The sequence below is a fragment of the Nocardioides sp. Root1257 genome (assembly GCF_001425175.1).
GTDB lineage: Bacteria > Actinomycetota > Actinomycetes > Propionibacteriales > Nocardioidaceae > Nocardioides.
Map to the genome: position 1 here is coordinate 557,786 of NZ_LMDV01000008.1, position 57,671 is coordinate 615,456.

The 57,671-nt window shown below is 72.7% G+C and carries 49 protein-coding genes and 1 tRNA gene (2 of these 50 running past the window's edge); 35 read left to right on the top strand and 15 right to left on the bottom strand.

The window, feature by feature from the left end:
- From ASC77_RS10850 to tsaE, 5 genes are all read left to right on the top strand, one after another.
- Positions 1–562, top strand: the 3' portion of a protein-coding gene (locus tag ASC77_RS10850; protein ID WP_162249816.1) for a cohesin domain-containing protein. 545 nt of this gene lie to the left of the window's left edge; the window shows 562 of its 1,107 coding nt (coding positions 546–1,107); its start codon lies beyond the left edge, outside the window; it ends in the stop codon at positions 560–562.
- A 48-nt stretch (positions 563–610) separates the two neighbouring features.
- Complete coding sequence (locus ASC77_RS10855; protein WP_056152103.1) at positions 611–1,981, top strand: NAD(P)H-hydrate dehydratase; 1,371 nt, start codon at positions 611–613, stop codon at positions 1,979–1,981.
- 16 nt (positions 1,982–1,997) lie between these two features.
- The gene (gene alr / locus ASC77_RS10860) at positions 1,998–3,128 is read left to right on the top strand and encodes an alanine racemase (RefSeq protein ID WP_056152106.1); all 1,131 of its coding nucleotides are present in this window, start codon (positions 1,998–2,000) and stop codon (positions 3,126–3,128) included.
- Between the two features lie 76 nt (positions 3,129–3,204).
- Positions 3,205–4,296 (top strand): alpha/beta fold hydrolase, encoded by a 1,092-nt coding sequence (locus ASC77_RS10865; RefSeq protein ID WP_056152108.1) that lies wholly within the window; start codon positions 3,205–3,207, stop codon positions 4,294–4,296.
- Positions 4,293–5,207, top strand: coding sequence for a tRNA (adenosine(37)-N6)-threonylcarbamoyltransferase complex ATPase subunit type 1 TsaE (gene tsaE / locus ASC77_RS10870; RefSeq protein WP_056152111.1), 915 nt, complete (start codon positions 4,293–4,295; stop codon positions 5,205–5,207). The genes ASC77_RS10865 and tsaE overlap by 4 nt, the downstream gene beginning before the upstream one ends.
- A 78-nt stretch (positions 5,208–5,285) precedes the next feature.
- Here tsaE and ASC77_RS10875 read toward each other — a convergent pair whose 3' ends face one another.
- Together ASC77_RS10875 and ASC77_RS10880 are read right to left on the bottom strand one after the other, a co-directional pair.
- Entirely contained in the window at positions 5,286–5,858 is a 573-nt protein-coding gene (locus ASC77_RS10875; protein ID WP_056152114.1) for a hypothetical protein, read from the bottom strand.
- 10 nt (positions 5,859–5,868) lie between these two features.
- Positions 5,869–6,957 carry an ATP-dependent DNA ligase gene (locus tag ASC77_RS10880; RefSeq protein WP_200944951.1) on the bottom strand — a complete coding sequence of 363 codons (1,089 nt, stop codon included), beginning with the start codon at positions 6,955–6,957 and terminating at the stop codon, positions 5,869–5,871.
- A gap of 65 nt (positions 6,958–7,022) precedes the next feature.
- Between ASC77_RS10880 and ASC77_RS10885 the strand changes: the two genes are divergently transcribed.
- From ASC77_RS10885 to ASC77_RS10910, 6 genes are all read left to right on the top strand, one after another.
- Positions 7,023–7,439 (top strand): adenylyltransferase/cytidyltransferase family protein, encoded by a 417-nt coding sequence (locus ASC77_RS10885; protein ID WP_056152121.1) that lies wholly within the window; start codon positions 7,023–7,025, stop codon positions 7,437–7,439.
- Positions 7,436–9,037 carry a class I SAM-dependent methyltransferase gene (locus ASC77_RS10890; protein ID WP_056152123.1) on the top strand — a complete coding sequence of 534 codons (1,602 nt, stop codon included), beginning with the start codon at positions 7,436–7,438 and terminating at the stop codon, positions 9,035–9,037. The genes ASC77_RS10885 and ASC77_RS10890 overlap by 4 nt, the downstream gene beginning before the upstream one ends.
- Entirely contained in the window at positions 9,034–9,282 is a 249-nt protein-coding gene (locus ASC77_RS26585) for a DUF6752 domain-containing protein (protein ID WP_056152127.1), read from the top strand. The genes ASC77_RS10890 and ASC77_RS26585 overlap by 4 nt, the downstream gene beginning before the upstream one ends.
- A gap of 50 nt (positions 9,283–9,332) precedes the next feature.
- Positions 9,333–9,411, top strand: a tRNA-Gln gene (locus ASC77_RS10900).
- A gap of 1 nt (position 9,412) precedes the next feature.
- Positions 9,413–10,894: a bifunctional UDP-N-acetylglucosamine diphosphorylase/glucosamine-1-phosphate N-acetyltransferase GlmU gene (gene glmU, locus ASC77_RS10905; RefSeq protein ID WP_056152130.1), complete on the top strand. Its 1,482-nt coding sequence runs from the start codon at positions 9,413–9,415 to the stop codon at positions 10,892–10,894.
- A 44-nt stretch (positions 10,895–10,938) separates the two neighbouring features.
- Positions 10,939–11,910 (top strand): ribose-phosphate diphosphokinase, encoded by a 972-nt coding sequence (locus ASC77_RS10910; RefSeq protein ID WP_056152133.1) that lies wholly within the window; start codon positions 10,939–10,941, stop codon positions 11,908–11,910.
- A gap of 34 nt (positions 11,911–11,944) precedes the next feature.
- Here the strand turns inward: ASC77_RS10910 and ASC77_RS10915 are convergent, their stop codons facing one another.
- The 4 genes from ASC77_RS10915 to ASC77_RS10930 form a co-directional block, all read right to left on the bottom strand.
- Positions 11,945–12,661 (bottom strand): helix-turn-helix transcriptional regulator, encoded by a 717-nt coding sequence (locus ASC77_RS10915; protein WP_056152136.1) that lies wholly within the window; start codon positions 12,659–12,661, stop codon positions 11,945–11,947.
- Positions 12,662–12,835: 174 nt separating this feature from the next.
- Complete coding sequence (locus ASC77_RS10920; protein ID WP_156391028.1) at positions 12,836–14,278, bottom strand: sugar transferase; 1,443 nt, start codon at positions 14,276–14,278, stop codon at positions 12,836–12,838.
- 160 nt (positions 14,279–14,438) lie between these two features.
- Positions 14,439–15,125, bottom strand: coding sequence for a response regulator (locus ASC77_RS10925; RefSeq protein ID WP_235547583.1), 687 nt, complete (start codon positions 15,123–15,125; stop codon positions 14,439–14,441).
- On the bottom strand, positions 15,122–16,528 hold the full coding sequence (locus ASC77_RS10930) for a sensor histidine kinase (RefSeq protein WP_056152142.1): 1,407 nt from the start codon (positions 16,526–16,528) through the stop codon (positions 15,122–15,124). The genes ASC77_RS10925 and ASC77_RS10930 overlap by 4 nt, the downstream gene beginning before the upstream one ends.
- 339 nt (positions 16,529–16,867) lie before the next feature.
- Between ASC77_RS10930 and ASC77_RS10935 the strand changes: the two genes are divergently transcribed.
- Positions 16,868–17,587 (top strand): helix-turn-helix transcriptional regulator, encoded by a 720-nt coding sequence (locus ASC77_RS10935; RefSeq protein ID WP_162249817.1) that lies wholly within the window; start codon positions 16,868–16,870, stop codon positions 17,585–17,587.
- Positions 17,588–17,595: 8 nt separating this feature from the next.
- Here ASC77_RS10935 and ASC77_RS10940 read toward each other — a convergent pair whose 3' ends face one another.
- The 3 genes from ASC77_RS10940 to ASC77_RS10950 form a co-directional block, all read right to left on the bottom strand.
- Positions 17,596–18,333 carry a response regulator transcription factor gene (locus ASC77_RS10940; protein WP_235547585.1) on the bottom strand — a complete coding sequence of 246 codons (738 nt, stop codon included), beginning with the start codon at positions 18,331–18,333 and terminating at the stop codon, positions 17,596–17,598.
- A 262-nt stretch (positions 18,334–18,595) separates the two neighbouring features.
- Positions 18,596–19,258 carry an acyltransferase gene (locus ASC77_RS10945; RefSeq protein WP_056152148.1) on the bottom strand — a complete coding sequence of 221 codons (663 nt, stop codon included), beginning with the start codon at positions 19,256–19,258 and terminating at the stop codon, positions 18,596–18,598.
- 71 nt (positions 19,259–19,329) lie between these two features.
- Entirely contained in the window at positions 19,330–20,412 is a 1,083-nt protein-coding gene (locus ASC77_RS10950; protein ID WP_082574720.1) for an LCP family protein, read from the bottom strand.
- A 570-nt stretch (positions 20,413–20,982) separates the two neighbouring features.
- Here ASC77_RS10950 and ASC77_RS10955 point away from each other — a divergent pair.
- The 13 genes from ASC77_RS10955 to ASC77_RS11015 all read left to right on the top strand — a co-directional run bounded on the left by ASC77_RS10955 (position 20,983) and on the right by ASC77_RS11015 (position 38,865).
- Positions 20,983–21,858 carry a glycosyltransferase family 2 protein gene (locus ASC77_RS10955; RefSeq protein ID WP_056152153.1) on the top strand — a complete coding sequence of 292 codons (876 nt, stop codon included), beginning with the start codon at positions 20,983–20,985 and terminating at the stop codon, positions 21,856–21,858.
- 112 nt (positions 21,859–21,970) lie between these two features.
- The gene (locus ASC77_RS10960) at positions 21,971–26,707 is read left to right on the top strand and encodes a DUF4082 domain-containing protein (RefSeq protein ID WP_235547587.1); all 4,737 of its coding nucleotides are present in this window, start codon (positions 21,971–21,973) and stop codon (positions 26,705–26,707) included.
- Between the two features lie 210 nt (positions 26,708–26,917).
- On the top strand, positions 26,918–27,988 hold the full coding sequence (locus ASC77_RS10965) for a Gfo/Idh/MocA family protein (RefSeq protein ID WP_056152156.1): 1,071 nt from the start codon (positions 26,918–26,920) through the stop codon (positions 27,986–27,988).
- Positions 27,985–28,983 (top strand): NAD-dependent epimerase/dehydratase family protein, encoded by a 999-nt coding sequence (locus ASC77_RS10970; protein WP_056152159.1) that lies wholly within the window; start codon positions 27,985–27,987, stop codon positions 28,981–28,983. Before ASC77_RS10965 ends, ASC77_RS10970 begins: the two co-directional genes overlap by 4 nt.
- Positions 28,980–30,122, top strand: coding sequence for a DegT/DnrJ/EryC1/StrS family aminotransferase (locus ASC77_RS10975; RefSeq protein ID WP_200944953.1), 1,143 nt, complete (start codon positions 28,980–28,982; stop codon positions 30,120–30,122). The genes ASC77_RS10970 and ASC77_RS10975 overlap by 4 nt, the downstream gene beginning before the upstream one ends.
- Positions 30,119–30,769 (top strand): NeuD/PglB/VioB family sugar acetyltransferase, encoded by a 651-nt coding sequence (locus ASC77_RS10980; RefSeq protein WP_056152162.1) that lies wholly within the window; start codon positions 30,119–30,121, stop codon positions 30,767–30,769. Before ASC77_RS10975 ends, ASC77_RS10980 begins: the two co-directional genes overlap by 4 nt.
- Before the next feature lie 2 nt (positions 30,770–30,771).
- The gene (locus tag ASC77_RS10985; RefSeq protein ID WP_056152165.1) at positions 30,772–31,818 is read left to right on the top strand and encodes a glycosyltransferase family 2 protein; all 1,047 of its coding nucleotides are present in this window, start codon (positions 30,772–30,774) and stop codon (positions 31,816–31,818) included.
- Positions 31,815–33,284 (top strand): oligosaccharide flippase family protein, encoded by a 1,470-nt coding sequence (locus ASC77_RS10990; protein WP_056152168.1) that lies wholly within the window; start codon positions 31,815–31,817, stop codon positions 33,282–33,284. Before ASC77_RS10985 ends, ASC77_RS10990 begins: the two co-directional genes overlap by 4 nt.
- Positions 33,281–34,414: a DegT/DnrJ/EryC1/StrS family aminotransferase gene (locus ASC77_RS10995; RefSeq protein WP_056152171.1), complete on the top strand. Its 1,134-nt coding sequence runs from the start codon at positions 33,281–33,283 to the stop codon at positions 34,412–34,414. The genes ASC77_RS10990 and ASC77_RS10995 overlap by 4 nt, the downstream gene beginning before the upstream one ends.
- The gene (locus tag ASC77_RS11000) at positions 34,411–35,691 is read left to right on the top strand and encodes a hypothetical protein (protein WP_056152174.1); all 1,281 of its coding nucleotides are present in this window, start codon (positions 34,411–34,413) and stop codon (positions 35,689–35,691) included. The genes ASC77_RS10995 and ASC77_RS11000 overlap by 4 nt, the downstream gene beginning before the upstream one ends.
- Positions 35,692–35,697: 6 nt before the next feature.
- A complete protein-coding gene (locus ASC77_RS11005) occupies positions 35,698–36,483 on the top strand; it encodes a hypothetical protein (RefSeq protein ID WP_056152177.1) in 786 nt (261 codons plus the stop codon).
- The gene (locus ASC77_RS11010) at positions 36,476–37,912 is read left to right on the top strand and encodes an O-antigen ligase family protein (RefSeq protein WP_156391029.1); all 1,437 of its coding nucleotides are present in this window, start codon (positions 36,476–36,478) and stop codon (positions 37,910–37,912) included. The genes ASC77_RS11005 and ASC77_RS11010 overlap by 8 nt, the downstream gene beginning before the upstream one ends.
- Positions 37,909–38,865 (top strand): glycosyltransferase, encoded by a 957-nt coding sequence (locus tag ASC77_RS11015; RefSeq protein ID WP_056152183.1) that lies wholly within the window; start codon positions 37,909–37,911, stop codon positions 38,863–38,865. The genes ASC77_RS11010 and ASC77_RS11015 overlap by 4 nt, the downstream gene beginning before the upstream one ends.
- Here the strand turns inward: ASC77_RS11015 and ASC77_RS11020 are convergent.
- Positions 38,849–39,511: a polysaccharide deacetylase family protein gene (locus ASC77_RS11020; RefSeq protein ID WP_082574633.1), complete on the bottom strand. Its 663-nt coding sequence runs from the start codon at positions 39,509–39,511 to the stop codon at positions 38,849–38,851. The genes ASC77_RS11015 and ASC77_RS11020 overlap by 17 nt on opposite strands.
- 120 nt (positions 39,512–39,631) lie before the next feature.
- On the opposite strand from ASC77_RS11020, the gene ASC77_RS11025 reads away from it, so the two are divergent.
- The 8 genes from ASC77_RS11025 to ASC77_RS11060 all read left to right on the top strand — a co-directional run bounded on the left by ASC77_RS11025 (position 39,632) and on the right by ASC77_RS11060 (position 49,936).
- The gene (locus ASC77_RS11025) at positions 39,632–40,489 is read left to right on the top strand and encodes a hypothetical protein (RefSeq protein WP_200944954.1); all 858 of its coding nucleotides are present in this window, start codon (positions 39,632–39,634) and stop codon (positions 40,487–40,489) included.
- A gap of 22 nt (positions 40,490–40,511) precedes the next feature.
- Positions 40,512–42,071, top strand: a complete 1,560-nt coding sequence (locus ASC77_RS11030) for an acyl-CoA ligase (AMP-forming), exosortase A system-associated (RefSeq protein WP_056152189.1) — start codon at positions 40,512–40,514, stop codon at positions 42,069–42,071.
- On the top strand, positions 42,068–43,294 hold the full coding sequence (locus ASC77_RS11035; protein WP_056152192.1) for a pyridoxal-dependent decarboxylase, exosortase A system-associated: 1,227 nt from the start codon (positions 42,068–42,070) through the stop codon (positions 43,292–43,294). The genes ASC77_RS11030 and ASC77_RS11035 overlap by 4 nt, the downstream gene beginning before the upstream one ends.
- Before the next feature lie 37 nt (positions 43,295–43,331).
- Positions 43,332–43,592, top strand: a complete 261-nt coding sequence (locus ASC77_RS11040; protein WP_056152195.1) for an acyl carrier protein — start codon at positions 43,332–43,334, stop codon at positions 43,590–43,592.
- A gap of 2 nt (positions 43,593–43,594) precedes the next feature.
- Entirely contained in the window at positions 43,595–45,403 is a 1,809-nt protein-coding gene (locus tag ASC77_RS11045; protein ID WP_056152198.1) for a hypothetical protein, read from the top strand.
- Between the two features lie 169 nt (positions 45,404–45,572).
- Positions 45,573–46,844 carry a DUF4082 domain-containing protein gene (locus ASC77_RS11050; protein ID WP_156391030.1) on the top strand — a complete coding sequence of 424 codons (1,272 nt, stop codon included), beginning with the start codon at positions 45,573–45,575 and terminating at the stop codon, positions 46,842–46,844.
- 76 nt (positions 46,845–46,920) lie between these two features.
- A complete protein-coding gene (locus ASC77_RS11055) occupies positions 46,921–48,522 on the top strand; it encodes a DUF4082 domain-containing protein (RefSeq protein ID WP_056152203.1) in 1,602 nt (533 codons plus the stop codon).
- Positions 48,523–48,613: 91 nt separating this feature from the next.
- Positions 48,614–49,936 (top strand): glycosyltransferase family 4 protein, encoded by a 1,323-nt coding sequence (locus ASC77_RS11060; protein ID WP_056152206.1) that lies wholly within the window; start codon positions 48,614–48,616, stop codon positions 49,934–49,936.
- Between the two features lie 359 nt (positions 49,937–50,295).
- On the opposite strand, the gene ASC77_RS11065 is transcribed toward ASC77_RS11060, so the two are convergent.
- From ASC77_RS11065 to pepN, 4 genes are all read right to left on the bottom strand, one after another.
- A complete protein-coding gene (locus ASC77_RS11065) occupies positions 50,296–51,312 on the bottom strand; it encodes a hypothetical protein (protein WP_056152209.1) in 1,017 nt (338 codons plus the stop codon).
- Positions 51,309–52,559 carry an MFS transporter gene (locus tag ASC77_RS11070; RefSeq protein ID WP_082574634.1) on the bottom strand — a complete coding sequence of 417 codons (1,251 nt, stop codon included), beginning with the start codon at positions 52,557–52,559 and terminating at the stop codon, positions 51,309–51,311. The genes ASC77_RS11065 and ASC77_RS11070 overlap by 4 nt, the downstream gene beginning before the upstream one ends.
- A gap of 5 nt (positions 52,560–52,564) precedes the next feature.
- The gene (locus tag ASC77_RS11075) at positions 52,565–53,260 is read right to left on the bottom strand and encodes a hypothetical protein (RefSeq protein WP_056152212.1); all 696 of its coding nucleotides are present in this window, start codon (positions 53,258–53,260) and stop codon (positions 52,565–52,567) included.
- 128 nt (positions 53,261–53,388) lie between these two features.
- Positions 53,389–55,800, bottom strand: a complete 2,412-nt coding sequence (pepN, locus tag ASC77_RS11080; protein ID WP_056152215.1) for an aminopeptidase N — start codon at positions 55,798–55,800, stop codon at positions 53,389–53,391.
- A 186-nt stretch (positions 55,801–55,986) separates the two neighbouring features.
- Here pepN and ASC77_RS11085 point away from each other — a divergent pair, with 186 nt between their 5' ends.
- Positions 55,987–56,664: a 50S ribosomal protein L25/general stress protein Ctc gene (locus ASC77_RS11085; RefSeq protein WP_056152219.1), complete on the top strand. Its 678-nt coding sequence runs from the start codon at positions 55,987–55,989 to the stop codon at positions 56,662–56,664.
- A gap of 32 nt (positions 56,665–56,696) precedes the next feature.
- On the top strand, positions 56,697–57,296 hold the full coding sequence (gene pth / locus ASC77_RS11090) for an aminoacyl-tRNA hydrolase (protein ID WP_056152221.1): 600 nt from the start codon (positions 56,697–56,699) through the stop codon (positions 57,294–57,296).
- Between the two features lie 13 nt (positions 57,297–57,309).
- Here pth and ASC77_RS11095 read toward each other — a convergent pair whose 3' ends face one another.
- Positions 57,310–57,671, bottom strand: the 3' portion of a protein-coding gene (locus ASC77_RS11095; protein ID WP_056152225.1) for a quinone oxidoreductase family protein. Its footprint extends 604 nt past the window's final position; only the last 362 of its 966 coding nucleotides appear in the window; its start codon lies beyond the right edge, outside the window; its stop codon occupies positions 57,310–57,312.

The window sequence follows — 57,671 nt, forward strand, 5'->3', positions numbered from 1 at the left end:
CAAGCTCCCGGCTCCGGTTGCGACCTCCCCGGCGAGGATCGCCGCGACGGCCCGCGTGGGCAGCGTGCTGACCGCGAAGGTCCCGACCTGGGACCAGGACGGCGTCGCCACCGAGTACCAGTGGCTGGTGGGCGGGAGCGCCGTCGCGCGCGCGACCTCGGCGAGCTACCGACCGACCGTCGCCGACTACGGCAAGGCCGTGTCGGTGGTCGTCAGCGGCACCAAGAGCGACCACGTCACCGGGCAGAGCACGTCCGCGTCGGTCAAGGTCGGCAAGGCGGTCACCAGCACCTCGCTCGTGGCCGGCAAGAAGGTCGTCAAGGCCGGCAAGCAGGTCCGGGTCCGGGTGAAGGTCTCTGCCACCGGGGCGGTGCCGACCGGCAAGGTCGTCGTCACCCTCGCCGGCAAGCGGCTCCACCCGGCGGTCACCCTCAAGGGCGGTACCGCGACCTTCACCGTCACGGTGAAGGGCAAGAAGGGGGCACGTCACCTCGTGGTGGCGTACTCGCCGAGCAGTGCCTTCACCGCCAGCACGGACAGCGTGAAGATCCGCCTGAAGTAGCACCCGTCTCGTGCCCCCGGCCTCGGACTCAGGTCCTAGGTTGGGGGCATGAGGCGTGCACACACGGTGGAGCAGGTGCGGGCGGCCGAGGCCGAGCTGATGCGCAGCCTGCCGGAGGGTGCGCTGATGCAGCGGGCGGCGGCCGGCCTGGCGTACGCCGTGCTCGACCTGCTCGGCTCGGCGTACGGCCGGCGGGTGCTGCTGCTCGTGGGGTCGGGCGACAACGGCGGGGACGCGTTGTACGCCGGCGCGCTGCTGGCGCGGCGCGGGGTGCAGGTCGAGGCGTGGCTGCTCTCGGACCACGCCCACGAGCGCGGGATCGCGGCGCTGCGGGCCGCGGGGGGACGACTCACGACCCGACCGGACCGACCCGAGGTGGTGGTCGACGGGATCGTCGGGATCGGCGGCCGTCCGGGGCTGCGGGCCGAGGCGCACGAGGCGCTCGCGGCGGTCGAGGGGGTCCCGGTGGTCGCGGTGGACGTCCCCAGCGGCGTCGACGTCGACACCGGCGAGCTCGACGGACCGCACGTGACCGCGGCCGTCACGGTCACCTTCGGCACCCACAAGGTCGCGCACCTGGTCGACCCCGCAGCCGCAGCCGCCGGCGTCGTCCACCTCGTCGACATCGGGCTCGACCTGCCCGAAGCGGCGGTCGAGGCCCTTCAGCCCGAGGACGTCGCGGCACTGCTGCCGCGGCCGGCACCGGACGCCCAGAAGTACGTGCGCGGCGTCGTCGGCGTGCGCGCGGGGTCCGCCGAGTACCCCGGCGCCGCGCTGCTCAGCGTCGCGGGCGCCAACAGCGGCCTGTGCGGGATGGTCCGCTACGTCGGCGCCGCGTCCGACACGGTCCGCGAGGTCCACCCGGAGGTGGTCGGCGCCGGCCGGGTGCAGGCGTGGGTCGTCGGCTCCGGCGGTGGCGAGCACGCGGGCGACGAGCTCGCGACCGCCCGTGAGGACCGGGTCCCGCTCGTGATCGACGCCGATGCGCTCGCCCACGTCACCGGCCCGCAGCCGAGCGACACGATCCTCACGCCACACGCCGGCGAGCTGGCCGCCCTGCTCGGCATCGACCGTGACGACGTCGAGGCCCGGCCGCTCCACCACGCGCGACAGGCGGCCACGACGTACGGCTGCGTGGTGCTGCTCAAGGGGCGCCACACCCTGGTCGCCACCCCGGACGGCCGGGTGCGAGCCACGACCACCGGCACGCCATGGCTGGCCACGGCCGGTGCGGGGGACGTGCTGGGGGGACTGGTCGGTGCGCTGCTGGCGGCCGGCCTGGCGCCGTACGACGCGGCCTCGGTCGGATCCTGGCTGCACGGGGCCGCGGCGACCCTCGCGGGTCGGGGTGGGCCCCTGGTCGCGAGCGAGGTCGCGGCGTCCATCTCGGCGGCCGTCCGGAGCCTCCCGACCCCCTGATGGGACAATTGACGGCATGAGCCCCCTGCCGGTCGCGCGCGCCGAGATCGTCGTCGATCTCGCGGCGATCCGGCACAACGTCCGCACGCTGCGCGAGTTGACCGGCGTGCAGATGATGACGGTGGTCAAGGCGGACGGCTACGGGCACGGCATGGTCGAGGTGGCGCGCGCGGCCCGGGGGGCCGGCTCCGAGTGGATCGGGGTCGCCACGATCGACGAGGCGCTCGCCCTCCGCGAGGCCGGCGACACCGGACGCCTGCTCTGCTGGCTGACCGTCCCGGGCGAGGACCACGCCGCAGCGATCGCCGCCGATGTCGACCTCACGGCGTACTCCGTTGCCGAGCTCCACGAGATCGAGGACGCCGCCGGTCAGGTCGGCCGGCCCGCGCGCCTGCAGCTGAAGGTCGACACCGGTCTCTCGCGGGGCGGCGCCCCGATGGACACCTGGTCCGACGTCGTCGCCGCGGCCGCCGCGGGTGAGCGCGACGGCACCTTGGCCGTCACCGGCGTCTGGTCACACCTCGCGGCGAGCGACGAGCCCGACCACCCCGCCAACGACGCCCAGGAGGCCGTCTTCCGCGAGGCCCTCGACATCGCCGCGGCCGCCGGGCTGCGCCCGGAGGTCCGCCACCTCGCCAACTCGGCGGGTGCGATCCTGCGGCCGTCCGCCCGCTTCGACCTGGTGCGCGTCGGGCTCGCGTCGTACGGCCTCGACCCGGCGCCGGGGCACACCCCCGACCTCGGGCTGCGGCCCGCGATGACCGTGCGGGCCACGCTCGCGCAGACCAAGCCGCTCGCCGCCGGCGCCTCCGTCTCCTACGGCCACACCTGGACCGCGGAGACCCCCACCACGGTCGGCCTGGTGCCGGTCGGGTACGCCGACGGCGTGCCTCGCCACGCCAGCAACGTCGCCCAGGTGCTCGTCGACGGCAAGCGCCGGGCGATCCGCGGCCGGGTGTGCATGGACCAGTTCGTCGTCGACCTGGACGGCGACCTGCCGTCAGCGGGCCGCGACGTGGTGCTCTTCGGGCCGGGGACGGACGGGGAGCCGACCGCCCAGGACTGGGCCGAGGCCAGCGGCACCATCTCCTACGAGATCGTCACCCGAGTCGGGGGGCGCATGAGCCGGAGGTACGTCGACAAGTGAGTGAGCGCAGCGAGCTCATCATCGAGCGCAGAGTGTCCGGTGCCTCATGTGCGCACGGAGCGAAGCGAGTACGCGCATGAGTGTTCGTGGACGGGTGATCGGTGCGGTCACCGTCGGCGCGGTGGGCCTCGCGGCCGCCGGCGCGGGCGTGGGCGTCAACCGGCAGCGCAAGCGCATCGCCCGGAGGGCGCCGGACGACGTACCGGCGTTCGGCTCGCTGCACTCCGCGCCGATCACGGTGGTCGCCGCCGACGGCACGCCGCTGCACGTGGAGGTCGACGAGCCCGAGCTGCCGGCGAAGGGGCGGTCGCGCAAGGCCAAGCCACCGCTGACGGTGATCTTCGCCCACGGCTACGCCCTGGAGCTGGACTGCTGGCACTTCCAGCGCGAGCACTTCAGGAGCGCGCGCGGGCGCGGCCAGGTCCGCACCGTCTTCTACGACCAGCGCTCGCACGGCCGCTCCGGTCGCTCGCCGCTGGGAAACGCCACCATCGAGCAGCTCGGCAGCGACCTGCTCGCCGTGATGGACGCCGTCGCGCCGGAGGGGCCGGTCGTGGTGGTCGGTCACTCCATGGGCGGGATGACCGTGGTCGCGCTCGCGGAGCAGCACCCCGAGCTGTTCGGCGACCGCGTGGTCGGCACGGCGCTGATCTCGACCACCGCGGGTGGGCTGGAGCCCAGCCGGATCCTCTTCCCAATGGTCCCGGCGTGGGGGAGCGCCGGCCCCGTCGGCCGCACGATCTCCACGCTGGCCCGCACCCACAGGATCGTCGACGGCGTCCGCAAGGTCGGGCGCGACGTGGCGCTGGTCGCCACCGCCAACCTCGCCTTCGGCGACGACGTGCCGGGCAGCTACGTCGAGTTCGTCGACCGGATGCTGTCGGCGACGCCGTTCGAGGTGGTCGCCGAGTTCTTCCCGGGCTTCTCGTCGCTCGACAAGTTCGACGCGGTCGAGGTGCTGGCGAAGGTGCCGACCGTGGTCATCTGCGGCACCGAGGACAAGCTGACCTCGATCGGGCACAGCCGCAAGCTCCAGGCGCGGATCGACGGCTCGACGCTGCTCGAGTGCCACGGCGCGGGCCACATGGTGATCCTGGAGCGGCACTCCGAGGTCAACGGCGAGCTGGACCGCCTGCTCGCCGCCACCGGGGCCGAGGACGCCCGGTGACCGTCGAGATCACCCGGGTCGGCCCCGAGTCGGCCGGACAGGTCCTCGCGGTCGTCCGGGCCGCCTTCGAGGCCCGGCCGCCGCTCGACCCGCCGGCGGCCGCGCTCGAGGAGACCGAGGAATCGATCGCCGACCGGCTGGCCGGCCACGGCGGCCTGCTCGCCTGCCTCGACGGTCGCCCGGTCGGCGCCCTCGTGCTCGACCCGATCGGCAGCACGACGTACCTCCGCCGCTTCGGGGTGGCCCCCGACGCCCAGGGCCACGGCGTCGCCGCAGCGCTGATCGACGCCGCCGTCGAGGCGGCCGACGGCTCCGACGACCTGACCGTCGTGGCCCGCGAGGAGCTGCCCCAGACGGTGCAGTTCTGGGAGCGACAGGGCTTCCGGGAGATCCGCCGGGAGTCGCCGAACGTCGAGCTGCGCCGACCCCTGCGCACCCACGTCTTCCAGGCGCCCGATGCCGATGCCATGCGAGGGCTGGGCAGGTCGCTCGCGGGGCAGCTCGCCCGGGGCGACCTGATCGTGCTCAGCGGCGAGCTCGGCGCGGGCAAGACCACGTTCACCCAGGGGCTGGGGGCCGGTCTCGGCGTCCGGGGCGACGTCACCTCCCCGACGTTCGTGATCGCCCGGGTGCACCCGTCGCTGGTCGGCGGCCCCGACCTGGTGCACGTCGACGCCTACCGCCTCGGCGGCCTGGACGAGCTCGACGACCTCGACCTCGACACCGCGTTCGACGACGCCGTGACGGTCGTCGAGTGGGGCGAGGGCCTGGCCGAGGGGCTCTCCGAGTCGCGCCTCGAGGTCGCCATCGTGCGCGGCGACGCCCCGCACGACGGGCTGGACCCGCGCCGGGTCGAGCTCACCCCGGTCGGACCGCGCTGGCACGCGCTGTCCTTCCGCGCGCTGGGTTGAATCGAGACTTCTGACGGTTGAATCGATGGATTCGACCGTCAGAAGTCTCGACTCGACCGTCAGAAGTCTCGATTCGACCTAGAGGCCGGTGATGCCCTCTTCGCCGTAGCGCTCGGCCTGCTCGTCGAACGTCTCGTGCTCCAGCAGGTGCAGGATCGGTACGCCGAGCTTGCGCCGCGCCTTCGAGGTCCAGTCGAGGTGGAAGAACTCGGACACCACGTGCGGGCGGGTGAGGATGATCGCCTCGCGGCCGTCGACCTCGGTCACCTTGGCGGCGAGCGCGTCGATCGGCGGGTCGGTGACGACCTGACCGCGCGCGGTCGCGCCGCTCTTGCGCAGCGCCGCGAGGGTCTGGTCGAGCTCGGTGGAGGAACGCTCCTCGCAGTCCTTGCGGACCGCGTCGAGGTCGACCTCGCTCATCGGCATCGTGGGTGACGCGAGCATGTCGCCCGCGGTGAGCGAGCCCATCGCGGACTCGATCCGGGCCGCGGCGTCCTCCAGCGGGAGGAGCACGTGGTAGGTCACCGGCTCGTCGAGACCCTCGTGGAGCGAGTGCACCTGGGCGGCGTCCTGCTCGCTCAGGGCCTGCTCGATCAGGAGGACGACGTCGTAGTCCTCGCCCGTGCTCTGGGGGCCTGCGTTCTCGGACATGGTCCGCCTCTCAGTCGACGCTCAAGATCCTAGCGAGGTCGTAGCTGACCGGCTCATCCAGTTGCTCGTAGCCGCACGACTCCGGGTCGCGGTCGGTGCGCCAGCGGCGGAACTGGGCCGTGTGCCGGAAGCGGTGGCCCTCCATGTGGTCGTAGGCCACCTCGAGCACCCGCTCGGGCCGCAACGGCGTGAACGACAGGTCCTTGCCCTGGCTCCACCGGCTCTGCGTGCCGGGGACGCGGTCGGGATTGGCGGTGAGGAACTCCTGCCAGTGACCCCACGGGTGGTCGGCGATGTCGCAGACCAGCGGCTGGAGCTCCTCGATCAGCTCCGCCCGGCGTGCCGCGGTGAAGCTCGCGCTGACGCCGATGTGCTGGAGCTGCCCCTCGTCGTTGTAGAGGCCGAGCAGGAGGCTGCCGAGCAGCGGAGCCTCGGGCGTGCTGGTCTTGTGCTCGCGGTAGCCCGCGACGACCACGTCGGCGGTGCGCTCGTGCTTGATCTTGAGCATCGTGCGGGCGTTCTGCTGGTACGGCGCACCCAGCGGCTTCGCCACGACGCCGTCGAGGCCGGCGCCCTCGAACTGGTGGAACCACTCCTCGGCCTCGGCCGGGTCCGTCGTGGTGCGGGTCAGGAAGCAAGGGCCGTCCAGCCCCGCGAGCGCGCCCTCGAGCGCCGCCCGCCGCTCGGCGAACGGGCGCTCGGCGTACGACTCGTCGCCGAGCGCGAGCAGGTCGAAGGCGACGTACGACGCGGGCGTCTTCTCGCTCAGCATCGCGATCCGCGAGGCGGCCGGGTGGATGCGCTCCTGCAGCACCTCGAACTCCAGCCGCTCTCCGACGCTGACGAAGATCTCGCCGTCCAGCACGCACCGCTCCGGCAGCTGTTCGCGCATCGCGGCGACGACCTCGGGGAAGTAGCGCGTCAGCGGCTTGGTGTTGCGGCTGGCGAGCTCGACCTCGGCGCCGTCCTTGAAGACGACGCACCGGAAGCCGTCCCACTTGGGCTCGAAGCTCAGCCCGTCGTGCTTGGCGGGGTCGGGGATGCCCTTCACCGACTTCGCGAGCATCGGCTTGACCGGCGGCATGACGGGGAGTTCCACGTCGAGAGGGTAGGTCGTGCGCTAAAGTTCAGTAAAACACTAGACAAACTAGAAACGAGGGCTCGATGAGTCCGTTGGTGGGATACGTGCCCGGGGTCTACGACCTCTTCCACATCGGGCACCTCAACGCGCTGCGCCAGGCGCGCGAGCTGTGCGACGTGCTCGTGGCCGGGATCGTCTCCGACGAGGTCTGCGAGCAGGTGAAGGGCCTCCGGCCGTTCGTGCCGCTGGAGGAGCGGCTCGCGATCGTGGACGCGATCGGCATCGTCGACGCGACGTACGCCGAGCTCACCACCGACAAGCTCGACGCCTGGCGCGAGGTCGGGTTCCACCGGGTCTTCAAGGGCGACGACTGGCTCGGCACGCCGCGCGGGCTGGAGCTCGAGCAGCGGGTCGGGTCGGTGGGCGCGGAGGTCGTCTACTTCCCCTACACGGCCCACACCTCGAGCACCCAGCTGCGCCGGGTCATCTCCGCCTCGTGAGCAGGGTCCTCAGCCAGGCGCCCGCACCGGTCGTCACGGTGTCGGGCGACGGTCTGCTGCTGCGCAGTGCGCCGGCGGAGCCGCAGGTGGTGAGCTTCGACGGTCGCTACATCTGGGCGTTCACGGCGGCCCGCGACGGGCGGTCCGTCCCCGGGGGCGTGCTGGTCGAGTGGCCACCGGTGCTCCGCAGGTTCCTCGACGGGACGGTCCGGGTCCGGGTCGCCGACGTGACCGGTGACCGGGTGCTCCACGACCAGGAGGTCCTGCTCGGCGCCGGCGACGGTCGCGTGCAGGTCGTCGACCCGCAGGGGCTCCCGCTGGCCGTCGACAAGGTCGGACACCTCTGTCGGGCCTTCGACGACACGGCCGAAGGGGTCCGCGCCGAGATCCTGACCGGCACCCGCCGCGCCCTCGACGACCTGCGCGACGTGTGCGGCGTGGAGGCCTACCTCAACTACGGCGCGCTGCTGGGAGCCGTCCGCGACGGCGCGATGATCGCGCACGACTCCGACACGGACGTCTGCTACCTCAGCCGCCACACCTCGCCAGCCGACATCATCGCGGAGTCCTACCGGATCCAGCGGGCGCTCAAGCAGCTCGGCTGGACCCTGCTGCGGATGTCCGGCGGCGACATCAAGCTGCTCCTCCCGCTCAGCGACGGGCGGCTCTGCCACATCGACGTCTTCGTCGCGTTCCGGGTCGGTGGGACCTTCTACCAGCTCGGCAACCGCAGCGGCCGGCTCCTCGACTCGGTCATCCTGCCGGTCTCGACGATCACGCTGCACGGCGTCGAGCTGCCGGCGCCCGCCGATCCCGAGGCGATGCTGGCGTTCATCTACGGACCCGGCTGGCGGGTGCCGGACCCGTCGTTCAAGTACGCCGACCCCGTGCGCGGCGTACGCCGGCTCGACGGCTGGCTGCGGGGCTTCCGGACCGACATGGGGCGCTGGACCGAGTTCCACCAGGGTGCGGGCCGCAGGCTCGTCCGGGGCCGTCGCTCGACCTTCGCGAAGTGGGTCGACCGGCAGCTGCCCCGTGGCGCGCCCGTCGCCGAGATCGGGTGCGGCACCGGGCGCGACGCGCTCTGGCTCGCGCGTCGTGGCCACCCGGTGATCGCCTTCGACTTCTCGCGCGCGGCCCGGGCGGCGGTCCTGAAGCGGGCCCGGCACCGGCGGCTGCACCTCGAGGTCCGGGCCCTGATCCTCAACGAGCTGCGCACCGTGCTGCTCGCCGGCGCCGAGCTCGCCCGCGACCCGCACCACCTGGCCGCCCGGCACCTGCTCGGGTGCCTCGACGACCGCGCGCGCAGCCAGCTGTGGCTGCTGTGCCGGATGGCGCTGCGCGGCGGCGGGACGCTGTTCCTCGAGTTCAGCGCCGACACCGGCGTCGGTGCGCCCGACCCGGAGCCGGCGGGGCTGGTGCGGCGGCTCGACCCGGACGTCGTACGCCGCGAGATCGAGGCGGCCGGCGGCCGGGTCGTGCGAGCGCGGGTCCGCGCCGGCGTCGACGTCCTCGGCCACCCCGACCCCACCGTCTGCCGGATGCGGGTCGCCTGGACCCGACCCGAGCACCCGACCTCCCGGAGGACCGCACCATGACGACGTTCACCCGCACCCGCGCCCGGGCCCGGATCGCCCAGGACCGCTACCGGCGGCTGCGGCGCCGGCCGATCGGCGTCCGAGCGCGCCTGGCCGTGCTGGAGGAGGAGCTGCAGGAGAGCCGGCAGCTCAACCGCCGCATCACCGAGCTCGTCGACGTGGTGGCCGAGCTGCTGGTCCTCGTCGACGACCGTGACGAGGAGCGCGTGCGCGAGGTGCTGGCACAGTACCGAGCCAGCATCTGAGCCGATCGGGCTCTAGGGTTGGGTCGTCTGTCCCCGGCTGGGGAGAGCGATCCCCGGTTGGTCTGCCGGCAGGGCCCGCCTGACTTTGAATCAGGACTAGCGACGTAGGTTCGACTCCTACCCGGGGAGCATGAGCGCACAACAGAGGACGGGACTGACGGTCATCGTGCTGGCCGCCGGCGGCGGCACGCGGATGAAGTCCAAGACCATGAAGGTGCTGCACCCGATCGGGGGGCGCAGCATGATCGGGCACGTCCTGACGGCCGCGCAGGCGCTCGATCCCGAGCAGGTCGTCGCCGTCGTCGGCCACCAGCGCGAGGCGGTCAGCGCGCACATCCACGCGTCGTTCCCCGACGTGGTCCTCGCCGTGCAGGAGGAGCAGCACGGCACGGGGCACGCCGTACGGATGGCCGTCGAGGCCGTCGCCGAGCAGCGCGGGCAGGCCATCTCCGGCACCGTCTTGGTGGCGTACGGCGACACCCCGCTGCTCCGCGGCGACTCGCTGCGTGAGTTCGCCGACGAGCACGAGGCCGCGCAGCGCGCAGTCAGCATCCTGAGCGGGATCGTCCCCGACCCGTTCGGCTACGGGCGGGTGCTGCGCAACGACGAGGGCGACGTCGAGGCGATCGTCGAGGAGAAGGACGCGTCCCCGGAGCAGCGCGAGGTCCGCGAGATCAACTCCGGGATCCTGGCCTTCGACGCCGAGTTCCTGCGCGAGGCGCTGCCCCGGATCGGCAACGACAACGCCAAGGGCGAGTACTACCTGACGGACACGATCGCCCTCGCCCGGGAGGACGGACTGACGGTCGGCGCGCACCCGATCGACGACGTGATGCAGACCGAGGGCGTCAACGACCGGGTCCAGCTGGCCCGCATCGGCGCGGAGCTCAACCGCCGCATCGTCGAGGGCTGGATGCGCGAGGGCGTCACGGTGGTCGACCCCGCGACCACCTGGATCGACGCCGACGTCGTGCTCGGTGCGGACGTCACGATCCTGCCCGGCACCCAGCTCCTCGGGGCGACCGTCGTGGCCGAGGATGCCGTCATCGGTCCGGACACCACCCTCAAGGACTGCGAGATCGGGTCCGCCGCCACCGTGGTCCGGACCCAGGGCGTGCTCGCCGTGGTCGGCGCCGAGGCGATCGTCGGCCCCTTCTCCTACCTGCGTCCCGGCACGATCCTCGGCACCCGGGGCAAGATCGGCGGCTTCGTCGAGACCAAGAACGCCGTGATCGGCGACGGCGCGAAGGTCCCGCACCTCTCGTACGTCGGGGACGCGGAGATCGGCGAGGGCACCAACATCGGGGCCGGCACCATCTTCGCCAACTACGACGGCGTCAACAAGCACCGGACCAAGGTCGGGAAGCACGCGCGGACCTCGTCCAACAACACGTTCGTGGCGCCGATCGAGATCGGCGACGGGGCGGCGACCGGGGCCGGGACCGTCGTGCGCGAGGACGTCCCGCCGGGCGCGCTGGCGGTCTCCAGCGGGCCGCAGCGCAACATCGAGGGGTGGGCGATGGCCAAGCGAGCGGGCACCGCTCAGGCGAGTGCGGCGGAGATCGCACTGGCCGGGCGACGAGACGACGACCAGGGCATGGCAGAATCCTGAATGGACCACCTCCGGCGACCGAGGAGCAACAAACCGTGACCGGAATGAAGAAGACCACCGAGAAGAACCTGATGGTCTTCAGCGGACGGGCGCACCCGGTGCTCGCCGAGGAGGTGGCCGGGATGCTCGGCACCGACCTCGTGCCGACATCGGCGTACGAGTTCGCGAACTCGGAGATCTACGTCCGCTACGAGGAGTCGGTCCGCGGCTGCGACGCCTTCGTGATCCAGAGCCACACGGCTCCGATCAACGAGTGGATCATGGAGCACCTGATCATGGTCGACGCCCTGAAGCGGGCGAGCGCCAAGCGGATCACCGTGGTCATGCCGTTCTACGGCTACGCACGCCAGGACAAGAAGCACCGCGGCCGCGAGCCGATCTCCGCCCGGCTGATGGCCGACCTCTTCAAGACGGCCGGCGCCGACCGGCTGATCACGGTCGACCTGCACGCCGACCAGGTCCAGGGCTTCTTCGACGGCCCCGTCGACCACCTGATGGCGCTGCCGATCCTGGCCGACCACATCAAGGAGAAGTACGGCAACCAGCCGCTGGCGATCGTCTCCCCGGACGCCGGTCGGATCAAGGTCGCCGAGCGCTGGTCGGCCCGCCTCGGCGGTGCTCCGCTGGCCTTCATCCACAAGACCCGACGCACCGACCGTCCGAACGAGACCGTCGCCAACCGGGTCGTCGGTGACGTCACCGGTCGGATGTGCGTGCTCGTCGACGACATGATCGACACCGGCGGCACGATCGCCAAGGCCGCCGACGCCCTGATGGCGGACGGCGCCGCCGGCGTCGTCATCGCCGCCACCCACGCGATCCTGTCCGGCCCCGCGGTCGACCGGCTCAAGAACTGCCCCGCTGCCGAGGTCGTCGTGACCAACACATTGCCGCTCTCGCCGGACCAGGAGTTCGACAAGCTCACCTGCCTGTCGATCGCGCCGCTGGTCTCCCGGGCGATCCGCGAGGTGTTCGAGGACGGCTCGGTCACGTCGATGTTCGACGGGCACGCCTGACCGACGACCTGATCGCCGGGCCCCGCCCGGAGCGTCAGGCCACGTGCAGCGCGAGCGTGGTGGGGGACCAGCCCACCTGCCAGGCCTGGGCGACGGCGGCCAGCTGGGACCCCGCCTCCAGCTTGGCCAGGACCGTGCGGATCTGCGATCGCACGGTCTCGACCGACACCACGTGCGCGCGGGCGATCTCGTTGACCGAGCAACCGTGCATCAGGCGCCACAGGATGCGTGCCTCGGCCGGCGTCAGGTGGCTCAGGTTGCGGCGGACTCTCCGGTCGGGGCTGACCGTGCGGTCCGGGGGCGACGTGCAGAGGCTCGCGCGGCGGACGCTCGGGCGCGGTGGCCGCGGGGTGAGCGTCGCGCAGTCCCGGATCATGGTCAGGACGTCCGCGAGCCCGCAGTCGCTCCCGATCGTCGCGGTGGCACCCTCACGGATCAGCTCGGCCTCCGCCTGCGCGTCACCCACCTGGCCGACCGCCACCACGCGCTGGCTCCGCGCGCTCAGCTCGGCGACGAGGTCAGCGGCGTCGAGCACGTCGGCGCGCGAGAGCACCAGCACGACGAGGGTGGGGTTCGAGCGTCGTACGACGTCGAACACCCCGCTGGTCGAGGGCGATGCCTCGAGCGGGATGGTCGTCACCCGGGCGACCGCCGCCAGTGGTCGGGCGATCGTCTCGACGACCAGGGTGGACTGTCCGACCACCGTCACGCGCGGCGGGCGGTGGACTGCTGCCTTCTGCGTCGTCGTCATGTCCGTTCCCCTGAAGATCCCGTGATCGCTCCATGCCACGAACCCCAGGGTCCGTGCCCCAGGTGCGCTATGGAGCCTAGTCCCTCTCTAGCACGGGTCCAGAGGCCATGTCCGGTAGTTCGGACGACGTTCGGCAGCCTGTCTAGTCCTCCCCGGGGTCGACGCGTCGCCGGTTCAGTACGCCCCGCGGTGGCCGAGGACGGCGCCGACCGTGCGCAGCAGGATCTGCAGGTCGAGCGCCCAGGACCAGTTGTCGACGTAGTGCAGGTCCAGCCGCACGGACTGGTCCCAGCTGAGGTCGGAGCGTCCCGACACCTGCCAGAGCCCGGTCAGTCCCGGTCGGACCACCAGGCGGTGACGCGGGTCCTCGTCGTACCGCGTGACCTCCGACGGGAGCGCCGGCCGCGGCCCGACCAGCGACATCTCGCCGCGGACCACGTTGATGAGCTGGGGGAGCTCGTCGAGGGAGTACTTGCGCAGGAGCCTGCCGACGCGGGTGATCCGGGGATCCTGTTGCATCTTGAAGAGGACGCCGTCGCAGTCGTTGTGCTGGGCCAGCTCCGCGAGCAGCCGGTCGGCGTCGGTCCGCATGGTGCGGAACTTGAGCATCGTGAAGGTGGTCCCGTCGCGCCCGGTGCGGGTCTGCGCGAAGATGGCGGGGCCGGGGGAGTCGCGGCGGACGGCCAGCGCGATCGCGAGCATCAGCGGCCCGAAGGCGACGAGCGCGAGGCCGGCCAGGATGCGGTCGGCGGCGTGCTTGGCCTCGAGGGCCCACCTCCGGCGGGTCGCGGGCAGGACCCGGGCCAGACCGAGCGGTCCGATGCAGAGCGGGCGCACCCGGCCCGGCAGCACGTCGAGGAGTCCGGTGCCGACGAGGACGTCGATCCCGGCCTCGTGGGCGGCCCAGCAGGCGCGCCGCAGGCGAGCGGGATCCAGTGCTCGTCCCGGCACCAGGACGAGCGTCCCGGCGCCGGACGCGCGCGCGGCGTCGACCGCGCTGTCCACCCCGAGCCACAGCGGGAACTCCGCGAAGCGGTCCGCCAGGCCCGGGCCGAGCACGGTCGGGTCGTCGTCGGCGACGACGACCGAGGCGACCTCCCAGCGGCGGGCGCGGTCACGGCCCAGCTCCTCGACCAGGGGCTCCAGGTCCGCGAGGTCACCGGCGACCGCCACCCGCGCGGCGTGGCTCGCGGTCGGCTTCAGGAGGCGGACCGTCGCGGCGCTCAGCACGAGTGCCGCCGTCAGCGCGACCTCGGCCGTGGCGCCGGCGGTGGGCAGGACCAGGGGACCGGCGACCCAGCAGACCAGGCCCACCAGGACGCCGGCCCGGAGCGTCGCGCGCTCGCCGTCCCTGAGGGTCGACGCGCTCCAGGCTCCCGAGACGGCGAGGGCCAGGCACCAGAGGACCACCGTCGCGGTCGCCGAGCCGACGCCGACCTGGATCCCGGTGAGGGTGGCCGCCAGTGCGACGACGGCAGTCGCCGCCACCGCGTCCACCAGCGCGAGGGTCGGCCACGTCGGGCGCGGTCCTGATCGCGGCCGCACCCTCGGGCGCGCGATCGCGGCGCCCTCGGTGGTGTGGACCGCCTCGGACGCCATCGGCATCAGCGATGTCACCTTCGTCTCCCCCCGGCAGAACCCGACCGGTGCCGTCCGCCAGGCCAAGCCCGGCAAGGACGTTCCGATGTCTCACGGAGAACCTAGGAACTCCCGGCCGGGCGGGCATGCCCGAAATAGGGCAACGGCGGGAGGGGTCCTGCGCGTCGCGAGACGGGGATCAGTCGGAGACCCGGCGCCAGCCCGAGGTGTTGGCCAGGCCCACTGCGGCGAGCTGGGAGGACACCTCGAGCTTGGCGAGGATCGCCTTGACCTGGGTCCGCACGGTCGCCTCGGACACGACGCTGGCGATGGCGATGTCGCGCACGGTGCGCCCCTCCATCAGCTCGCCGAGCACCGCCTCCTCGCGCGGCGTCAGGAGCGCGAGGCGACGCTGGAGCGCCGCCCTCTCCAGGCCCTGCTCGTGCCAGAAGGCGATGAGGCGGTCGCGCTCCTCGCGGTCGATGACCGGGAGACCCTGGTTGATGCGGCGCACGGTCGAGAGGATCTCGTTGAGCGGCTGGGACTTGCTCAGCACCTTGCGGGCGCCGTACCGGAGGCACTGACCCCACCTCGCCCGGTCGCCCGAGCCGGTCACGACCACGACGTTGATCCCCGCCTTCACGAGCGGGCTGATCAGTCGCATCCCGTCGCCCATGCGACCCAGGTCGAGATCCAACAGCGCGATCCGAGGGCGAGCGCGGACCACCGCAGCGATGAGGGCGTTGGATCCGCCTTCCTCGGGGAGCGGGACCCGCTGCACGTCGTAGCCCTCGAGGCTGAGTGCGAGCTCCAGGGACTCGGCGAACAGGGCGTGGTCCTCGATGATGACGACCCTCAGCTGGCTGCGCGCCCTGGCTGCGTTCACGAGGCGAACTCCTGACGGGTGACGGTCGCCGCTGCCAGGGAGGCCGGGGTCAGGGAGAGCACGAATCTGGCGCCGGGGTGCAGCACGGGGTCGAGTCGGAGGTCCCCGCCGAGCTGTCTCGCCAGCAGCTGCGCCGTCGCCAGCCCGACACCCTCTCCGGGCGAGGTGGTGCTGCGCGTGCCCCACGCGAAGATGCGGTCCCGGAGGTCGGCGTCCACGCCGGGTCCCTGGTCCGTCACGGCGATCTCGACGCGGTCGCCGGCCGACCGGACCGTCACGTCGACCGGTGAGGTACCGGCGTGACGCCGGGCGTTCGACAGCAGCACGTTGACGATCTCGGCGACGTCGTCGGACCGGGCGATCGCGACGTGGCCGGTCGGTTGCCACCGGATGGGCAGTCCCGCGGCCTGGTGGCGGACGACGACCGGGCGCAGTGCGGCGTCGAGCTCGGTCGGCACCGGCGCTCCGCTCGGTTCGAGGCACACGAGCCGCTCGAGCCGGTGCAGCTCCGACCTGGTCATCTCGCTGAGCTGCTCGCGGCGGGCCGGGTTGATCTCCGAGCGGCGCAGCAGGTCGCTGGCGGTCGCGATCCCGGCGAGGGTGCTGCGGATCTCGTGGAGTCGGGCCTGGTCGGTGTGCATGTCCAGCTCGGCGTCCGCCAGGCGCCGCTGGAGCATGGCCAACGCCACGGCATCGTCGATGGCCGCGTGCCGTGCCCGCTCCGCCGCGGTCAGGAGGAGACAGGTACCGCCGGCCATGTTGGCCAGCATGCCCACGAGGATGATCGCCGGTGGGGCGCCGGCGACGGTCGACATGACCTGCCCGACGCCGAGGAGCACGGACGTCGCGGCCAGTGGGCGCCGCATGGTGGCCGGGATCAGGTGGGACCGGTACAGGCGCACCGCGTTCACGACGCTGGCGACCCCGAGGGCGGTGAAGATGAGGACGTACGCCGTCGTCGGCGGTGCCGAGACGGGGAGCTGGAGCACGAGCAGCCGCACGACGATGAGGCTCGCGCCCAGGAGCAGGCCCGTGGCCAGCGGGTCGCGCCGCACCGGCAGCCGGAGGCCAGCCGTGACCAGGATCCCGAGGCCCACGGTGATGCCGACCTGGTAGAGCCCGATCCAGGCGGTCTGGGCGTCCGAGCCGGGCCGGTCGCCGACGATGAGCATGAACCAGTGCAGCTCCTGCAGGCCGAACGCCACGGTCACCGTCGCGAGCCAGGCCAGCGCCTGGTCCTGCACGATGTGCCAGTGGACGTAGAAGAACGTGCCGGCGCACAGGATGGCCACCGCGGTCGCCAGCATGCAGATGTCAGCGGTGGGGCTGATGCCCCCGTCGGCGCCCCACTCGGGCACGAGCAGCCCGGCGGCGGCCCCCCCGCCCGCGACCCAGACCGCCATGCGACGAACGCTGCGCTCCTGTGACATTGATCCCCCAACTCCCCCGAGTTGCACTATCTCGCCGTCGCGACCACGGTTCGCAACGAATTCCGCACGATTTTCCGCATCTCGGCAGAAGGATTACGCAGCCGACGCTCCGACTTCGACTGAGTCGGTGACGTTATCCCCCAGATTAGGGACGGCACGGGGCGTGCGCCGACCCCGTCGCGTGCTAGACGGTCGCGCCGGGGGGCGTGCACACCACCCTCTCTCCGGCGCTGCCGAGGAGGCATCCCGAAAGCAGGGGAGGTTCGTTCACGACCGCACACCGCCCGGACGGCCGACGGCACGATGGCCGAGATGGTGGCGACGTCTTCCCCTGCGGCGAGCGCACTGACCGGAGCGGTCGACCGCTCGGCGCTGGAGCCACCTCTCGCGCTGGCGTTCGCGTCCGACCTGCGGCTCGTCGCGGACGCCGTGGCCGTCGCGCTGACGAGTCGAGGGTTCCAGGTGCAGGTGCTCAGCTGGCCGCGCACGTCGGGAGCGGAGCCGGTGCAACGACAGCTCGCGGACCTCAGCGCCGACGTGGCCGTGCTGCTGTACGACGTGGACATGTCCATCAGGATGGCGGAGGCGGTGGCCCTGCTCAGGAGCTGGTCTGGACCGTGGCTCGTGCTCACCGGGGTTTCCCCTGGCCCGGCCTGGGGTGGCCTTACACTCGCCGGCGCCGCGGCGGTGAGGTCGAGCGACATCTCGCTCGCGGACGTCGCCGACCTGGTCCGCCGGCTGGCTGCCGGAGAGCCCGATCCGTCGCCCGACGTGGCGAGGTACGTCGAGTCGTGGCGGGCCGTGCAGACCCGGCACGGAGACATCCAGCGACGCATCGACAGCCTCGCGCCGCGCGAGCTCGAGGTGCTGACGCTGCTCTACCAGGGCGTCCGGGTGGACGCCATCGCGCGCAGGCTGGGACTGTCCGTGGCGACGGTGCGCAGCCAGGTGCGAGCGATCCTGAGGAAGCTCGACGCGCGGTCGCAGCTGTCGGCCGTGGCGCTGCTGCACGCCATCGACGGGGCGACCTGAGGGCCGCCTCAGTCGACCGGCGACGTCCAGTCGACCTGGCGTGCCAGCGCGACCGCGGCCAGCTGCGACGAGACCTCGAGCTTGCCGAGGATCGACTTGACCTGCGTGCGCACCGTCGCCTCGGAGACGAAGGAGCGGGAGGCGATCTCACGGACCGTACGGCCGTGGGAGAGGTCGCCGAGCACCTCGGACTCGCGAACGGAGAGCAGCTCCAGCCGACCCCACGCGTGCTGCTGCTGCGCGCGCCGCTCGTGCCACAGGCGCAGCAGCTCGTCCCGCTCTCCGGGTGCCAGCACCGGGAGCCCGGCGTCGATGCGGCGCAGCACCCCGACGACCTCGTTGAGCTGACCGGTCTTGCTGATCACCTTCCGTGCACCCAGCCGCAGGCACTGCCCCCACCGCGCTCGGTCGTGGTTGGCGGTCACGACGACGACCGTCGCCCCGCTCTGGATCAGCGAGGGGATGAGCCGTGCACCATCGCCGAAGTGCCCGAGGTCGAGGTCGAGCAGGACGATGTCGGCATGCGTCCGCGCGGCCCGGGTGAGCAGGTTGGCCGCCCGGGCCGGGCTGCTCGGCACCTCCGCCTGCCGGACCTCGTAGCCGACCCGCGAGAGAGCGAGGTCGAGCGACTCGGCGAAGAGCGGATGGTCGTCGATGACCAGGATCCGCTTGCGTCGCACCCCGCGTCCGCTGTGGTGCTCGATGTCGCCGGTCGAGGTCACGGTGTCGGTTCGTTGTGTGGTCACGAGGCCAACGCTGCGGACCGCGTGTGCCGCGCGTCGGCGAGTCCAGCCCGGATACCTCATCTTCGGGACGCCGCGCCGGCCGCCGGCGCCGGGAGCATGGTTCGCCAGCCGGCCGTCCTGCCGCTCATGGGGTAGCGGCTCCGGCTGCCGAGCGCGCCCTAGGGTTGATCACGGGGGTAGGGGCTGCTGCGGACAGTCGCACGGAGAGACGGCCGGCTGACGAACCGGTCAGGGACCCGAGTTCTCGGAGGTCCTCCCAGTATCAGCGGTGCTCGACGGGCTGGTCATCATCAATACTCGGCGACCTGGGTGGTGGCACGTCGACCTGCTCCTCCAACCGGCCCTGCCACTCGACGTACTGACGACCGGAGACCGGGCAGCGGTAGACGTTGCGGCCGATGTTCTCCAGCGGCACGCCCTGGTGGCCGACCCACCGCACCTGCCGTGCGGGCACTCCGGCGACCAGGGCGAAGTCCGGGACGTCCTTGGTGACCACGGCGCCGGCGGCCACCATCGCCCACCTCCCGATGCTCACCGGCGCGACGCACACCGCGCGCGCGCCGATCGACGCACCCTCGCGCACGTGGACACCCACCGGCTGCCAGTCGTCTGCCGACTTCAGGCGGCCGTCAGCTGTCACCGCGCGGGGGAACATGTCGTTGGTGAGCACGACGGCGGGTCCGATGAACGCGCCGCTCTCGACGAAGGCCGGCTCGTAGACCAGGGCATGGTTCTGGATCTTGCACCGGTCGCCGATCGCCACCCCCGGGCCGACGTAGGCCCCGCGGCCGACGATGCAGCTCTTGCCGACGACGGCCCGCTCCCGGACCTGGGCGAGGTGCCAGATCACGGTGCCGGCGCCGATGGACGCGTCGGGATCGACGTCGGCGGAGCCGTGGACGGTGGCCGCTGGCGGTCTGGTCATGGGCACATCAGAGGGCAACGGCGCCGGGTGCGGAAGCCGCGACGAGACGACTACCCAATAGTCGGGACGAGTCAGCTGACGACGGTCGGGGTCAGGGACCGCGGGTGCCGTGCCGTCCACTCCGCGAGCTCGTCGGTCACGACCGCGCCCCACAGCCCGGAGGCGGCTCTCCGGTCGGCGTACACGACGCTCTGATCCCCCTCCCGACCGAACCCTCGCACCGGCATCGTCAGGTAGGTCAGGTGGGCGGTCTCGAAGCTGCGCATGGAGATCACGAGGCCGACCATGTCCCTGGTCGACCACGCGTCGTCCACCGACAGGTGCTGGGTCACGGTGTCGAGGAAGTCGAAGAGCATCTTCGGGTCCTTGCGCATCTCCTGGTGCAGGGCGCTCTGCATCAGGGTCCGCAGGACGGCCTGCTGACGGGCGACACGGTCGAGGTCGCCGCCGCGCAGGCCGTAGCGCTGCCGGACGTACGTCAGCGCCGCCGCGCCGTCGAGGTGGTGCACCCCGGCCGACCAGGTGACGGCGCGCGCGGTGTCGACGACGGTCTCGGGGACGGTGACGTCGATGCCCCCGACGGCGTCGATGAGGGCGGCGAACCCCGTCCAGTCCACGACCGCGACGTGGTCGATCCGGATCGCCGTCAGGAGCTCGACGGTCTGGACGGCGAGCGACGGCCCGCCGTACGAGTACGCCGCGTTGATCTTCGCGCTGCCGACCCCCGGGACGGTCACCCAGGTGTCGCGCGGGATCGAGATGACCGAGGCGGAACGACGGTCCGCGCTGATGTGGAGGATCATCATCGCGTCGCTGCGCTGGGCGCCGACGACCCAGGACGCGGCCTCCGCGTCGGACCCGGTCGTCGGCACGTCGGAGCGGCGGTCGGTGCCGATGAGCAGGATGTTGACGGCGTCGCCCGCCGGTCCGGCCGGCCTGCTCGGCCGGTCCCTCAGCCCGTCGAACACACCGGGGATCCGGTCGACGTTCCCGGACAGCCGGTGCTCCAGGTAGAGGACGGTTCCGACCGGCGCCAGTGCGAGCAGGGCCAGGCAGACCAGGAGGCCGATGACGGCGTTCCGCACGTGGTGGCGGTTCCGGATCGCGTCCGTGGTGGCGTCGGGGGTGGCGTCGTCGAACAGGTGGGGGGACATGGCGTCCATGGACCGGCCGCCCCGTCACGCGACGCCCTATCGGTCGGGCGATTACCCAACTTGAGACCCCCCGGTCCCCAGATTTCGGTATCCCCACGATGGGTCTGCGCGGCCTTCGGGCGGCCGCAGGATCGTGTGGACCAGCGGGGGCTCGGCGGCCGGATTGGGGGGCCGGCCGCCACCCTCGGTCGGCATCACTTCTGACGAGGGCGCGGCCCCTTGTCCGGAAGCGCCTGCTGCGCGGGCTTTCGCATCCGATCTGGCGGCGAAGTCGCCACCCCACGAAACACGCTCGCTGCGCTCGCGCTTCCGCGGGGACCCCGGACGATCGACGACTCGACGGGCCTCCGGCCCGCCTTCGCACCTCCGCCTTGCCAGATACGGCGCGAAACCCCGCTCGCGACGGCGCCGGACAAGGCGTCGCACCCTGCTCCCCAATACCGGTGAAACGCACGATCGACCTCCGAACCCGGGCGGTCCGCTTGCGATCGTCGGGTCGTCGTCCCAGCGGGGTGGCCGCGTCGCTGACCAGCGCGACGCGTGGACGAGCACGGACGCCGAGGGGGGCGGATGGCGAAGCGAGTGACGGCATCGGTGGTGATCCCGGCGCACAACGAGGCGCAGGTGGTCGAGGCCACCCTGCGGACGTTGCTCGGCGACGTGGTGCCCGGCACCTTCGACGTCGTCGTCGTCTGCAACGGGTGCAGCGACGACACCGCGGACCGGGCCCGATCGGTGGCCGGCGTCCGCGTGGTCGAGATCGCGGAGCCCTCGAAGGCTCGCGCGACCGTCGTCGGCAACCGCGCCACGACGGTCTTCCCGCGCGTGCACCTCGACGCGGACGTCGCGATCACCGGTGCGGACGTCCTCCGCCTCGTCGAGCCGATCCGGGCCGGCACGGCCCTGGCGACCGGGCCGCGACGGGTCGTCCCGACCGACGGGTGCAGCTGGGTCGTGCGTGCGTACTACCGCGTCTGGCAGTCCCTGCCGGAGGTGCGGAGCGGACTCTTCGGCCGTGGAGTCGTGGCGCTGTCGGCCGCAGGGCAGGCACGGGTCGACCTCCGGGCGGGGATGATGAACGACGACCTCGCGATGTCGGAGGCCTTCCTCCCGACCGAGCGTCAGGTGGTCACCGAGGCCACGGTCGTGGTGCACCCCCCGCGGACGACCGCGGACCTGGTCCTGCGCCGCACCCGAGTCGCGACCGGCAACACCCAGGCCGCCGACCTCGGCGTGCGCCGGACCTCGGCGACCTCGCTGACCACGCTCGCCGCGCTGGCCGTCCGGGATCCGCGCCTCGCGCTGCGGGTGCCGGTCTTCCTGGCCGTCGGCCTGGTCGCCCGCCGCCGGTCCCGCAGGGCCGTCCGCGCCGGCGACTACACGACCTGGTTGCGGGACGAGAGCTCCCGTCTCCGTACCGAACGACCGCAGACGTCTTCGCGCTGACCACCGCGCTGAGAGAACCGAGAAGGCTCAGAGAACAGAGATGAACATGTCCGTGTCGAAGCCGCACCACCCCCTCCGTCCGTCTCGGTTCCGCAGGTCCCGCACGGGGTCCGTGCTCGTCTGTCTCGTGATGGTGCTGTCCGGACTGGCAGCGGTGACCGCGGTCGAGACCGCCGCCGCGGCCGACCCCTGCGGCACCGGTGGCAACAAGATCGCCTGCGAGAACAGCAAGCCCGGCAGCCCGCCGAGCGTCTGGGACGTGGACGGCGCCGGGGACGACTCGATCCAGGGCTTCGCGACGGACATCAGCGTCAACGTCGGGTCGCGGATCGACTTCAAGATCGACACGAGCGCCTCGGCGTACTCGATCACGATCTTCCGGATGGGGTGGTACGGCGGTGACGGCGCCCGCGAGATCACCACGGTGAACCCGTCGGCCTCGTTGCCGCAGCACCAGCCGCAGTGCATCACCGACGCGACCACCGAGCTGTACGACTGCGGGACCTGGGGCGTGTCGGCGTCGTGGAACGTCCCGTCCACCGCCGTGTCCGGCGTCTACATCGCGCTGCTGAAGCGCAACGACAACGGCGACGCCAGTCACATCACCTTCGTGGTGCGCGACGACGCGAGCACGTCGAACGTCGTCTTCCAGACCTCGGACCCGACGTGGCAGGCCTACAACACGTACGGCGGCTCGGACTTCTACCAGGGCGCCGCCAACGGTCGCGCCTACAAGATCAGCTACAACCGGCCGGTCCTGACGCGCGACGGCATCGGCGGCCGCGACTTCTTCTTCTCCAACGAGTACCCGGCGGTGCGCTTCCTCGAGCGCAACGGGTACGACGTGAGCTACATGGCGGGCGTGGACACCGATCGCCGTGGCGCCCTGATCAAGAACCACAAGGTCTTCCTGTCGGTCGGCCACGACGAGTACTGGAGCGGCGCCCAGCGTGCGAACGTCGAGGCGGCGCGGGACGCCGGCGTCAACCTCCAGTTCCTGAGCGGCAACGAGATCTACTGGCGCACGAGGTACGAGGCCTCGGCCGACAGCAGCCACACGGCGTACCGCACCCTCGTCTCCTACAAGGAGACCTGGGCGCAGGACAAGATCGACCCGTCCTCCGAGTGGACGGGCACCTGGCGAGACCCTCGGTTCGCGCCCAAGAGTGCGGGCGGTGGGCTGCAGGAGAACGCGCTGTCCGGGACGATCTTCATGTCCAACGTCACCGACCTCCCGGTCACGGTGAGCAAGGCCGAGGGCAAGCTGCGGCTCTGGCGAAATACCGGGCTCAGCTCGATGGTCGCCAACACCACCGCGCTTGCTCCACACACGGTCGGCTACGAGTCCGACGAGGACCAGGACAACGGGTCGCGACCACCGGGTCTGATCGACATGTCGACGGTCAGCGGAGCGATCGCTGGTCAGTACATGCAGGACTACGGGTCACTCGTCGGCGACGGCACGACGACCCACCACATCACGCTCTACAAGGCGCCGAGCGGCGCGCTCGTCTTCGGCGCCGGCAGCGTCCAGTGGACCTGGGGCCTCGACGAGGAGCACGACTCGCCGTTCGCGGCAGAGCCTGCGGACCAGCGGATGCAGCAGGCGCAGGTCAACCTGCTCGCCGACATGGGGGCGCAGCCCACCACGCTGATGTCCACGCTCTCGGCGGCGACGAAGTCGACCGACACCGCGGCGCCGACCGTCGCCATCTCGACACCCGCCGCGGGTGCGGCCACCGCCAACGGCACCCAGGTGACCGTCACCGGGACCGCCGCTGACACCGGTGGCGGCGTCGTCGCCGGCGTCGAGTACTCGACGGACGCCGGCAGCAGCTGGCACCCGGCCACCGGCACCACGGCGTGGTCCTTCACGTTCGTGCAGCACGGCATCGGCGACAACGCCTTCCGGGTCCGCGCCGTCGACGACAGCGCGAACATCGGGACCGCCGTCAGCCGCAGCCTCGCCGTCTCCTGCCCGTGCTCGATCTACGGGAGCGCGCCGCCGCCCACCAAGATCCTGACGAACGCGGGCGTCGCGACGCAGGCCGCCAACGACTCGTCGGCCGCCGAGCTGGGCGTGCGGTTCACGCCGACCACGAGCGGCTTCATCACCGGGGTGCGGTTCTTCAAGGGCACCGGCAACACCGGCACGCACGTCGGGTCGCTGTGGAGCAGCGCCGGCCAGCAGCTCGGCACGGCCACCTTCGCCAACGAGTCCGCGACCGGGTGGCAGACCGTGAGCTTCAACGCGGCGGTGCCGGTCACCGCGGGGCAGACCTACGTCGTCTCGTACACCGCGCCGAACGGGCACTACGCCAACCAGCCGGACGCCTTCTCCGCCCAGGGCATCGACGCCTCGCCGTTCCAGGTCGCGGGCGGGTACGGCGCCGTGCCCGCGGGCGTGTACGGCAACGCCGGCGCGTTCCCCGACCAGAGCTACAAGAACTCCAGCTACTTCGTCGACGTCGTCTTCTCGACCACCGACACGACGCCGCCGGCGGTCGTGGACCGGTGGCCGCTCGCCGGCTCCTCGTCCGTCGCGCCGTCGACCACGGTGCGCGCCACGTTCTCGAAGCCGATGACGGCCGGCACGGTCTCGCTGGTCCTCAAGGACTCCAACGGAACGACGGTGGCCGGCAGCACGGCGTACGACGCCGGCACCCGCACCGTGACGTTCACCCCGACGGCGGCGCTGTCCGGGTTCGTCCAGTACACCGCGACCGTCAGCGGGACGGACACCACCGGTCTCGTGCTCAGCGCCGGCAAGACCTGGTCGTTCACGACGGCGCGTCCGGCTGGGGTCCCCGGCGTCTGCCCGTGCTCGCTCTTCGACGAGTCGACGACCCCGACGGTGCTCGAGGTCAACGACCCGGACGCGGTCACGCTCGGGGTGCGGTTCACGAGCGACGTCGCGGGCTCGGTCACGGGCGTGCGCTTCTACAAGGGCCCGAACAACACGGGCTCGCACACCGGGACGCTCTGGTCCGCCAGCGGGACGAAGCTCGCCGAGGGCACGTTCAGCGGTGAGTCCACCAGCGGCTGGCAGACGCTGACGTTCACCTCGCCGGTCGCGATCACCAAGAACACCGAGTACGTCGCGTCGTACCGCACGACCGTAGGTCGCTACTCGGCGACCCCGAACGCGTTCGCCGCGGCCGACCTGTCGAAGGCGCCGCTCCGCGTGACGTCGACGGCGGGTGCCTACACGTACGGGACCGGGTTCCCGTCGACCTCGGCCTCGACCAGCTACCTGGTCGACGTCGTCTTCCAGAAGGGTGCGCCGACGATCTCGGTCACCTCGCAGGCGCCCGCACCCAACGCGGTCGACGTCCCGCGCGGCACCACGATCGGGATCCAGGTCTCCGACCCGCTCGCGTCCGGGTACGCCGTCGCGGTGACGCAGCAGCCGAGCGGTCAGGCGATCGCGGGCACCACGGTCCTCGACCCGTCGGCCACCCAGCTGACGTTCACCCCGTCGGCGACGCTGCCGGCGGACAGCGACATCCGGGTGCAGGTGAGCGGGCTGAAGTCCCAGGAGGGCGCGACGCTGGCCACCCAGACGTGGACCTTCCACACCCGAGGGCCGGACTCCGTCACCAGCCAGTCGCTGTTCACGGGCCAGGTGCCCCAGGTGACGGCCGTGGACGAGAGCTCCCCGGTCGAGCTCGGCACGGCGTTCAGCCCGACCCGCAACGGCACGGTGACCGGGATCCGCTTCTACAAGGGCCCCGGCAACAACGGCACCCACACGGGCTCGCTCTGGAGCTCGTCCGGCACGCGACTGGCGACGGTCACGTTCGCCAACGAGACGGCGAACGGCTGGCAGCAGGCCGCGCTGTCCTCGCCGGTCACGCTGACGGCCGGGACGACGTACGTCGTGTCGTACTACGCGCCCCAGGGGCACTACTCCTACACGCCGGGGTTCTTCTCGTCCGCGCTGACGTCCGGTGACCTCACCGCGCCAGCAGACTCGAACGGGCGCTACCTCTACGGCGCCGGCGGCGGGTTCCCGACGTTCAGCTACAACGCGTCGTCGTACTTCGTCGACGTGGTGTTCGAGCCCGCGACACCGACGATCAGCGTGACCGGCCGGCTGCCCGCCTCGGGGGCGACCAACGTCCCTCGTGGTGTCGCGCCGTCGATCACGTTCGACGAGCCGGTGGCCACGGGCTACACGATGACGGCCAAGCAGGGGGTGACGACGATCCCCGGCACGGTCGCGCTCTCCGACGACCAGAAGACGCTGACGTTCACGCCGTCGGCGAGCCTGCCTGCGGATGCCGACGTGACCGTCACCGTCTCCGGGGTCGTGTCGACCCGAGGGGCCGTCCTGCCCACGCAGACGTGGACCTTCCACACCGAGCCGCCGACGACCGTGCTGACGTCGTTGTTCGACGGCCAGACCCCGGCCACGACCTCGGTCAACGACGGCGACCCGGTGGAGCTCGGCACGTCGTTCACGCCGAGCGTCAACGGTCAGGTGACGCAGGTGCGCTTCTACAAGGGCGCGGGCAACACCGGTGTGCACACCGGCTCGATCTGGTCCTCGACCGGGACGCGGCTCGCGACGGTGACCTTCACCGGTGAGTCCGCCAGCGGGTGGCAGACGGCGACCTTCGCATCACCGGTCTCGCTGACCGGTGGCCAGACCTACGTCGTGTCGTACTACGCACCCAACGGCCACTACTCGGCGACGGGGGCGTTCTTCGGCTCCGGCTGGACGTCCGGCGTCCTGACGGCACCGGCGACCAACAACGGGCGCTATCTCTACGGCAGCGGTGGCGGCTTCCCGAACAGCTCCTGGAACGCGACGAACTACTTCGTCGACGTGGTGTTCCGCAGCTGAGCGACGTCGCGGACAGGGGGCCTCTCGGCATCGGTCGGGAGGCCCTTCGGCGTGCCCCGAACGCGCACCGGACGAGCCCGTCGACATCGCGCCCCCGGTGCTCCCCAAGTTCGGGTATAGGACCCCGGCGCTCCCCGTGCCACGCAGGCCCAACGACTGGAATGGCGTCATCGCCCGGTCGCTCGACCGGGCGTCAACACAGGGGGATCGATGTCATCTGAGCGCCTCGGCGTCGCGGTGGTGGGAGCCGGCTACTGGGGGCCGAACCTGGTCCGCAACTTCAGTGCCAGTCCGGAGTGGGACCTGGTCGCGGCCTGCGACCTCGACATCGACCGCGCCAGGAGCGTGGTCGGCGAGCGGAGCGGCGTCGACGTCACGGCCGACCTGGCCGACGTGCTGGCCCGCGACGACGTGGACGCGATCGCGATCGCGACGCCGGCGCGGACGCACCGGCACATCGCGACCGAGGCGCTGCGGGCCGGTAAGCACGTCCTGGTCGAGAAGCCGTTGGCCGACAGCGTCGGGTCCGGCCGCGAGATGGTCGACCTGGCCCGCAGCCAGGGCCTGGTCCTGATGGCGGACCACACCTACTGCTACACGCCGGCCGTCCAGCGGATCGCCGAGCTCGTCGCCGAGGGCGCCCTCGGCGAGATCCTCTTCATCGACTCCGTGCGGATCAACCTCGGGCTGGTGCAACCCGACGTCGACGTCTTCTGGGACCTCGCACCGCACGACCTGTCGATCCTCGACCGGATCCTGCCCGGCGGGCTGCGGCCCCTCGGGGTCGCCGCCCAGGGCGCCGACCCGGTGGGCGCAGGCAAGGCCTGCGTCGGCTACCTGACGCTCCCGTTCGAGAACGGCTCGATGGCGCACGTCCACGTCAACTGGCTCAGCCCCACCAAGATCCGGCAGATGGTGATCGGCGGGAGCGAGCGCACGCTGGTCTGGGACGACCTCAACCCGCAGCAGCGGCTCAGTGTCTTCGACCGCGGCGTGGACCTGGTGCAGCAGACGGTCGACAGCGCGGACCGGCGTACGGCGTCGATCTCCTACCGGCTCGGAGACACCTGGGCGCCCGCCCTGCCGGAGCGAGAGGCGCTCGGCGAGATGGTCGCCGAGCTCGCCCGCAGCATCCGCGGGCAGTCGGCTCCCCAGACCGACGGCCACGCGGGCCTGCGCGTGCTCAGCGTGCTCGAAGCGGCGGCCACCAGCCTGCGGGCGCGCGGCGCTCTCGTCGACGTCATGTCCACCGACCAGCCTGAACTGGAGATCGTCCGATGACCGACCTCAGCGGAGCCCACGTCCTCGTCACCGGAGGAGCCGGAACGATCGGCTCCACGCTCGTGGACCAGCTGATCGATGCCGGCGCCGCCCGCATCGACGTGATCGACAACCTCGTCCGTGGCACGACGGCCAACCTGGAGCCGGCCTTCCAGTCCGGCCGGGTCAACCTCTTCGAGGGCGACATCCGCAACCGGGACCTGCTCTACGACCTCACCCGGCGCAAGGACCTGGTGTTCCACCAGGCGGCGCTGCGGATCACCCAGTGCGCGGAGGAGCCGCGGCTCGCGCTCCAGGTCCTGGTCGACGGCACCTTCAACGTCATCGAGGCCGCGGCGGACGCGCGGGTGTCCAAGGTGGTCGCCGCCTCCTCGGCCTCCGTCTACGGGATGGCCGAGAAGTTCCCGACCGGCGAGCGTCACCACCACCACGACAACGACACGTTCTACGGGGCCGCGAAGTCGTTCAACGAGGGGATGCTCCGCAGCTTCCGGGCCATGCGCGGGCTCGACTACGTCGCGCTGCGCTACTTCAACGTCTACGGCCCGCGGATGGACGTCCACGGGCTCTACACCGAGGTGCTGGTGCGGTGGATGGAACGCATCGCCGACGGCAAGCCCCCGCTGATCTTCGGCGACGGCTCCCAGACGATGGACTTCGTCTTCACCCGCGACATCGCCCGCGCCAACGTCCTCGCCGCCGCCGGTGACGTCGTCGAGGGCACCTACAACGTGGCGAGCGGGACCGAGACCAGCCTGGTCGATCTCGCACACGCGCTGCTGAAGGTCATGGGCTCCGACCTGGACGTCGAGCACGGCCCGGCACGCGCGGTCAACGGCGTGGAACGTCGGCTGGCCGACGTGCGTGCCGCCCAGCGCGACCTCGGGTTCACCGCGGAGGTCGGGTTGGAGGACGGTCTCCGCGAGCTGGTCGAGTGGTGGACGCCGCTGCGCGACCAGGTCGCCAACGGGCGACAGAGGGTGGTGACCTGGTGACCCGGATCAACGTGATGCAGCCATGGCTCGGCGAGGAGGAGATCACCGCGGTCGCCCGGGTCATCGAGTCCGGGTGGGTCGCCCAGGGGCCGCAGGTCGCCGCGTTCGAGGAGGCGTTCGCCGAGGCCCAGGACGTGGAGTTCGCCGTCGCGACCTCCAGCTGCACCACCGCGCTGCACCTCGCGCTCGCCGTCGCCGGCGTCGGACCGGGCGACGACGTCGTGGTGCCGTCGTACTCCTTCATCGCGACCGCCAACGCCGCGACGTACGTCGGGGCCCGGCCGGTCTTCGCGGACGTCGAGCCCGAGACGGGCAACGTGTCGGCCGAGACCCTCGCCACCGCGCTCACGCCGCGCACCCGGGCGGTGATCGTCGTGCACCAGGGCGGCGTGCCCGCCGACCTCGCCCCGATCTACCGGCTCTGCGATCCGCTCGGCATCGTGGTCGTCGAGGACGCGGCGTGCGCCGCCGGGTCCACCTACCGCGGTCGGCCGGTCGGCGCGGCGGCAGACATCGCCGCCTGGTCGTTCCACCCCCGCAAGCTCCTGACCACCGGTGAGGGCGGGATGATCACGACCGGTCGCGCGGAGTGGGCGGGCCGGGCCCGGCTGCTGCGCGAGCACGCGATGAGCGTGTCGGCCGCCGATCGCCACGCGAGCGTGCTGGCCCCGCCGGAGGTGTACGCCGAGGTCGGCTTCAACTTCCGGATGACCGACCTGCAGGCCGCCGTCGGGCTGGTCCAGCTGGCACGCCTCCCGGAGATGGTCGCGCGGCGGCGCGCCCTGGCCGCGGGCTACCAGAAGGCGATCGCCGACATCGACGGCCTGCGCGCCGTGGCCGACCCGGAGTGGGGGACCGGCAACTACCAGTCGTTCTGGGTCGAGGTCGAGCCGGGCTACCCGGTCGACCGGGAGGGCCTGATGACCCGGCTCGCCGAGGCCGACATCTCCGCGCGTCGCGGCATCATGGCGGCGCACCGCCAGCCGGCGTACGCCGGGGCAGACACCGGTGACGTCCCGCTGCCCGTGACCGAGCGGCTCACCGACAACACCCTCATCCTGCCGCTGTTCCACCAGCTCTCCGACTCCGAGCAGGCCCGCGTGGTCGACGTGCTCGTGGACCCCGGGCGACGCCGGTGAGACCTCTCATCCTGGTAGCGGCCGGCGGCCTCGCCCGTGAGGTGGTCGAGGCCGTGCGTGCGGCCGACCCCGGCCGGGCCGTGCGGGTCGTCGACGACGACCCGGCGCTGCTGCGGTCCTCCCTGCACGGGGCGCCGGTCGTCGGTGGCCTGTACGCCGTCCACGAGCTCGACGACCACGAGGTCGTGGTGTGCGCCGGCAACGGCCGCACCCGTCGCTTCCTGGTGGACCGGCTGCTGGCGATCGGGGTGGAGCCGTCGCGCTTCGCGACCATCGTCCACCCGTCGGTCGAGGTGCCGGCGAGCTGCCGGATCGGCGCGGGCAGCGTGCTGCTGGCGCAGGTGGCGCTCACGTCGGACGTGCGGATCGGCGACCACGTCGTCGTGATGCCCCAGGTCACGCTCACCCACGACGTCGTCGTCGAGGACTACGCGACCCTGTGCGCCGGGGTCAGCCTGGGCGGCGGCGTGCGCGTCGGCGCCGCGGCGTACGTCGGGATGAACGCCACCGCCCGCCAGGCGGTCGCCCTCGGGAGCGGCTCGACCCTCGGCATGGGGGCGGCCCTGCTGCAGGACCTGCCTGTGGGTGAGACGTGGGCAGGGGTGCCGGCGGTGCCGATCGGCGCCCCGCGGCTCCAGGAGGTCTGAGGGTGCGACGACGCCACCGACCCCGGTCCCTCGACGGGCGACCGACCGTCTCGGTCGTGATCCCCTGCTACAACTACGGGCGCTTCCTGCCGGACGCCGTCTCGGCGGCGCTCGACCAGGAGCAGGTCCACGTCGAGGTGATCATCGTCGACGACGCCTCCACCGACGACAGTGCCGAGGTCGCGGCCCGGCTCGCGGAGCACCCGCAGGTGCAGCTGCTCCGCCACGAGCACAACCGCGGCCACATCGCGACCTACAACGACGGCCTGGACCTGGCGACGGGCGACTACGTCACGCTGGTCTCCGCCGACGACCTCGTCGCGCGCAACGCCCTGACCCGGGCGGTCGCGCTGATGGAGACCCACCGCGACGTCGGCCTCGTCTACGGCTACGCGCGCTCGTTCGTCGGGGCGCCGGAGCCCGACGAGCGGCCCGTGCGGAGCTGGAGCGTGTACGGCGGTCGCGAGTGGCTGGCGATCACGGCCCGACGGGGGCGCTGCTTCCTCGTGAGCCCGGAGGCCGTGCTGCGCCGCGAGGCGTGGGAGGCGGCGGGTGCGTACGACCCACGGCTGCCCCACTCGGCCGACTTCGCCCTCTGGCTCGACACGGCCGCGGGCTTCGACATCGGCCGCGTCAACGGGCCGGTGCAGGCGCACTACCGGGTGCACGACCTGAACATGCACCTCACGGAGTACGCCGGCTGGCTCACCGACCTCGAGCAGCGCCGCCGGACCTTCGACCTGTTCTTCGCGGAGCGCGGCGCCGCACTCGGCGAGGCCGACGCGCTGCACGCGAGCGCGCGTCGTGCGCTCGCCGCCGAGGCGCTGCGGCGGGGCTCTGCCGCGGCCCGGGAGCACGACCCGCAGGCGGCCCGCTACCTCGAGCTCGCCGAGAGCATCGATCCCGCGCTGGCCGCCGGACCGCGCGGCAGGGTCGCCCGACGTGTCGTCGCCCGCGGCGTCGGCGAGCCCACCGCCTCGACCTGGCGGTTCCTCGAGAAGGTCGACCACCACCTGCAGTGGCGCCGGGAGCGCAGGTACGGCACATGACGACGACGATGACGCCGCCGCTCGCCGCCCGGGTCCGCCGGGGGCTGGGCTGGAGCCTGACCGGCAACGTGGTGCTCCGGCTGGGCAACGTCCTGATGAGCATCATGGTCGCGCGGATCGTGGCGCCCGAGCAGTACGGCACGTTCGCGGTCGCGCTCACCGTGTGGACCGTCCTCGGCACCCTCGCGGAGTTCGGCCTCGGCGCCGACCTGGTCCGGTCCCCGGACCTCGAGCGTCGCGCCCCGACGGTCGCGACCCTCGGCATGCTCACCAGCGGCGCCCTCGCGGCCGGCATGGTGCTCGCGGCCGGGCCGATCGCCACGGCGTTCGCCTCGCCCGAGGCCGACGGCGTGATCCGGCTGATGGCGATCTCGGTGGCCCTCTTCGGTCTGACCATCGTCCCCGCGGCGCGGCTCCAGCGCGAGTTCCGCCAGCAGGCCCTGCTCGCCTGCAACCTCGCCGGCATCGCGACCTGCTCCGCGGTGACCTGGCTCCTCGTGACCAACGGGGGCGGCGCGGCCGCCCTGGCCTGGGGCCAGATCGCCAACCAGGCGGTGATCGTCGTCGGCCTCTACCTCGTGACGTCGACGACGCCGCGCTTCGGCTACGTGCACGACGTCGCCCGGGAGTCGCTGGCCTTCTGCCTGCCGCTCGCCCTGGCCAACCTGCTGTCCTGGGTGCTCCTGAGCGTCGACAACCTGATCGTCGCCCGCGCCCTCGGCCCGGTCGGGCTCGGGGTCTACGTGCTGGCCTTCAACGTGTCCTCGTGGCCGATGAGCGTGGTCGGCTCGGCGCTCCGCGTGGTGGCGCTGCCCGGCTTCTCGCAGGTGGGGTCCGCCGAGGCACGCAATCGCGCCCTGGTCCGGGTCATGGGCCCGACGGCCGCCGTCGCGGCCTTCCTCGCCCTGAGCCTCGCGACCCTGGCCGGACCCGTCGTCGCGGTGCTGTACGGCGACCGCTGGCTGGACGCCGCCACCGCGCTCACCGGGCTCGCCGTCTTCGGCGGGGTCCGGGTGGTGCTCGACCTGGTGGCGACGTTCCTGATCGCCGTCGGGTCGACGGTCGAGGTGCTCCTCGTGCAGGTCGTCTGGCTCGCGGTGATGGTGCCCGTCATGGCCGTCGGCGTCCGCGAGCTCGGGCTGCGGGGCGCCGGCTGGAGCCACCTGCTGGTCGCGGTCGTCGTGGTCGTGCCGCTCTACCTCGTCTGTCTCCGCCGGGTCGGTGTGCAGGTCGGTCTGCTGGCCCGCCAGTGGGTCGTCCCGTTCGCCGTAGCTGTCCCGGCGGCGGTGGCCACCGCCTGGACGGTCCGCACCGTCCCCGGCCCGCCGTTCGTCGTCCTCGTGGCGGGGACGCTCACCGCCCTCGTCACGTACGTCCTGCCTCTGGGCCGATGGAGCCTGCGTTCCCTCGCGGCCCTGCGGTCGGAGTCGTCCATCGAGCCCACACCAGCACGGGGAGAGTCATGACACTGGAGAAGCACTACGACCTGGAGACCTCGGTCCCGCTCGTCGACCTCGGCCGGCAGAACGAACCGCTGCTCCCGGAGGTCCTCGCGGCGTTCGCCGAGGTCTGCGCCGACGGGGACTTCGTCCTCGGCTCGGCCGTCTCCCGCTTCGAGGCGGAGTACGCCGCCTTCTGCGGCGTCGAGCGGTGCATCGGTGTCGGGAACGGCACGGACGCCCTCGAGCTCGCGCTGCTGGCGTGCGGCATCGGGCACGGCGACGAGGTCGTCCTTCCGGCCAACACCTTCGTTGCGACGGCCGAGGCCGTGGCGCGGATCGGCGCCCGGCCGGTCCTCGCCGACTGCGGGCCCGACCTCCTCATCGACCCGGAGGACCTCGACGGCCGGATCACCCGCCGCACGCGGGCCGTCATCGGAGTGGACCTCTACGGGCAGGTCGCACCGTTCGACCAGATCCGCGAGGTGGTCGGCACCGACGTGATCCTGCTCGAGGACGCCGCGCAGTCCCAGGGCGCCCGGCGGCACGGGCAGCCGGGGGGCTCCTTCGGCGCGGCCGCGGCGACCAGCTTCTACCCCGGCAAGAACCTCGGGGCGTTCGGCGACGCCGGCGCGGTGACCACCGACGACGAGACCGTCGACGGCCACGTCCGGGCGCTGCGCAACCACGGCGGCGTACGCCGCTACGAGCACCTCAGCGTCGGCACGAACTCCCGGCTCGACTCGCTGCAGGCCGCCGTCCTCTCGATCAAGCTCGCCCGCCTCGAGGCGTGGAACGCCGAGCGCGTGGCGGCCGCCGACATCTACGCGCAGCTGCTCGCGGACGTTCCGGAGGTCCAGCTGCCGGTGGTGCGGGACGGCAACACCCACGTCTGGCACCTCTACGTCGTGCAGGTCCAGCACCGGGACGCCGTGGCCGCCGCGATGGTCGAGAGCGGCGTGGCCACGGGGATCCACTACCCGGCACCGATCCACCTGCTCCCGGCGTTCTCCTGCCTCCACCAGGGACGGGGGACGGCGCCCGTCGCCGAGGCGACCGCCGGCCGGATCATGTCGCTGCCGATGTACCCGGGCATCACGCTCGACGAGCAGGTCCGGGTCGCCGACGCGCTGCGCAGCGCGGTGAGGTCGTCGTGACCCTCGAGACGCCGTCCGCCTCCCTGTCGGGACGAGCCCGGCAGGTCCGCCGGCTGCTCGCCGACGAGGGCGCCGGCGGGATCGCGCGCCGGCTGCGCCTGCGCGCCGCCGCACGTCTCGCGCCGCCCGGCACTCGGCCCCTGGTCGTCGACGCGGGCGACCTGGACCAGGCGGCGCAGGCGGCCGCCCGCGGGTGGACCTACCCCGAACCCGCGCCCCGGGCCGCAGGAGCCCCGCTGACCATCGCCTGGGTCTGCACCCCGCCAGCCCCGGGGTCAGGTGGGCACACCACGATGTTCCGGCTGGTCGCGGGTCTCGAGAGCGCCGGTCACCGGTGCGTCGTCTACCTCCAGGACCAGCACGGCTGGTCGATCGAGCAGCACCGCGCCACCGTGCGGCAGCACTGGCCGCGGGTCCGGGCCGACGTTCGCGACTTCGACGCGGGCGTCGACGACTGCGACGTGCTCGTGGCGACCGGCTGGGGCACGGCGTACGCCGTCCTCGGCACCACCGCACGCGGACACCGCGCCTACCTGGTGCAGGACCTCGAGCCGATGTTCTCGCCGGCTGGCAGCGAGTACCTCCTCGCCGAGGCGACGTACCGCTTCGGCTTCCACGGCATCGCCGCCGGACGGTGGCTGGCCGAGCGGCTGCGCGCCGACCACGGCATGACGGTCGACCACTTCGACTTCGGCTGCGACCTCGACGCCTACGGGCTGGAGGACCGGGCCGACCCGGCGCTGCGCACCGGCGTCGCCTACTACTGCCGTCCGCACACCCCGAGACGCGCGCACGAGCTGTCGGTCTTCGCCCTGGAGCGCTTCGCCCGGCAGCGACCGGACGTGCCGATCCACACGTACGGCGAGGTGCTGCCGACGCTGCCGTTCGCGGCGACGCAGCACGGCGTGCTCAGCCCGGAGCAGCTCTCCTCGCTCTACAACCGCTGCTTCGCCGGCCTGAGCCTGTCCGCGACGAACGTGTCACTCGTGCCGCTCGAGATGCTGGCCGCGGGGTGCATACCGGTCGTGAACGACGCTCGGCACAACCGGCTGGTGCTCGACAACGCGGCCGTGCGGTACGCCCCGGCGACGCCGTGGGAGCTGGCCGACGCACTGGTGGAGCTCGCCGCTCAGAGCCCGGCCGACCGGCAGGCGACCGCCCGGTCGGCGGCGGCCTCCGTGACCGCGGCGAGCTGGGCGGACGCCGAGGCAGACGTGGTCGCCGCCATCGAGCGACTGGCAGGGGTGGACAGCTATGTGGGGATTCCCAGGGGGTAGGACGCGATGTACTTCATCGATGCACTGAAGGTGCTGCTACGACGGTGGTACGTCGTGGTGATCGGCATGGCCGTGGTGGGTGGGCTGTGCGTGATGACGATCAAGACGGTGCCGACGCAGTACCAGGCGTCGGGCCAGATGATCATGCTGCTGCCGCCGGACGCCACCGGCGTGGAGACGCCGAGCAACCCGTACCTGAACCTGCAGCCGGGCCTCACCACGACCGCCGGCCTGATCACCGGCACGGTGATGTCGAAGGACTCGGCGCGTGCGCTGGCCAAGGAGGGCTTCAAGTCCGAGTACGCCGTCGGTCTGGTGCCCGACAACGGTCCGCTGCTGCTGGTCACGACGACCGACACCGATCCCGCCGCGGCCGTCGCGACGAGGGACGCGGTGATGCACATGCTCGACGTGGAGCTGGCCAAGATCCAGCGGAACGCGGCCGTCCCGGGCCGTCAGCTCATCACCGCCAGTCCGTCCAACGTCGGGACCCGTGCGGAGGTCCTGCCGGGCAGCAAGATGCGCGCGCTGGTGGCGGTCTTCGCCCTCGGCGTCGTCATCACGGTCGTGCTGGCCTTCGTGGTCGACCGGCTCGCGGCGGCCCGACGCCGCCGGCGCCGTCAGCGCGCGAACGGCGGCGGTCCGCTCGACGACGCCCCCGGTGTCGCGAAGCTGGTGCGCCGCGAGGCGACCGAGAAGGTGCCGGACGCCGAGCCGGAGGCCGAGCCCGAGGAGGGCCGCCGAGGACGACTGCGCCGGGACCGGAAGGTGGGCGGCGGCCGTCGTGGCTGACGCAGGCGGGCCGGACCGCCCGGTCCGGGCCGGACCGAGGTGGCGGGTGCCGGCGGTGGCGATCGTCGTCGCGTACGCCGTCCTGCTGCTGTGCATCCCCTCCCAGCTGATCTTCGGGCCGTTGGGCGCCCCGGGCACGCCGGCCAACATGGTCGGCATCGCCGGGCTGCTGTGGTGGGCCTGCGCGACCATCGCCGGTCAGAACCCGGTGCGTGGGCTCACCCCGACCCGCTTCGTGGTGCTGCTGCTGACCTGCGCCGTGCTCGCGGCGTACGTCAACGGCATGGTGAAGGGCTGGTACGCCCCGCCGAACATGCGGGCGAACACCGACGAGCTCTGGACGTTGGTGACGCCGACGGTCGACGAGACCACGACGGCGATGATCAGCGCCGCCGACCGCGGGCTGCTCTCCTTCGCCGGCTGGATGGGGGTCGTCCTGGTCACCGCCGAGGGCCTGCGCTCGTGGCGCGACCTCGACCTGCTCGTCGAGTGGTTGTGCTGGCTCGGCTCGTTCGTGGCCGTCCTGGGCCTCGTCCAGTTCTTCACCGGCTACGACATCGCCGCCCTCTTCCAGATCCCCGGCCTGACCGCGAACGCCGCGTTCGGCGAGGTGGTGTCGCGGTCGGTGCTCAACCGGGTGTCGGCGACCGCGGTCCACCCCATCGAGTTCGGCGTCGTCATGGGCTGCCTCTTCCCGCTGGCGCTGCACCGGGCGCTGATGCGGTGGGGGAGCCGGGCGGCCACGTTCCCGGCCCTGCTGATCGGCGTCGCCGCCTTCATCTCGGTGTCGCGCTCCGCCGTCCTGGTCGTCGGGGCCGCATTCATCGTGCTCCTGATCGGCTGGCCGGCACGCTGGCGGTGGAACGCGCTGATGCTCGCGCCGGTTGCGGTCGTCGGCCTGAGGCTCGCGATCCCGGGGCTCGTCGGCACGCTCTACTCGCTCTTCAGCAACCTCCAGAACGACCCCAGCGTGAAGGGCCGCACCGGTGACTACTCGGTCGTGATGGGGCTCTACGAGCAGCACGCCGTGCTGGGTCGAGGCCTGTTCACGTTCGTGCCGCGCTACTACCGCATCCTCGACAACCAGTACCTGATGGTGCTCGTCGAGCTCGGCGTCGTCGGTCTGGTGTCCTGCCTGCTCTTCTTCATCGTCAGCTTCTTCAGCGCCAGGCGCGCGGCTCGGCACGCACTGCGGCCGGAGTCGCGCCACCTCGGACTCGCCGTGTCGGCCTCGCTCGTCGGGATGGCGCTGGCGTACGCGACGTTCGACGCCTGGGGCTTCCCCATGGCTGCGGGGATGACCTTCCTGCTGGCCGGGATCTGTGGCGCCACCTGGCGCCTGACGTCGGAGGAGGAGCGGCGGGTCCGGGCGAGCGGTGCCGCCGTGCGGCTCCTCGGTCCGCCACCTCGGCGGGAGGTCGAAGCATGAGCACCGACGTTCGGCAACGGGTCCTCGTCGTGGTCGTGAGCTTCAACAGCGCCGATCCGCTGCCCGGGCTCATCGCGTCGCTGCCGGCCGGGATGGGTGCCGTCGACTGGCAGCTCGTGGTCGCCGACAACGCCTCGGCCGACGACAGCGTGGACGTCGTGCGCAGGCACGCGCCGGGAGCGCTCGTGGTGCCAATGGGTGGCAACCGGGGCTACGCGGCGGGCATCAACGCGGCCGTCGCGGCCGGCGATCCGCACGACGCGGTGCTCGTCCTGAACCCCGACGTCCGGCTGCACCCGGGCTGCGTGCCGACGCTGGCGGCGGCCCTGGGCGAGCCCGGCGTCGGGATCGCGGTGCCCCGGCTCGAGGACGGCGACGGACACCGGATCGACTCGATGCGCCGGGAGCCGACCCTCGGGCGGGCCCTCGCCGACGCGCTGATCGGAGCCTCCCGGGCCGGCCGGATCGGGACCCTGGGGGAGGTCGTCACCGCGGAGGCGCCGTACCGTTCCCGGTGCACGACGGACTGGGCCGAGGGCTCCACCCAGCTCGTGAGCGCCGAGTGCTGGCGCGCCTGCGGATCCTGGGACGAGAGCTTCTTCCTCTACTCCGAGGAGGCGGACTTCGACCTCCGGGCCCGCGACTTGGGGTTCCGCACGGCCTACGTCCCGACGGCGCACGCCACCCACCTCGAGGGCGACTCGGCGGGCTCGCCGGTGCTCTGGCCGCTGCTCGTGGTCAACCGGCTCCGCCTGTACCGGCGGCGTCGGGGACCGGTGCCGGCGGCGGCGTACTGGGCGGTGCTGCTGCTGCGGGAGGGCTCGCGCGCCGTGCTAGGGCGACCGACCTCGCAGGCCGCCGTCCGGGCGCTGCTCGACCCCGGCCGGCTCCGTCAGGCCGCCGGACCGGAGTGGCTGGTGGCGGCGGCGCCGCCGGTCAGCGCACGCGCTTGACGACGCCGACGGCCGTCGACCGCAGCCGGCGGTGGAGCGGCGCCGGGCGCAGCACGGAGCTGCGGACCGTCTCGACGGTGTCGTCGGCGCACACGCTGAAGCGAGGCTGCAGCCAGCCCCCGTCGCGTCCCCACCGGCGATCGCTCGACCCGACGTCCTCGTAGCCGAGCGCCCGGAGGCGCGCGAGCGTGCGGCGGTCGTAGCGGCCGAGGGGGAGGGCGGCGGTCGACACGGGCCGCCCGATCGTCTGCTCGATGAGCCGGCGCGCGTCCACCAGCTCGCGGTCGGCCTCGGCGTCGGAGAGGCCGCGCCACGGCCGGTGGTCCATTCCGTGCACGCCGACCTGCATCCCGCGGTCGGCCAGGTGCAGCAGCTCGGCCGAGTCCAGGCTGCCGCGACGGTCGAGCCGGCCGGCGATGACGTAGAACGTCGCCGTGAGACCGCGCTCCAGCAGCGCCGGCAGCGCGATCTCGACGTCCGAGGCGTTGCCGTCGTCGAAGCTCAGCCGCACCCGCGGGTCCTCGGCTACCAGGTCGAGGACGCGGAGGAACTCGTCCGGCTCGACCCAGTAGCGCTCCTCGCCGGGCTCGAGCTCGCGACGCGGCGTACCGATGCCGTGGAAGCACACGTTGACGACTGCTGGCACGCGACCACCATGGGCGTCCGGCGGCATCCGTGCAGCGCTCACCGGCGGCGCGTCCTCAAGATGGGGTAGGAGGGCGGCAACCGGGCTCGCAGCGCCGTCCGGCTTCCTACGCTCGCCGACGTGAGTGCTGCTCAGCTGTCGCCGATCCGTGCCGAGGACCTCGGTCACGTCGGCAGGTTCCTGCACCGGAACCTCAACCCGCGACTCAGCGCGGGCGCGTGGTCGCGGGCCGTGGTCCCGTCCTGGCCCGTCGACGCGCCCAACCACGGGGTCATGCTCACCGAGGCGGGCAAGGTCGTCGGCGTCTACCTCGCCTTCTACTCACGTCGCGAGGTCGCCGGGCAGACGCAGGACTTCTGCAACCTCGGGGCCTGGTGCGTGCTCGACGACCACCGGGCGGACAGCGTCCGGATGCTGCGCTGGCTGCTGCGCCAGCCCGGCTACACCTTCACCGACCTCTCGCCGAGCGGCAACGTGATCGGCCTCAACGAGCGCCTCCGGTTCCGCTCGCTCGACACGCGCACGATGCTCCTGGTCAACCGGCCGCGGGTCCGACGGGCGCGGTACGCCGTCGTGACCGACCCGGCCGCGATCGCCCGCCTGCTCCCTGCGCACGAGCGCCGGATCCTGCACGACCACCAGGGTGCCGCCGCGACGCACCACCTGCTGCTCGCCGCCGAGGACGAGCAGTGCTACGTGATCTACCGCCGGGACCGGCGCAAGCGGCTGCCGATCTTCGCCACGCTGCTGCACGTCAGCGACGGCGAGGTGCTCGCCCGCGCCGTGCCGGAGCTGGCGCACCACCTGCTGGTGCACGACCGGGTCCCGTGCACGCTCGCCGAGCTGCGGGTGCTGGGCACGATGCCGCCGGGCGCACGACTGCTGCGCTCGGCGCGGCCGAAGATGTTCCGGAGCACGACCCTCGGCCCGGAGTCGATCGACGACCTGTACAGCGAGCTGACCTGCGTCGCCTGGTGAGGCGCGCAACCGGGGGAATGTGATGCGAAGCCACCTGCACGACCTGCTGCTCGAAGCCGCCCGTCGGACGCCGGACGCGCCGGCGCTGACGTACGGCGACCTGACGACGTCGTACGACGGGCTCGCCGACGAGGTCCGACGCGTCGCCGCGGGGCTCGTGGACCTCGGGCTGCGCCGGCACGACCGCGTGGCGGTCCTGCTCGACAAGCGGATCGAGACCGTGGTCGCGATCTTCGCGACCTCCGTCGCCGGCGGGATCTTCGTCCCGGTCAACACGGTCTTCAAGCAGCCGCAGGTCTCCTACGTCCTGGCGGACTGCGACGTCCGGGTCCTCGTGACGACCCGGGCGCGGTGGGACCAGCTGGCGGACGACCCGCCTGCCGCCCTCGAGCACGTGGTGCTCGTCGACGGCGGCACCGAGACGTCCGGCACGGGTGAGGTGGGGGTGCGCGCGTACGCGGCTCTGGGCACCACCGCACCCGTGCCGGATCGCTCGCCCGGCGTCGACCTCGACCCGGCGGCGATCCTCTACACCTCCGGCAGCACTGGCCGTCCCAAGGGCGTCGTCGTCAGCCACCGCAACCTGCTGGTGGGCGCGGAGAGCGTCAGCACCTACCTGGGCAACACCGCGGACGACGTCATCCTCGCGGCCCTCCCGCTGAGCTTCGACGCCGGGCTGAGCCAGCTCACGACCGCGTTCGCCGTCGGGGCCCACGTGGTGCTCGTCAACTACCTGCTGCCGAGGACGGTCGTCGAGCTCTGCGCCCGGCACGGGGTGACGGGCCTGACCGGCGTACCGCCCCTCTGGATCCAGCTGATCGAGCAGGACTGGCCCGTCGGGGCGACCCGGCTGCGCTACTTCGCCAACACCGGCGGCGCCATGCCGGCCGGCGTCCTCGCACGGCTGCGCGAGATCTTCCCGCAGGCGCGGCCGTTCCTGATGTACGGCCTCACCGAGGCGTTCCGCTCCACCTACCTCGACCCCGACGAGGTCGACCGCCGACCGGGGTCGATCGGTCGGGCGATCCCGAACGCCGAGGTCCTGGTGGTCCGGCCGGACGGGACCCCGTGCGAGGCAGGCGAGCCGGGCGAGCTCGTGCACCGGGGGCCGCTGGTCGCGATGGGCTACTGGAACGACCCGGATCGGACGGCCGAGCGCTTCCGCCCGCACCCACCGGACGCTCCGTCGTGGCGGGCTCCCGAGCGTGCCGTGTGGTCCGGGGACACCGTGGTCGCCGACGAGGAGGGCTTCCTCTACTTCGTCGGGCGCACCGACGACATGATCAAGACGTCCGGCTACCGGGTCAGCCCGACCGAGATCGAGGAGGCGGTCTACGCCACCGGTCTCGTCCGCGACGCCGTCGCCCTCGGCGTGCCGGACGCGCGGCTCGGGCAGCGGGTCGTGGTGCTCGCGACGCCGGTGAACGGCGACGGCCTGGACTCGTCGGGCATCGGGCGCGAGCTGCGCCGCACGCTGCCGCTCTACATGGTGCCGGCCGAGATCCGCGAGCTGGACGAGATGCCGCGCTCACCCAACGGGAAGTTCGACCGGGTCCTGCTCAAGGAGGTGGCGACGGCATGAGGGTCGAGGAGCACCTCCGGGCCTTCGAGGTCGCGGGCGAGGAGCTGGTCGTCGGCGGGATGCCGCTGCGACGACTGGCCGCGCGCGCCGGGTCGACCCCCTTCTTCGCCTACAGCCGTGACCTCCTCACCGAGCGCGTGGCCTCCGTGCGCGAGGCGCTCGGCGACGACGTCCGGCTCGGGTACGCCGTGAAGGCCAACCCCATGCCGGCCGTCGTCCAGCACCTCGCGGCGCGCGTGGACTGGCTCGACGTGGCGTCCGCGGGCGAGATGGCCGTCGCGCTCGACGCAGGCCAGCCCGCGGCTCGCGTGGCCTTCGCCGGCCCCGGCAAGACCGACGCGGAGCTGCGCCAGGCGGTCGCTGCGGGAGTGCTGCTGGAGGTCGAGTCCGCCGGCGAGGTCGACCGCCTCGCCGCCGTCGGCGAGGCCCTCGGGATCCGGCCGCGGCTCGCCGTACGCGTCAACCCCGACTTCGTCGTCCGCGGCTCCGGGATGCGGATGGGTGGTGGGCCGCAGCAGTTCGGCGTCGACGCCGAGCTCGTGCCCGCGCTGCTCGACGACATCGCGGACCGCGACCTGGGACTGGAGGGCTTCCACCTCTTCGCGGGCTCGCAGAACCTCCAGGTCGACATCGTGATGGAGGCGCAGGCGCGCACCGTCGACCTGCTGCTCGCGCTGGCGGACAAGCTGGACGCGCCCGTCGGCTACCTCAACCTCGGCGGCGGTCTCGGGATCCCGTACTTCCCGAAGGACGAGCCCGTCGACCTGCCGCACGTCGGGGCCCACCTCCGCGAGCTGGTGCAGCGCTCGGTGCGTCCCGCGCAGCCGACGGCCGACGTGGTGGTCGAGCTGGGCCGCTACCTCGTGGGCGAGGCGGGCGTCTACGTCACCCGGGTGGTCGACGTGAAGGACTCCCGGGGACACACCTACGTGGTCGTGGACGGCGGGATGCACCACCAGCTCGCCGCCTCGGGGAACTTCGGCCAGGTGGTCCGTCGCAACTTCCCGGTCGTCGTCGGCACCCGCGTGGGTCGCGAGCCGGCCGGCGAGACCAGCGTCGTCGGCAGCCTCTGCACGCCGCTCGACCTGCTCGCCGACCGGGTCGACCTGCCGGCGACGGAGCCGGGCGACCTGGTGGTCGTCCTCCAGGCCGGCGCCTACGGGCTGACCGCCAGCCCCACCCGCTTCCTCGGGCACCCCGAGCCCGTCGAGCTGCTCGTCTGAGCAGCCGGATGACCGGACAACCCAGAAGGAGATCGTGATGGAGACGACCGAGACCTCGTTCGTGGCGGTGCGTGACGTGCTCGTCCACGTCCTCGGCATCGAGGACCGCGCCGCGGCGCTGACCCCCGAGACGGGCCTGATCGGGGAGCTGCCCGAGCTGGACTCGCTGTCGGTGGTCGAGCTGGCCGTCGCGCTGGAGGAGCGCTTCGACATCGTCGTCGACGACGAGGACTTCACCGGCGCCGTCTTCGAGACGCTCGGGACCCTCACCGCGTTCGTCGACGGCCGGCGGGACTAGTCGTGGACGGCGCACCCGGCTTCGTCGCCGTCCGCTCGACGACCGGCGCGCCGCCCCCCGACCTCGACGCGGCCCTGCGCCGGCTCCAGCCGGGTGCGGCGACGGCGACGGCGGGACCGCTGCGGATCGCCACCTGGAACGCGCCCGCCCCGGTGCCCGGGACGACCCTGCTCCTGAGCCAGGAGGTCCGCCGCCGCGACCGCGCCGCGAGCGCCGCCGAGGTCGGTCAGCTGCTGGCGTGGCCGGGTGAGGCGCTCGGCGAGATGCTGCCCTGCTTCGGCGCGATGACCTGGACCGGCGACCGCGTCACGGCCTGCACCGACGCGCTCGGCTTCCAGCACCTGTACGTCGTCGAGGCGCCGGGCTGGTCGGGCGTCTCGACCTCGGCCCGGGTGCTGGCCGCGCTCGTCGGTCGCGGCCTCGACGCCGACGGCGTCGCCGTGCAGAGCCTGCTCGGCTGGCAGCTGCACGACCGGACCGTCTTCGCGGGGGTGCACAAGCTCTCCGCCGGCCACACCGCCACGCTCGCGCCCCGCGGCCTGCGCCAGCAGGCGTACGCCGAGCGGCAGGCCCCCGAGCCGATCACGATGGACCGCGCCGTGCGCCTGGCCCGCGACCTGCTCCGCGGCTACCTCGGTGCCTACCTCGACGACCACCCGGACGCCGTCCTCCAGCTCACGGGCGGGCAGGACTCCCGCCTGCTCCTGTCGGCGATCGACCGGCGCCGCCGGGTGGGCCTGCGCTGCATGACGCTGGGGGTGCCCGGCAGCGTCGACGTGGAGATCGCCGGCCGCATCGCCCGCTCGGCCGGGATGCGGCACGAGGTGATCGATCTCGGCGGCCTCGACGAGCTCGCCCCGGAGGAGGCGCTGCGCCTCGCCGTCGGGGCGGCCGGCCGCCTGGAGGCGTCCGCGGACCCGGTCGCGCGGGCCGTCCTCGACCTGGCCGAGACCGGCGCCGCTCCGGGGCCGCGGATCTCCGGGCTGGGCGGCGAGGTGGCCCGCGGCTTCTACTACGTCGGACCGCGGGGGAGTGCCGAGGTGACCGCCCGGCGGTCCCGGCGCCTGGGCGACTGGCGGATGTTCGCCAACGAGGCCGTGGACCCTGCTGCGGTCGACCCGGCCTGGTCCGCGTGGGCCCGGGAGGTCGCCCACGACGCGGTCCACGACGCCCTGGAGGCCTCCGGCGAGCGTTGGTTCGCCGCGACGGACGCGCTCTACCTCGACCAGCGGATGCAGCGGTGGGCCGGCGTGACGGAGTCGGCGGTCGCGGGGTCGCGCCGCGTCGTCAACCCGATGCTCGACGACCGCTTCATCGGCATCGCCCGCGACCTCGCGCCGGCCGACAAGCGCGGCGCCCGGTTCCTGGCCCGGCTGCAGGTGGCGCTGGACGACGAGCTCGCCGGCGTACCGCTCGACCACCGGCCGCCGCCGCGGACCTACGCGGCGTCCCGGGTGACGAGCACGCCCGCGCGGCTCCGGTCGAGTGCCGGCAAGCTCGGCCGCAAGGCGGCCCAGCGGCTCGGCGGGGAGCGTCGACCCCCCGCCGGGGGAGCGGTGCTGACGGAGCTCCTGGCCCGTCGCTGGCAGGAGGACCCGGCCATGCTCGTGGCGCTCGCCGGGTCCGGGGTCTTCCGGCCGTCGTGGCTGGACGACGTGGCCGCCGGGCGGGTGGCCCCCACCCCGGGCACCGCCGCGCTGATGGTCAACCTCGGGGTGGCGATCGACGCGATGGACGTCCGACCTGACCGGGACGCGGATCACATCGCACGCTCGACCAGAGGATCGGGACCCGCTTTTACCCAATTTTGACTCGTTAGAAGGCGTAACTTCGTGAGCACACTGTCGGTGCCCAGTCACACAAGCGTGTGCACCATGCCGCTCAGGAGCTTCTGTTTTGCCTTCGTCCCCCTCGCGCCCAGCCCGTCTGGTCGCCCTCGCTCTCGGCTGCCTGCTCGGCGGCCTCCTCCCCGCTGCCGCGATGACCGCGCCCTCATCGGCGGCCGCGCCGGCCGCGCGCGTCGCCGACGGCGCGTCGTACTCCTGGTGGACCGGCACGCCCTCCACCAGCCGGGTGGAGGCGTCCGGCACCACCGTCGGGACCGTCTTCCAGGTGCGGCGCACCGGCGTCGCCGACCAGCTCCGCGTCTACGACGCCAGCAACCGGACGAACCGCTACCGGCTCACACTCTTCACCGCGGGAGGGAAGCGGCTGGGTTCGGGTGTCACCCGCGCGGGTGGCGCCCGGACCGGCTGGCGCGCGGTCACCCTGTCCCGCGACGTGCGGCTCACCCCCGGCCGTCGGTACGTCGTCGCCTCTGCCTCCCCCCGTGGAGCGCACGTCGTCGCCGCCGACCGGGCCGCACGTCGCGGGTCCCTCGTCCCCGGTCGCTCCCGGGTGGGCACCACCGCCGGGATGCCGACCCGGTCCATCGCCGGTGGCGCTCTCGTCGACGTCGTCTTCCGGCCCCGGGTGGGGCCATTCCCCACCGCCGCCACCACCGGCGGGCCGTCCGAGTCGTCCCTGGCCGCCTACAACGGCCCCTGCACGATCACCCGTGACGGCACCGTGATCGACCGCAAGCTCGTGACCTGCGACCTCAGCGTGCGGGCCCGCAACGTCGTGGTGAAGCACTCGGTCGTCCACGGCACGATCAGCACCGGTGGCAGCGGCACGTCGCTGTCCGTCGTGCGTTCGACCATCGACGTCTCGCCCGACGGGGTCCGCCTCGAGACCGGCATCGGCGACGGCTACTTCAAGGTCATCCGGTCCGAGGTCCGCGGCGGCAACCGCGGCATCAACTGCGACGACCACTGCGTCGTCCGCGACTCGTGGGTGCACGGACAGGACACCGACTCGAGCGGGGCCGCCCACGAGTCCGCCGTCCGGATGGGCTCCCACGCCGTCATCGTCGGCAACACGCTCGTCTGCGACGCACCGGACGTGCCCCCGGACGCCGGCTGCTCGGCCTCGCTGACCGGGTACGGCGACTTCGCGCCGGTCCGCAACAACCTGATCAGCGGCAACTACTTCCCGACCTCGACCGGAGGCACCTGTGCCTACGGCGGGTCGTCGGGCGGCAAGCCCTACTCCGAGGACGCGGCCGGCATCCGGTTCGTCGACAACGTCTTCGTGAAGGGCCGCACCGGCAGCTGCGGCTACTGGGCGCCGATCATGGACTTCGACAGCTCGGCCCCCGGCAACGAGTGGGTCGGCAACGCCTGGGAGTCCGGCGGCACCGTCCGTCCCTGATCCGAGACATCTCTTCCACCCCCCAGCGCCGGGCCTACCCCCGAACCCTCCCGGCGTCGACGAACGGAGCCCTGGCATGCCCAGATCCAAGATCCATCGCCGCCGTACCCTCGGCAAGCGCGCTCGTGTCGTCCTCACCGTGACCTGCTGCGCCCTGCTCGTCGCAGGCGTCGCGGCGGCCGTGGTGCCGTCGAGGCTGAGGGCACCCGCGGCCGCGGCGGCCCCGGCCGGCTACAGCATCTGGGCCGACGACGTCGTGCCCGACGTGCCGGCCGACCCGGAGCGCGGAGAGGTCACCGTGGGCGTCGAGTTCTCCTCGACGGTTCCCGGGACCGTGACCGGCGTGCAGTTCTACCGATCCACCGAGAACCGCGGCCCGCACACCGGCCAGCTGTGGTCGCCCTCCGGTGACCTGCTGGGCTCCGTCCGCTTCACCGACGGCGTTCGCGGCGGCTGGACGACCGCGGCCTTCGAGCACCCCGTGAGCATCGATCCCGCCAAGCGCTACGTCGTCTCGTACACGGCCCCCGACGGCCGGTACGCCGACGACGAGTACGACCTGCGCCCGACCCGGCCGGTCACCACGCAGGACCTGACCGCGTGGCGCGGCGTCTACACCTATGGCGACGACGTCCCGCAGCAGTCCTGGCACTGGTCGAACTACTACGTGGACCCGGTCTTCCTGCCGTCCGGCGACGAGGGCGGCCCGTCCGAGACGCCGTCCGGTACGCCGACCGACGACCCGACCACGACGCCGACCGACGACCCGACCACGACGCCSACSGACGAGCCGACCAGCCCGTCCGGGACGCCGACCGACGACCCGACCACGACGCCGACCGACGAGCCGACCAGCCCGWCCGRGACGCCCACCACGACGCCGACCACCGACCCGACGCCGTCCACCGGCCACCCGGACGCGAGCAACACCGGCGTCCCCGCCGGCACCACGCTCACGGCGTACACGGGCCCCTGCACCATCACGGCCAACGGCACCGTCATCGACGGCAAGACGGTCGGCTGCAGCCTGACCATCAACGCTGCGAACGTCGTGATCCGCAACTCCGTCATCAACGGGACCGTCGCCAACGACGAGAGCTCGACCGGCAAGGGCTTCACGATCCAGGACAGCGAGGTGCGCGTGGGTGACCGCGACGGCACCGGCATCGGCGCCTCCGGCTTCAAGGCCCTCCGGGTGGAGGTCACCGGTGGCAACCGCTCGATCAACTGCTGGCGCGAGTGCGAGGTCCGGGACTCCTACGTCCACGGGCAGTTCAAGGACGAGACCGGCACCTTCCACGAGTCCGGCATCCGGATGGGCTCGGACTCGACGATCGTGCACAACACGATCGCCTGCGATGCGCCCGACGTGCCGCCGGACGCCGGCTGCTCCGCCGGTCTCACCGGGTACGGCGACTTCGGCGTCGTGCAGCGCAACCTGATCCAGGACAACTACTTCGTGGCCAGCACGGGCGGCACCTGCGCCTACGGCGGGTCGTCGAAGGGCAAGCCGTACAGCTCCGGGGTCAACAACATCCGGTTCATCTCGAACGTCTTCGAGCGGGGCCGGGGCGGCAAGTGCGGCTACTGGGCGCCGATCATGGACTTCGACCGGTCCGCGCCGGGCAACGTCTGGTCCGGCAACACGTGGGACGACGGGGCCACCGTCAGCCCCTGACCCCACCCCGCCGGAGCGGCCCGGTCCCCCATATCGGGGAATCCGGGCCCGCTCCGGCCCGGGTCCGCACGGGCTCTCCGAGGGTGGGCGCATGGCGGAGCGCACCCACGTCCTCGTGATCGTCCAGAACCTGCCGGTCCCGCTCGACCGGAGGGTCTGGCTCGAGTGCCTCGCCCTGCGTGACGCGGGGTACGACGTCAGCGTGATCTGCCCCAAGGGGCCGGGGGACCCGGCCCGCCAGGTCATCGACGGGATCCACGTCTACAAGTACCGTCCGGCGCCCCAGGCGTCCGGCGTCCTCGGCTACGCGGTCGAGTTCGGCTACTCGTGGCTGCGTACGGCGAAGCTCTCGCGCACCGCCTGGCGGCGCCAGCCGTTCGACGCGCTCCAGGCGTGCAACCCGCCGGACACCTACTGGGCGCTGGCGCGCTACTGGAAGCGCCGCGGCGTGCGGTTCGTCTTCGACCAGCACGACCTCAACCCGGAGCTGTTCCTGTCGCGCTTCGGAGAGCCCGAGGGGCGCAGCGGCAAGCTCCAGCTGGCCGGGCTGCGGTGGCTCGAGCGGCAGACCTACGCCACCGCCGACCACGTGATCTCCACCAACGAGTCCTACCGACGCATCGCCATCGAGCGCGGCGAGCGCGACCCGCGCGACGTGACCGTCGTCCGGAGCGGCCCGGACACCACGGTCATGCGGCCGGTCCACCCGTCCGCGCCGGCCGGGCCGGGAGCCCGGCACTCGCTGGTCTACCTGGGGATCATGGGTCCGCAGGACGGCGTCGACATGGTGCTCGAGGTGATGGACGAGCTGGTGCACCGGCGCGGCCGCACCGACGTCGAGGCCACGCTCCTCGGCTTCGGCGACTGCCTGGCCGACCTCCAGCGCCAGTGCCACGACCTGGGGCTCGACGACGTCGTGACCTTCACGGGCCGCGCCGGTCCGGCCGCGATCGCCGAGCACCTCAGCGCCGCCTCCGTCGGCCTCTGCCCCGATCGCAAGACGCCGCTCAACGACGTCTCCACCATGAACAAGACGATGGAGTACATGGCCCACGCCCTGCCGTCGGTGTCCTTCGACCTCACCGAGACCCGGGTCTCGGGCGGCGACTCGTGCCTCTACGTCCCGTCCGGCGACGTGCAGGCCTTCGCCGACGCCGTCGAGCGACTGCTCGACGACCCCGAGCTGCGCGTCGACCTGGCGCGCCGGGCCTGGCGCCGGGTGTCGCTGGCCCTCGACTGGAAGCCCCAGTCCACGGCGTACGTCGGCGTCTACGACCGCCTGCTTCGGCGTACGCGGGACGAGGCGGCCACGACCGCGGCCCCGCGCTACGTCGACATGAGCCGCGAGGCCGAGGTGCGCGAGTTCGTGCTCGCCCGCGGGCCCCAGGCGCCCGACCACGCCGCCGCCGTCTGAGCGGGCTACGCCGGACGTCATACGGACGGAGCAAGCGGATGCTCCAGCTGTATGACGTCCTGCCCGGCGCCGCGGGCCGGAACTCGTCCACAGCTGGCGTCTCCGACCGATCCCTGCACAGGCCTCCGCGCCGACGGCTCCACGGGTCTCGTGTTCCGACGACGCTGCACGGATGCCTCGACAGGTCGCGTACGACGACTATCGGTTCGTCGCTGCCCGTCAGCTGGCTGCGGACCAGGGTGGTGTGCTCTCCCGGCCGCAGCCTGATCGACGCCGACCTCAGACGTCATACGGACGGAGCATCCGCTTGCTCCAGCCGTATGACGTCCGTGGGGGGCCCGGCGGTGACCGACGACGCGTCAGCGGACGACGGCGGGCGAGGACGCCTGCTCGATCAGCAGGGCGGGCTTCGCGGCCGGCCGGGTGTCGAGCTCCCAGACGTCGCTGACGCCGGGCTCGTCGTCGCGAGGGACGCCGTAGAGCAGGGTGTCGTCGTCGAGCCACTCCACCTGGTCGTCGACGTTGCGCGTCTCGCCGGCGAGCACGGTGCGGTCCCCGGTCGCGAGGTCGAGCACGGCCGGCGTCCACCAGGTGCGGCCGTCGCGCTCGGACTGCTGCTTGAAGCCGATCCGGGTGCCGTCGGGCGACAGTGACGGGCACTCCACGTGGTCGGCGACCGAGGTGAGCGTGCGGGCCGCGAGGTCGCCCTTGACCAGGTAGGTCTCGCCGCCGGTGCCGACGGTCGCGTAGAAGGTGTCGTCGTCCGCGAACGTCACACCCCAGATGTTCCGGTCGCGGGGCTCGACCGACCTGCCGTGGATCACGAGGTCGAACTTCTCGAGGTTGCCGTGGCCGTCGCCGCCGACGTCGCGGATCTCGGTCGCCGTCGAGAAGCCCACCTGCATGTAGGTGTGGCCGGAGACGAACGTCGTCGTCGCCACCTCGGTCCCGTCCGGTGACAGCCGGGTGCGACTGGGGATGCCGGGCACGGCGACCTGCTGGAGCTTCGTCCAGTCGGAGGTGTACTCGGTGAGCGAGTACGCCGTGACCACTCCGCGCTCGATGCGCAGGCAGGACGCCGCGGTGGCCGTCGCGTCGACGCGGTCGCACGCCACGTCGGTGAACGACCGCGGGCCTCCCGGGTCGTCGAGCGGCACCGTGGCGACCAGCCCGTACTCGCCGTCGACGCCGGTGTGCCGGAAGACGATCCGGGGCCCGGTGGCCGCCTCCGGGCCCGGGTCGGCGACCTCCACGCTCGGGGACGCCTCGTGGCGCTCGCGATAGCTGGTGGCCGCCCCGACGGCGTACGCCGTCGTCGTGGCCACCACGACGAAGGTCACGGCGGCGAAGGCGACGATCCGGGCCCGCTGGCTCATCGGGCGCCCGCCGCCGTCCGGTCGAGCCGGAGCGTGGCGTGGGCGGCCACGGGCAGGGCGATCAGCAGGACCACGCCGACGGCGACCAGGGCCGCGCGCGGGCCGACCGCGAACCAGAGCACGCCGAAGGCCGCCGACGACAGCATCCGGGCGACGGCGACGACCGTCTGGGCCGAGGCGATCCCGCTGGCGCGGACCGACTCGGGCACGAGGCGGCCCGCGAGCGCCGCGATGACGCCGTCGGTCGCCGCGTAGAACGTGCCGAGCAGCAGCAGCGCGGCCACCGCCGAGACCGAGGGTGCCCAGCTCGCCACGACCGCGACGTACGAGAGGAGCAGGGCGACGTGGCCGCCGATGAAGACCCGCGCCTTGCCCACCCGGTCCGCGAGCCGTCCGACCGGGACGGCCAGCGACAGGTAGGCGATGTTGGTGCCGACGTAGAGCAGCGGGAACCAGTGGGCCGCGAAGCCGCCCCGGTCGAGCAGGGCGAGGTAGAGGAAGCCGTCGCCGACCGTCAGGAGCCCCAGGGCGCCCGCGACGACCAGCAGCCGCAGCAGGCCCGGCTGCAGCACGTCGCGCCAGCGCACCGGGGCGGCCCGGACCTCCGGCGCCCGCTCGAGCCCGGGCCGGTCCGGCACCAGCAGCCCGAGCAGGGCGACTCCCAGGACGGCGAACCCCAGCGAGACCACCATGACCGTCAGGTAGCCGTCGGGGATCCACCACAGGATCAGGAACGCCAGCAGCGGGCCGATCGTCGCGCCGATGGTGTCGAGGGTGCGGTGCACGCCGAAGGCGGTGCCGAGCCGCTCGGGCGGGGTCGCCGCCGAGATCATCGCGTCGCGGGGCGCGGTGCGCAGTCCCTTGCCGATGCGGTCGGCCGAGATGACGGCGGAGATCGCCGCCAGCCCGGTGGTGAAGAGCAGGAACACGCGAGCGACGGCCGACAGGCCGTAGCCGACGAAGGCCACCCACTTCGGGTGGCCGCCGCGGTCGGCCGCCCAGCCGCCGCCGATGCGCACCAGCGCGCTCACGCCCTGGTAGAGCGCGTCGATGAAGCCGTACGAGATCGTCGAGAGCCCGAGGACGCCCGTCAGGTAGAGCGGCAGGATCGCCGCGACCGACTCGGACGAGATGTCCGTGACCAGGCTGACCAGGCCGAGCATGACGACCACGGGCGCGACGCTGCGGCGGCGACCGGGCGACGAGCCGTCCACCGGGGTCGGTCGGTCGCTCAGCGTGATGTACATCGTCGTCAGGCCCCGCTGACGTCGAACGTCGCGAGGACGGAGTAGGTCCGGGCGTCACCGGGGTCGACCGTCACGACCACCCGGTTGGCGCCGAGGTGGAACGACGCGGCCCGGGCGCCCCCGACCGTCGCCGGGTCGTCCTCGGCGAAGCCCGCGCCGGAGAGCCGGCCGCGGTAGAAGCGCAGCAGCGCGTCCGGGGCCTGGCCGCGCCGGGCGACCAGGGTGACCTGCACCCGGTCCCCGGACGGCGACACGCTGCTCGTGAGCACGGTCGCCCGGGGCGCGGTCGGCAGGAGACCGCTGGGGTAGCCGTCGACGAGCCGCCCCCGGGCGGTGGCCGTCTCCGCCGACAGGCCGTCCCAGGACGGCAGCTGGGTCGGCTGGTGGGACTGGTGCGACACCCCGGGCAGCCCGGTGGTGGGACTCGGCTTCGACTCGGACCTCCCCGGGCTCGAGGGGCTGGGGCTGGCCGGGGCGGACTCGACACCGGCCGCGTCCGTCGTGGCCGCCGTGCTGGGCTCGGTGGTCCCTGGCCGGCTCTCGGCGCTGCTGCGCGGAGAGCCGGCCGGGGCGTCTGTGGTGCCGGCGCGCGGTGACGACGACGTGGGATCGCCCACGACGGATCCGACGACGACCCCGACCGCCACGGCCGCGACGATCGCCGCGGCAGCAGCGACCATCAGGTTGCGCGCGTTCGTCATCACCAGGCCCCAGCCGTCGGGCGGGATCCCCGTGGTCCCGCTCCCGATCCGAGCGTCGGTGATCCGCCCGCACGTCGGGCCGGGTCCTGCAGGGACCTCCCCAATTGTGGGGAGGCCCTGCGGGGTCGTCAGCGCACGTCGTCGAGCCAGTCCTCCCACTGACGGCGCAGCACGGTCGGCAGGTCGCCGGCCACCGCCCCGTCGAGCAGCGCCACCTGGGCGTCGGTGAGCAGGAACGTCGGCCGGGCCCGGCCGACCACCTGCGCGAAGGCCTGCCCGCGGGCGGCCCAGCCGGGCGCTTCGGCCAGGTAGCGCTCGACGTACGGTGCGACCAGGTCGGCCTGCTCCGCCGACCACAGCCCGCCCATCGCGGCGCCGAAGGTCCGGTTGTCGACGTCGGGGTCGGTGACCACCGACCACGCCGTGGCCTTCGCCGACGCGGTCGGGAGGCTGGCCAGCGCGGCGGCCGCGCCGACCTCGGCCTCGGTGCCGGGCACGCGCGCCCGCTCCTCCTCGATCGCCGCGGCGTCCGTCGCACCGAGCTCGGCCAGCCGTCGTACGACGCGCCAGCGCAGGGTCGGCGGGAGCGGGAGCTGGCCGACGGTGCCGGCGTCGACCCAGGCGCGGAGCGACTCGACGTCGTGGCTGCCGGCGGCGACACCGTCCGCGAAGGCGAGCGCGAGCTCGGGCGACGTCGCGTGCAGGAGGCCGGTGCCGCACGTCGCGGCGACCCGCTCGAGCAGGTCGCCGACGGCGGCTGCGGGCGCACGCAGCGGCAGCACCCGCGAGAGCGTCCGGTTCAGGATCGACGTGACGATGGTGGCGCTGCCCTCGCCGGGCAGGTGCCGCTCGAGCACGTCGACGAGGTCGTCCGCGGTCAGCGCACGGGTCTGCACGCGGTCGAGGAGCATCGTCCAGAGCACCGCGCGCACGAGGTCGTCCTCGATCCGGCACAGGCCGGCGTCGACCGCGGCCGCCGACACCACGTCGAGCTCGATGCGGGCGAAGGTCTCGCCGTGCGCGTTGGGGACGACGACCCGACCGGCGTACGCCGGCAGCGGCACGGGGTCGTCGGCGAGGTCGACGAGCTCGGAGCCGACGACGGTCCACACGTCGTCGTACGCCGTCACCCGGACGCGGTGCGCCCGGGTCCCGTCGCGGTGCAGCACGGGCACGTCGCCGTCGCGCTCGACCCGGATCGTGTCGAAGCCGGTGCTGCGCAGCCACTGCTCGACCCAGGAGCGCACGTCGCGGTCGGACGCCTCGTCGAGCGCGTCGACGAAGTCGGCGAGGGTGGCGTTGGCGAAGCGGTGCCGGGTCAGGTGCGTGTTGACGCCGGCCAGGAACACCTCGTCCCCGAGCCAGGTCGCCAGCTGGCGGAGCACCGAGTTGCCCTTGGCGTAGGAGATCGCGTCGAAGATCGTCGCCGCGGCGTCGACGTCGGGCAGGTCCTCGGGGTCGGGTGCCACCGGGTGGGTCGAGCGCCGCGCGTCCGCGTCGTACGCCCCCGGCTTGCCGGCGATCTCGTGCGCGACGAGGGCACCGCCGAAGCCTGCGGCGTCGCCCGCCACCCGGTAGCCCATGTAGTCGGCGAACGACTCCTGCAGCCAGGTGTCCTCCCACCACGTCATCGTCATCAGGTCGCCGAACCACATGTGGGACATCTCGTGCGCGATCACGGAGGCCCGGAAGACGCGGACGTCCTCGGGCACCTGGCCGCGGGGGAGCAGCTCGTCGCGGTAGGAGACGCAGCCGGGCATCTCCTGGGCGCCCCAGTTCAGGCCCGGCACGAAGACCTGGTCGTAGGAGTCGAACGCGTAGGGCTCGTCGAACATCGTCGCGTAGTGGTCGTAGCAGTCCTCGGTGACCTGCCGCAGCTCCGCGAAGTCGCGCTCGAGCTCGCCGGACAGCGAGGCCCGTGCGTGCCAGCCGAACGGCAGCCCGGCGTGCTCCCAGCGCCTCGACGCCCACGGGCCGGCGGCGACGATGAGCAGCGCCACCGGGATCGGCGGCGTCGTGGCGAACCGCCAGCGGCCGTCGGCCGGGGAGTCGTCGACCGGCCGGCCGTTGGCGAGGACGGTCCAGCGAGGATCGGCAGCGACCGAGGTCGTGACCGGGGCCTTGAGGTCGTTCTGGTCGAAGCAGGCGAAGACCTTCTGGGCGACGTCCATGCCGAGGTACGCCGCCACGTAGGTCTCGCCGTCGGCCGGGTCGACCGTGCGGTGCATGCCGTCGCCGTCGGTGACGTAGGGGAGCCGCGCGTCGACGACGACCTCGACCGGCCGGTCCGTGGGAAGACCGGTGAGCTGGATCCGTCGTCCGTCGTACGCCGGCTCCTCGGGCGTGCCGTCGACGACGACGCTCAGGTCGCGCGCGTCCGCCAGCTCGAGGAAGGTCTCCGGGCCGGACGTGCCGAACCGCACGGTGGTGCGGGACCCGAAGGTGGGTGAGCCGTGGTCGGTGACGTCGAGCGCGACGTCGTACGCGACCTCGGAGAGCTGGGCGGCACGGGCACGGGCTTCGGCGAGGGTGAGGCTCACCCTCCCGACTCTATGGATTTCTCCCTGGGCGCGTGGCGCCGTAGGCTTGTGCGGTTGCCTCGGCGAGGGAGAGTCCCGGCTCTCCGTGATCGACAGGGCTGGCTGTCCACCGGATGCGCCCCCTCGATCTGCCGAGCCGAGGCCCCAGGACTCAGGAACAGTCAGCACGTACGAGGAGAGCAGCGCATGAGCGAGAAGATCAAGGCCGAGACCCGCACCGAGTTCGGCAAGGGCGCGGCTCGCCGCATCCGTCGCGAGGACAAGGTTCCCGCGGTCATCTACGGCCACGGCAACGACCCCATCCACGTCACCCTGCCGGGTCACGACACCATGATGGCGCTCAAGCACGGCGGCGCGAACGCCCTGCTCGAGCTCGACATCGACGGCAAGGTCCAGCTCGCGCTGACCAAGCAGGTCCAGGTCGACCCGATCAAGCGGCACCTCGAGCACGTCGACTTCGTCGCCGTCGTCAAGGGCGAGAAGGTCACCGTCGAGGTGCCCGTGCACCTGAACGGCGACGCCGCCCGCGAGACCCTGGTCGTCACCGAGACCGCCACCATCTCGCTCGAGGCCGAGGCCACCCACATCCCCGAGTACGTCGAGGTCGACATCGAGGGCGCCGTCGCCGGCACCCAGATCCACGCCTCCGACCTGAAGCTCCCCTCGGGCAGCACCCTGCTGCTCGACCCGGAGACCCTCATCGTCAACATCACCGAGCAGGTCTCGCAGGAGGCCCTGGACGCCGAGCTCGAGGAGGCCGAGGCCGAGGCCGGCATCGAGCGCGACGAGGCCGACAACGACGTCGACGAGGTCGGCGCCGAGGACAGCGCCGACGAGAGCACCGAGGCTCCCGCCGCGGAGTGATCCACCTCTTTCGCAGGAAGGGCCGGGATTCCATGACCGACTCCACCACCCCCGTGTGGCTGGTGGTCGGGCTGGGGAATCCCGGCCCTACCTATGCCGGGCACCGGCACAACATCGGCTACCTCGTCGTCGAGGAGCTGGCGACCCGGATGGGCTCGCCGTTCCGCGCGCACAAGTCCGGTCGCGCCGACGTCGTCGAGGGTCGGCTGGGCGCGCCCGGGGCTGACGCCCCGCGCGTCGTGCTGATGAAGGCGCGCGGCTACATGAACGAGCTGGGCGGGGCGGTCAAGCAGCTCGCCGGCTTCTACAAGGTGCCGCCCGAGCGGATCGTCGCGATCCACGACGAGCTCGACATCGCCTTCGACACGATGCGGGTCAAGCTCGGCGGCGGCGACAACGGCCACAACGGGTTGCGCTCGATGCGCTCCTCGCTCGGCACCGGTGACTTCCACCGGGTGCGCGTCGGCATCGGCCGCCCGCCCGGTCGGCAGGACGTGGCCGACTTCGTGCTCTCCAACTACTCCTCGGCCGAGAAGAAGATCCTGCCGTTCCAGGTCGACACCGCCGCCGACGCGGTCGAGGTGCTCATCGCGGAGGGTCTCGAGCGCACCCAGCAGAAGTTCAACTCCTAGGCTGCTCGGGGTCTCACGGCACCAGCACGGTGCGTACGCCGGGCTCGTCCGGCCGGGTCCAGACCCGCTCGACGTCGACCAGCGGCTCGGTGCGCGCCGTCACCGCGAGCCCACCGGAGCTGATCTCGTCGACCAGGGACGGCAGCTCTGCGACGTACGCACGGGCCGAGACGGCGCCCTGCCCGTTGCCCTGGAGACGCAGGTTGGCGGAGCGCAGCGCCACCGACGGCAGCTCGATCGTCGGGCCGGCCACCGAGCCGATCTGGATCCAGTCGAGCGCCCGGCTGCGATCCGAGCGCGCCCGCAGGAGCGCCATCATCGTCGCGGCCGCCGGCTCGCCCCACAGGTAGTCGACGACGACGTCGACCTCGGCGG

What these genes read in the sequence shown, in the direction of transcription:
- ASC77_RS10855 (WP_056152103.1), top strand. Translation starts at nt 611, where the DNA reads ATGAGGCGTGCACACACGGTGGAGCAGGTGCGGGCGGCCGAGGCCGAG.
- alr (WP_056152106.1), top strand. Translation starts at nt 1,998, where the DNA reads ATGAGCCCCCTGCCGGTCGCGCGCGCCGAGATCGTCGTCGATCTCGCG.
- ASC77_RS10865 (WP_056152108.1), top strand. Translation starts at nt 3,205, where the DNA reads ATGAGTGTTCGTGGACGGGTGATCGGTGCGGTCACCGTCGGCGCGGTG.
- ASC77_RS10875 (WP_056152114.1), bottom strand. Translation starts at nt 5,858, where the DNA reads ATGTCCGAGAACGCAGGCCCCCAGAGCACGGGCGAGGACTACGACGTC.
- ASC77_RS10885 (WP_056152121.1), top strand. Translation starts at nt 7,023, where the DNA reads ATGAGTCCGTTGGTGGGATACGTGCCCGGGGTCTACGACCTCTTCCAC.
- ASC77_RS26585 (WP_056152127.1), top strand. Translation starts at nt 9,034, where the DNA reads ATGACGACGTTCACCCGCACCCGCGCCCGGGCCCGGATCGCCCAGGAC.
- glmU (WP_056152130.1), top strand. Translation starts at nt 9,413, where the DNA reads ATGAGCGCACAACAGAGGACGGGACTGACGGTCATCGTGCTGGCCGCC.
- ASC77_RS10910 (WP_056152133.1), top strand. Translation starts at nt 10,939, where the DNA reads ATGAAGAAGACCACCGAGAAGAACCTGATGGTCTTCAGCGGACGGGCG.
- ASC77_RS10915 (WP_056152136.1), bottom strand. Translation starts at nt 12,661, where the DNA reads ATGACGACGACGCAGAAGGCAGCAGTCCACCGCCCGCCGCGCGTGACG.
- ASC77_RS10930 (WP_056152142.1), bottom strand. Translation starts at nt 16,528, where the DNA reads ATGGCGGTCTGGGTCGCGGGCGGGGGGGCCGCCGCCGGGCTGCTCGTG.
- ASC77_RS10935 (WP_162249817.1), top strand. Translation starts at nt 16,868, where the DNA reads ATGGTGGCGACGTCTTCCCCTGCGGCGAGCGCACTGACCGGAGCGGTC.
- ASC77_RS10945 (WP_056152148.1), bottom strand. Translation starts at nt 19,258, where the DNA reads ATGACCAGACCGCCAGCGGCCACCGTCCACGGCTCCGCCGACGTCGAT.
- ASC77_RS10950 (WP_082574720.1), bottom strand. Translation starts at nt 20,412, where the DNA reads ATGTCCCCCCACCTGTTCGACGACGCCACCCCCGACGCCACCACGGAC.
- ASC77_RS10955 (WP_056152153.1), top strand. Translation starts at nt 20,983, where the DNA reads ATGGCGAAGCGAGTGACGGCATCGGTGGTGATCCCGGCGCACAACGAG.
- ASC77_RS10965 (WP_056152156.1), top strand. Translation starts at nt 26,918, where the DNA reads ATGTCATCTGAGCGCCTCGGCGTCGCGGTGGTGGGAGCCGGCTACTGG.
- ASC77_RS10970 (WP_056152159.1), top strand. Translation starts at nt 27,985, where the DNA reads ATGACCGACCTCAGCGGAGCCCACGTCCTCGTCACCGGAGGAGCCGGA.
- ASC77_RS10990 (WP_056152168.1), top strand. Translation starts at nt 31,815, where the DNA reads ATGACGACGACGATGACGCCGCCGCTCGCCGCCCGGGTCCGCCGGGGG.
- ASC77_RS10995 (WP_056152171.1), top strand. Translation starts at nt 33,281, where the DNA reads ATGACACTGGAGAAGCACTACGACCTGGAGACCTCGGTCCCGCTCGTC.
- ASC77_RS11005 (WP_056152177.1), top strand. Translation starts at nt 35,698, where the DNA reads ATGTACTTCATCGATGCACTGAAGGTGCTGCTACGACGGTGGTACGTC.
- ASC77_RS11015 (WP_056152183.1), top strand. Translation starts at nt 37,909, where the DNA reads ATGAGCACCGACGTTCGGCAACGGGTCCTCGTCGTGGTCGTGAGCTTC.
- ASC77_RS11030 (WP_056152189.1), top strand. Translation starts at nt 40,512, where the DNA reads ATGCGAAGCCACCTGCACGACCTGCTGCTCGAAGCCGCCCGTCGGACG.
- ASC77_RS11035 (WP_056152192.1), top strand. Translation starts at nt 42,068, where the DNA reads ATGAGGGTCGAGGAGCACCTCCGGGCCTTCGAGGTCGCGGGCGAGGAG.
- ASC77_RS11040 (WP_056152195.1), top strand. Translation starts at nt 43,332, where the DNA reads ATGGAGACGACCGAGACCTCGTTCGTGGCGGTGCGTGACGTGCTCGTC.
- ASC77_RS11050 (WP_156391030.1), top strand. Translation starts at nt 45,573, where the DNA reads ATGACCGCGCCCTCATCGGCGGCCGCGCCGGCCGCGCGCGTCGCCGAC.
- ASC77_RS11060 (WP_056152206.1), top strand. Translation starts at nt 48,614, where the DNA reads ATGGCGGAGCGCACCCACGTCCTCGTGATCGTCCAGAACCTGCCGGTC.
- ASC77_RS11065 (WP_056152209.1), bottom strand. Translation starts at nt 51,312, where the DNA reads ATGAGCCAGCGGGCCCGGATCGTCGCCTTCGCCGCCGTGACCTTCGTC.
- ASC77_RS11070 (WP_082574634.1), bottom strand. Translation starts at nt 52,559, where the DNA reads ATGTACATCACGCTGAGCGACCGACCGACCCCGGTGGACGGCTCGTCG.
- ASC77_RS11075 (WP_056152212.1), bottom strand. Translation starts at nt 53,260, where the DNA reads ATGACGAACGCGCGCAACCTGATGGTCGCTGCTGCCGCGGCGATCGTC.
- ASC77_RS11085 (WP_056152219.1), top strand. Translation starts at nt 55,987, where the DNA reads ATGAGCGAGAAGATCAAGGCCGAGACCCGCACCGAGTTCGGCAAGGGC.
- pth (WP_056152221.1), top strand. Translation starts at nt 56,697, where the DNA reads ATGACCGACTCCACCACCCCCGTGTGGCTGGTGGTCGGGCTGGGGAAT.